The 56,387-nt window shown below is 61.0% G+C and carries 48 protein-coding genes; 16 read left to right on the top strand and 32 right to left on the bottom strand.

Annotated features, from left to right (window positions below; all coding sequences use genetic code 11):
- The first annotated feature begins 399 nt into the window (after nt 1-399).
- From NPS56_RS27495 to NPS56_RS27485, 3 genes are read left to right on the top strand one after another with little or no spacing between them, the layout of a single operon-like run.
- Entirely contained in the window at nt 400-597 is a 198-nt protein-coding gene (locus tag NPS56_RS27495; RefSeq protein ID WP_166621358.1) for a hypothetical protein, read from the top strand.
- A 47-nt stretch (nt 598-644) separates the two neighbouring features.
- Nucleotides 645-2,027: an iron-containing redox enzyme family protein gene (locus tag NPS56_RS27490; protein WP_274077553.1), complete on the top strand. Its 1,383-nt coding sequence runs from the start codon at nt 645-647 to the stop codon at nt 2,025-2,027.
- Nucleotides 2,028-2,044: 17 nt separating this feature from the next.
- Nucleotides 2,045-2,989 (top strand): class I SAM-dependent methyltransferase, encoded by a 945-nt coding sequence (locus NPS56_RS27485; protein WP_274077552.1) that lies wholly within the window; start codon nt 2,045-2,047, stop codon nt 2,987-2,989.
- A gap of 12 nt (nt 2,990-3,001) precedes the next feature.
- Here the strand turns inward: NPS56_RS27485 and NPS56_RS27480 are convergent, their stop codons facing one another.
- Nucleotides 3,002-3,154 carry a hypothetical protein gene (locus NPS56_RS27480; RefSeq protein WP_166621360.1) on the bottom strand — a complete coding sequence of 51 codons (153 nt, stop codon included), beginning with the start codon at nt 3,152-3,154 and terminating at the stop codon, nt 3,002-3,004.
- A gap of 51 nt (nt 3,155-3,205) precedes the next feature.
- A complete protein-coding gene (locus NPS56_RS27475) occupies nt 3,206-3,745 on the bottom strand; it encodes a cupin domain-containing protein (protein ID WP_274077551.1) in 540 nt (179 codons plus the stop codon).
- A gap of 174 nt (nt 3,746-3,919) precedes the next feature.
- On the opposite strand from NPS56_RS27475, the gene NPS56_RS27470 reads away from it, so the two are divergent.
- The 3 genes from NPS56_RS27470 to NPS56_RS27460 are packed head-to-tail and all read left to right on the top strand — an operon-like array spanning nt 3,920 to nt 6,302.
- The gene (locus NPS56_RS27470) at nt 3,920-4,948 is read left to right on the top strand and encodes an acyl-CoA dehydrogenase (protein ID WP_274077550.1); all 1,029 of its coding nucleotides are present in this window, start codon (nt 3,920-3,922) and stop codon (nt 4,946-4,948) included.
- On the top strand, nt 4,945-5,706 hold the full coding sequence (locus tag NPS56_RS27465) for a PIG-L deacetylase family protein (RefSeq protein ID WP_274077549.1): 762 nt from the start codon (nt 4,945-4,947) through the stop codon (nt 5,704-5,706). Before NPS56_RS27470 ends, NPS56_RS27465 begins: the two co-directional genes overlap by 4 nt.
- Entirely contained in the window at nt 5,703-6,302 is a 600-nt protein-coding gene (locus NPS56_RS27460) for a class I SAM-dependent methyltransferase (RefSeq protein ID WP_166621361.1), read from the top strand. Before NPS56_RS27465 ends, NPS56_RS27460 begins: the two co-directional genes overlap by 4 nt.
- On the opposite strand, the gene NPS56_RS27455 is transcribed toward NPS56_RS27460, so the two are convergent.
- Nucleotides 6,303-6,953: a glycosyltransferase gene (locus NPS56_RS27455; RefSeq protein ID WP_274077548.1), complete on the bottom strand. Its 651-nt coding sequence runs from the start codon at nt 6,951-6,953 to the stop codon at nt 6,303-6,305.
- A 177-nt stretch (nt 6,954-7,130) separates the two neighbouring features.
- On the opposite strand from NPS56_RS27455, the gene NPS56_RS27450 reads away from it, so the two are divergent.
- The gene (locus NPS56_RS27450) at nt 7,131-7,877 is read left to right on the top strand and encodes a DUF72 domain-containing protein (protein WP_274077547.1); all 747 of its coding nucleotides are present in this window, start codon (nt 7,131-7,133) and stop codon (nt 7,875-7,877) included.
- Here the strand turns inward: NPS56_RS27450 and NPS56_RS27445 are convergent.
- Nucleotides 7,861-9,090, bottom strand: a complete 1,230-nt coding sequence (locus NPS56_RS27445) for an MFS transporter (protein ID WP_274077546.1) — start codon at nt 9,088-9,090, stop codon at nt 7,861-7,863. The genes NPS56_RS27450 and NPS56_RS27445 overlap by 17 nt on opposite strands.
- 87 nt (nt 9,091-9,177) lie before the next feature.
- Between NPS56_RS27445 and NPS56_RS27440 the strand changes: the two genes are divergently transcribed.
- Nucleotides 9,178-9,999, top strand: a complete 822-nt coding sequence (locus NPS56_RS27440) for an AraC family transcriptional regulator (RefSeq protein WP_274077545.1) — start codon at nt 9,178-9,180, stop codon at nt 9,997-9,999.
- Between the two features lie 840 nt (nt 10,000-10,839).
- Here NPS56_RS27440 and NPS56_RS27435 read toward each other — a convergent pair.
- Genes NPS56_RS27435 through purU form a run of 6 tightly spaced genes read right to left on the bottom strand, consistent with a single transcriptional unit; the run spans nt 10,840 to nt 17,611 of the window.
- Nucleotides 10,840-11,418, bottom strand: a complete 579-nt coding sequence (locus NPS56_RS27435; protein WP_274077544.1) for a sarcosine oxidase subunit gamma — start codon at nt 11,416-11,418, stop codon at nt 10,840-10,842.
- Between the two features lie 3 nt (nt 11,419-11,421).
- Nucleotides 11,422-14,319: a 2Fe-2S iron-sulfur cluster-binding protein gene (locus NPS56_RS27430; RefSeq protein WP_274077543.1), complete on the bottom strand. Its 2,898-nt coding sequence runs from the start codon at nt 14,317-14,319 to the stop codon at nt 11,422-11,424.
- Nucleotides 14,316-14,615 (bottom strand): sarcosine oxidase subunit delta, encoded by a 300-nt coding sequence (locus NPS56_RS27425; protein ID WP_274077542.1) that lies wholly within the window; start codon nt 14,613-14,615, stop codon nt 14,316-14,318. Before NPS56_RS27425 ends, NPS56_RS27430 begins: the two co-directional genes overlap by 4 nt.
- A 13-nt stretch (nt 14,616-14,628) precedes the next feature.
- Complete coding sequence (locus NPS56_RS27420; RefSeq protein ID WP_274077541.1) at nt 14,629-15,870, bottom strand: FAD-dependent oxidoreductase; 1,242 nt, start codon at nt 15,868-15,870, stop codon at nt 14,629-14,631.
- Nucleotides 15,852-16,748, bottom strand: coding sequence for a bifunctional methylenetetrahydrofolate dehydrogenase/methenyltetrahydrofolate cyclohydrolase FolD (gene folD / locus NPS56_RS27415; RefSeq protein ID WP_274077540.1), 897 nt, complete (start codon nt 16,746-16,748; stop codon nt 15,852-15,854). The genes NPS56_RS27420 and folD overlap by 19 nt, the downstream gene beginning before the upstream one ends.
- Complete coding sequence (gene purU / locus NPS56_RS27410) at nt 16,745-17,611, bottom strand: formyltetrahydrofolate deformylase (protein WP_274077539.1); 867 nt, start codon at nt 17,609-17,611, stop codon at nt 16,745-16,747. Before purU ends, folD begins: the two co-directional genes overlap by 4 nt.
- A gap of 649 nt (nt 17,612-18,260) precedes the next feature.
- Here purU and NPS56_RS27405 point away from each other — a divergent pair.
- The 3 genes from NPS56_RS27405 to NPS56_RS27395 are packed head-to-tail and all read left to right on the top strand — an operon-like array spanning nt 18,261 to nt 21,501.
- Nucleotides 18,261-19,550 carry an NAD(P)/FAD-dependent oxidoreductase gene (locus tag NPS56_RS27405; RefSeq protein WP_274077538.1) on the top strand — a complete coding sequence of 430 codons (1,290 nt, stop codon included), beginning with the start codon at nt 18,261-18,263 and terminating at the stop codon, nt 19,548-19,550.
- 25 nt (nt 19,551-19,575) lie between these two features.
- Complete coding sequence (locus tag NPS56_RS27400) at nt 19,576-20,130, top strand: helix-turn-helix domain-containing protein (RefSeq protein WP_166620560.1); 555 nt, start codon at nt 19,576-19,578, stop codon at nt 20,128-20,130.
- Nucleotides 20,131-20,154: 24 nt separating this feature from the next.
- Complete coding sequence (locus NPS56_RS27395) at nt 20,155-21,501, top strand: glutamine synthetase family protein (protein WP_274077537.1); 1,347 nt, start codon at nt 20,155-20,157, stop codon at nt 21,499-21,501.
- Nucleotides 21,502-21,716: 215 nt separating this feature from the next.
- Here NPS56_RS27395 and tssA read toward each other — a convergent pair whose 3' ends face one another.
- The 15 genes from tssA to NPS56_RS27320 form a co-directional block, all read right to left on the bottom strand.
- Nucleotides 21,717-22,805 (bottom strand): type VI secretion system protein TssA, encoded by a 1,089-nt coding sequence (gene tssA / locus NPS56_RS27390; protein WP_274077536.1) that lies wholly within the window; start codon nt 22,803-22,805, stop codon nt 21,717-21,719.
- A 95-nt stretch (nt 22,806-22,900) separates the two neighbouring features.
- Nucleotides 22,901-23,419, bottom strand: a complete 519-nt coding sequence (locus NPS56_RS27385; protein ID WP_007978712.1) for an Hcp family type VI secretion system effector — start codon at nt 23,417-23,419, stop codon at nt 22,901-22,903.
- Between the two features lie 152 nt (nt 23,420-23,571).
- Nucleotides 23,572-26,046: a type VI secretion system membrane subunit TssM gene (gene tssM / locus NPS56_RS27380; protein WP_274077535.1), complete on the bottom strand. Its 2,475-nt coding sequence runs from the start codon at nt 26,044-26,046 to the stop codon at nt 23,572-23,574.
- Nucleotides 26,043-26,969, bottom strand: a complete 927-nt coding sequence (gene tagF, locus NPS56_RS27375; RefSeq protein ID WP_274077534.1) for a type VI secretion system-associated protein TagF — start codon at nt 26,967-26,969, stop codon at nt 26,043-26,045. Before tagF ends, tssM begins: the two co-directional genes overlap by 4 nt.
- A gap of 31 nt (nt 26,970-27,000) precedes the next feature.
- Nucleotides 27,001-30,870, bottom strand: a complete 3,870-nt coding sequence (locus tag NPS56_RS27370) for a type VI secretion protein IcmF/TssM N-terminal domain-containing protein (RefSeq protein ID WP_274077533.1) — start codon at nt 30,868-30,870, stop codon at nt 27,001-27,003.
- A 30-nt stretch (nt 30,871-30,900) separates the two neighbouring features.
- The gene (icmH, locus tag NPS56_RS27365) at nt 30,901-31,614 is read right to left on the bottom strand and encodes a type IVB secretion system protein IcmH/DotU (RefSeq protein ID WP_274077532.1); all 714 of its coding nucleotides are present in this window, start codon (nt 31,612-31,614) and stop codon (nt 30,901-30,903) included.
- A complete protein-coding gene (gene tssK, locus NPS56_RS27360) occupies nt 31,611-32,954 on the bottom strand; it encodes a type VI secretion system baseplate subunit TssK (protein ID WP_274077531.1) in 1,344 nt (447 codons plus the stop codon). The genes icmH and tssK overlap by 4 nt, the downstream gene beginning before the upstream one ends.
- On the bottom strand, nt 32,951-33,706 hold the full coding sequence (gene tssJ / locus NPS56_RS27355) for a type VI secretion system lipoprotein TssJ (protein ID WP_274077530.1): 756 nt from the start codon (nt 33,704-33,706) through the stop codon (nt 32,951-32,953). The genes tssK and tssJ overlap by 4 nt, the downstream gene beginning before the upstream one ends.
- A gap of 23 nt (nt 33,707-33,729) precedes the next feature.
- The gene (gene tssH / locus NPS56_RS27350; RefSeq protein ID WP_274077529.1) at nt 33,730-36,321 is read right to left on the bottom strand and encodes a type VI secretion system ATPase TssH; all 2,592 of its coding nucleotides are present in this window, start codon (nt 36,319-36,321) and stop codon (nt 33,730-33,732) included.
- Nucleotides 36,318-37,379, bottom strand: coding sequence for a type VI secretion system baseplate subunit TssG (gene tssG / locus NPS56_RS27345; protein WP_166620569.1), 1,062 nt, complete (start codon nt 37,377-37,379; stop codon nt 36,318-36,320). Before tssG ends, tssH begins: the two co-directional genes overlap by 4 nt.
- Nucleotides 37,343-39,175, bottom strand: coding sequence for a type VI secretion system baseplate subunit TssF (gene tssF / locus NPS56_RS27340; protein ID WP_274077528.1), 1,833 nt, complete (start codon nt 39,173-39,175; stop codon nt 37,343-37,345). Before tssF ends, tssG begins: the two co-directional genes overlap by 37 nt.
- Nucleotides 39,175-39,657, bottom strand: a complete 483-nt coding sequence (gene tssE, locus NPS56_RS27335; RefSeq protein ID WP_274077527.1) for a type VI secretion system baseplate subunit TssE — start codon at nt 39,655-39,657, stop codon at nt 39,175-39,177. The genes tssF and tssE overlap by 1 nt, the downstream gene beginning before the upstream one ends.
- Nucleotides 39,658-39,682: 25 nt before the next feature.
- The gene (tssC, locus tag NPS56_RS27330; RefSeq protein WP_274077526.1) at nt 39,683-41,185 is read right to left on the bottom strand and encodes a type VI secretion system contractile sheath large subunit; all 1,503 of its coding nucleotides are present in this window, start codon (nt 41,183-41,185) and stop codon (nt 39,683-39,685) included.
- A gap of 10 nt (nt 41,186-41,195) precedes the next feature.
- Nucleotides 41,196-41,729, bottom strand: a complete 534-nt coding sequence (gene tssB, locus NPS56_RS27325; RefSeq protein WP_046820303.1) for a type VI secretion system contractile sheath small subunit — start codon at nt 41,727-41,729, stop codon at nt 41,196-41,198.
- A gap of 68 nt (nt 41,730-41,797) precedes the next feature.
- The gene (locus tag NPS56_RS27320; protein WP_274077525.1) at nt 41,798-42,550 is read right to left on the bottom strand and encodes a hypothetical protein; all 753 of its coding nucleotides are present in this window, start codon (nt 42,548-42,550) and stop codon (nt 41,798-41,800) included.
- Between the two features lie 695 nt (nt 42,551-43,245).
- Here NPS56_RS27320 and NPS56_RS27315 point away from each other — a divergent pair.
- Nucleotides 43,246-45,411, top strand: coding sequence for a M48 family metallopeptidase (locus NPS56_RS27315; protein WP_274077524.1), 2,166 nt, complete (start codon nt 43,246-43,248; stop codon nt 45,409-45,411).
- Nucleotides 45,412-45,446: 35 nt separating this feature from the next.
- On the opposite strand, the gene NPS56_RS27310 is transcribed toward NPS56_RS27315, so the two are convergent.
- From NPS56_RS27310 to NPS56_RS27280, 7 genes are all read right to left on the bottom strand, one after another.
- Entirely contained in the window at nt 45,447-45,725 is a 279-nt protein-coding gene (locus NPS56_RS27310) for a DUF6966 domain-containing protein (protein WP_274077523.1), read from the bottom strand.
- 34 nt (nt 45,726-45,759) lie between these two features.
- Nucleotides 45,760-46,107 carry a hypothetical protein gene (locus NPS56_RS27305; RefSeq protein ID WP_274077522.1) on the bottom strand — a complete coding sequence of 116 codons (348 nt, stop codon included), beginning with the start codon at nt 46,105-46,107 and terminating at the stop codon, nt 45,760-45,762.
- Between the two features lie 39 nt (nt 46,108-46,146).
- Nucleotides 46,147-47,055, bottom strand: a complete 909-nt coding sequence (locus NPS56_RS31235; protein WP_323628522.1) for an immunity protein Tsi6 family protein — start codon at nt 47,053-47,055, stop codon at nt 46,147-46,149.
- Between the two features lie 68 nt (nt 47,056-47,123).
- Nucleotides 47,124-47,387: a hypothetical protein gene (locus tag NPS56_RS27295; protein ID WP_274077521.1), complete on the bottom strand. Its 264-nt coding sequence runs from the start codon at nt 47,385-47,387 to the stop codon at nt 47,124-47,126.
- Nucleotides 47,388-47,429: 42 nt separating this feature from the next.
- The gene (tri1, locus tag NPS56_RS27290) at nt 47,430-48,557 is read right to left on the bottom strand and encodes an ADP-ribosylarginine hydrolase Tri1 (RefSeq protein ID WP_274077520.1); all 1,128 of its coding nucleotides are present in this window, start codon (nt 48,555-48,557) and stop codon (nt 47,430-47,432) included.
- A gap of 531 nt (nt 48,558-49,088) precedes the next feature.
- Nucleotides 49,089-49,544 (bottom strand): SMI1/KNR4 family protein, encoded by a 456-nt coding sequence (locus NPS56_RS27285; protein ID WP_274077519.1) that lies wholly within the window; start codon nt 49,542-49,544, stop codon nt 49,089-49,091.
- Between the two features lie 5 nt (nt 49,545-49,549).
- A complete protein-coding gene (locus NPS56_RS27280) occupies nt 49,550-50,881 on the bottom strand; it encodes an HNH/ENDO VII family nuclease (protein WP_274077518.1) in 1,332 nt (443 codons plus the stop codon).
- 632 nt (nt 50,882-51,513) lie between these two features.
- On the opposite strand from NPS56_RS27280, the gene tssI reads away from it, so the two are divergent.
- The 4 genes from tssI to NPS56_RS27260 all read left to right on the top strand — a co-directional run.
- A complete protein-coding gene (gene tssI / locus NPS56_RS27275; protein WP_274077517.1) occupies nt 51,514-53,367 on the top strand; it encodes a type VI secretion system tip protein TssI/VgrG in 1,854 nt (617 codons plus the stop codon).
- A 12-nt stretch (nt 53,368-53,379) separates the two neighbouring features.
- Nucleotides 53,380-53,967, top strand: coding sequence for a hypothetical protein (locus NPS56_RS27270; protein WP_274077516.1), 588 nt, complete (start codon nt 53,380-53,382; stop codon nt 53,965-53,967).
- 36 nt (nt 53,968-54,003) lie between these two features.
- Nucleotides 54,004-54,471 (top strand): DcrB-related protein, encoded by a 468-nt coding sequence (locus NPS56_RS27265; RefSeq protein WP_046820289.1) that lies wholly within the window; start codon nt 54,004-54,006, stop codon nt 54,469-54,471.
- Nucleotides 54,472-54,476: 5 nt separating this feature from the next.
- The coding region (locus NPS56_RS27260) for a DUF6531 domain-containing protein (RefSeq protein WP_274077515.1) at nt 54,477-56,387 on the top strand (1,911 nt) is incomplete at its 3' end.

Below are 56,387 nucleotides of genomic sequence, written 5' to 3'. Positions count from 1 at the left end.
AAGATCGCAGCCTTCGGCAGCTCCTACAGGGGGATGCGTTCACTTGGGAACAGGTCGGCTGTCAGGCCGCCATCGTCGGCAGGCCCCACAATAGGTCGGGTACAGCCGCGAGAGAGTGGTTGATTGGGAGGCCGCCTTCGCCGGCAAGCCGGCTCCTACAGTAGGTCGGGTACAGTCGCGAGAGAGTGGTTGACTGGGAGGGCGCCTTCGCCGGCAAGCCGGCTCCTACAGTAGATCGGGGACAGCCGTGGGGGACAGGTTGACTGGAGGGCGCCTTCGCTGGCATGTCGATCTCCTGCAAGGGTGTATGCCGCTCGTCTACTCGAACGCACGCAATCCCCTGGACGCCTTCAAAGCTGTACGACCCGGAAAACCCGGGCACAGTTTGTGAGGTGAGACATGTCCAGCGAGTCGACTTTCCAGGACAACAAACAAGACCCGGACAAGACGCTACCCACGTCGGACGATCCGGGCAAATACGATCCCCTGAAACAGGCCGACCTCGACGATGAAGAGGGCGAGCAGGAATGGAACGAGCGCGACAGGAAGCTGCCTGAGGCAGATGAGCAAACACCTTTGTCCGACGACAGGCGCTAGGAAAAGCGCCCGGTGATAGATCGAAGTACTGCCCAGGAGAACAGCCAATGACCCTATTCACGCCCTTGACAGGTTCGCCTTCGACGCTTGCGGATGCCGACAGCGGCGGCCAGTACCGCGAACTCTACGATCTGCTGTACAGCAACGACCCACAAGCAGCAGCGCTGGGCGAGCAGTTCCTGCGCGAGCAACTGGCCGAGGTCGCTGAACTGCCCTGTGATCTGCCCGAAGCGCCAGGACAGCTGGCGGCATGGTCAGAACAACATTGCGCCGACGTCGCGCGCGACTATGCCCTCTACCTCGAGGAACGCAAGCAGGGCGGGCAACGTCGGTATTTCTCGAACAAGGCCCATGCCCTGTTTTTCCTGCAACGGGTAGCGCCCACCAAGGAGGTCGACGGCGCCTGGCTGGCCGGTGTGCTCGAGCACTGGCAGGACCTGCGTTATGACGGGTTGCTGAGCACCTATCTGGAAGAGTTGGGCAACGGCGATCCGCGGCAGAATCACGTGGTGATCTACCGCAAGCTGCTGGCGGCCCACGACTGTGGCGACCGACAGGGGCTGCTCGACGAACACTTTCGCCAAGGTGCGATTCAACTCGCATTGGGGCAGTGCAGCGAGAGGTTCATGCCCGAGGTGATCGGCTACAACCTCGGCTACGAGCAATTGCCGCTGCACCTGCTGATCAGCGCCTATGAACTGCGTGAGCTGGGGATCGACCCGTACTATTTCACCCTGCACGTGACCATCGACAACGTCAGCAGCGGGCACGGACGCAAGGCGATTGAAGCACTGCTCGACCTGATGCCGATGGAGCAGGGACGGGAGGAGTTCTATCGGCGTGTCGCCATCGGCTATCGACTCAATGACCTGGGGCCGGGCTCGACGGCGGTGATTGCAGGCTTCGACCTGCAGCAGGAAGTGATCGCCATGCTCGAACGCAAACGCAGCTTCGGCCAGCACATGCATTCCGATTACTGCAAGGTCGAAGGCCAGACCGTCAATCAGTGGCTGGCGACTCCGGGCCAGATCGAAGAGTTTCTCGGCGCGCTGCAACGCAAGGGCTGGATCAAACGCCATGGCCCGCCCAAGGAGAGCCGATTCTGGCAATTGATCGAGGGCGATACGGCGGCCATGTTCGGCGTGTTCAGTGGCTATGAAAAACAACTGCTGCACGACTGGATCGCCGGTGACTGGCAAGACCCGCAACGCCAGCCTGTGCCACGCCGGGCGCCATCCGACGATGCCTTCGCCGATGAAGCCTTTGCGAACGACCCTGAGCTCAAGGCGTTGCAGGATTCCCTGCGCGACCAGTCACCGCGACAACAACTCCAGTTGCTGATCCCCTGGCTTTCGGCCCAGCGCCATTGTCGACCCGCCGGACTTTACGCCACGCGACGTTTCATTGAATGCGTGGCCCGTTTGCGCTGATTTCAGGAGAGTCATGCATGTCAGGACAACAGATAGCCGATCGCACATTGCTGGAGCTAGGCAGGCTTCTCGCTGCCGAGGACTACCGTTTCATCACCCCGACGCCCTTGACCCACGAACGGGTGTGCCAGCGCTTTGTGCCGCTCTTGGCCAAGGACCTGCGTGATGTGTTCGGCTGGTCGATGCCTTTCGAGCACGGGCTGTTTTCACCGCAGCAGCTGGCTGAATTGGAACAGGCGGGCATCGTCGAAAAGGAGGGATCGCTTTGGCGCGCTACGGTGCGCTGGTCAAGCCTCGGGCGCTTGCTGATTGCCCATTCGGCGTATCCGACCACGCAGAGCGACTCGGTGTTCTTCGGACCCGACAGCTATCGTTTTGCGCAATTGATCGAAGCCCATCTGCAGCAGCGCGCGGAACCCGTGCGGCGAGCGGTGGACATAGGCTGCGGGTCCGGCATTGGCGCGCTGGTTATCGCCCTTGCCCGGCCGGAGGCCGAAGTGCTGGCGGTGGATATCAATCCACGGGCGCTGCGCCTGTCGGCGGTGAATGCCGAGCTGGCCCAGGCCAGTAATGTCAGCGCCTACCACAGCGATGTGCTGGGCAGTGTCGAAGGGCAGTTCGACCTGATCATCGCCAATCCACCCTACATGAACGACAGCCAGCAACGCGCCTATCGCCATGGCGGTGGCGCGCTGGGCGAAGCCTTGTCTGTGCGCATCGTCCGCGAATCGCTGCCGCGCCTGGAAAAGGCCGGCAGCCTGGTGTTGTACACCGGGGTGGCGATGGTCGCCGGGACGGACCCCTTCCTGGAGTCCGTACAGCCGCTGCTGAGTGACGACAGGTACGACTGGACCTATCGAGAGCTGGACCCCGACGTGTTCGGCGAGGAACTGCTCAAACCCGGTTATGAACGGGTGGAGCGCATCGCCGTGGTGGCGTTGATCGTGACCCGGCGGCATTGATGCAGCGCCGGATCAGTTGCCGTCCGCCACCTTGCGTTGTATCTCGTCAACTTTGCGCCGCAGGTCTTCGGCTTGCTCCTCGGTGGTTTCGGGGGGCGAAGGTTCGAGGCTTTCATCCTCCTCGGTCGGCGTGTCGGCAGGGGTGATGCGGTCATCGTTGTTCATGGCGCTGGCCTCCAGTGGGTATACATTGGATCGAAGCCCGGGCTACGAGTTCTAGATATTTCTCGGCTGACCTTTTGACCAATGTTCGCTCACCGCGCCATGGGAACCCTGCACCGGGTCCTGCTCGGGAAACGGCAGGGTGTCGATGCTTTGCTGTTGCGCAGCGCTCGGCGCTTCACGGCAAATGTCGGCGTGCTGGCCCGGCGGGTAGGCGCCGACCACCAGGAAGTCGTCGCTCGAATCCAGGTTGCAGTGACCGGTGCCGGCCGGCAACAGCAGCACATCCCCGGCACCGACTTCCAGCACCAGGCCATCGGGCCCGCCCAGCATCAGGCGTGCATGCCCGCTGACCACCCCAAGCACTTCATGGCCTTCGGTGTGGTAGTGGTGATAGTCATATACCCCATAGCGCCATTGCGGCGGCCAGCCGTTGGCACTGAAGGTCTGCTCGAACAGCGCCGCTGGATCGTTGCCATGAACAGCGATGGCCTTGGGGTAGATCAGCACCGGCAGGCGCGGGTTGTTCGGCACCCAGCCATTGCGTTCGAACATCAGTTTTTGCGCTGGAGCATGCGCTTGCGAGTTGCTCATTCGAGCTCTCCTCCATTGTGAAGGGTGTCTATAAAGCAGAGACATTGCCTTGGCCCGGGTGGTTCTAAAAACGGGCTCAGCGATACACGTACAGATGCAATGAACTCCTGCAGGCTGCCTGCCTCTCAACTTCAAGTCATGAGTTTCAAGAGCACTCAGAAGGGAGAATGGGTCATGAGCAATGCGGCAACCCTCGAAAGCCTGCTGCAGCCGTTTGCCTGTCGGCCAGCGATAAGCACCGCGGACGCTGCGCTGCAACCGCTGATGCAGCAACTGATCAGGGCTGGATTTGCTGACCTGCCAATGCCCGGGCAGGGCCGTACGCTGGAACGCTGGCGCACCCTGGCCACCGTCTCCGCCAGCGACCTGCGGCTGGCCAAGTTGTTCGAAGGCCATACCGACGCGCTGGCAATCATGGCCGAGCTCGAGCCCGACTCGCCTGCGGCCGCGGGCAGTTGGGGAACCTGGGCGGCCGAGCCGCCCTTTGCCCGGCTCGAGATTGTCGATCGCCAGGCAGGCAATGTTTACCTGCAGGGTCGCAAGGCCTGGTGTTCCGGCGCCGCCGTGCTCGATCAGGCACTGGTGACGGCGTGGGATGAACAGCAGCGGCCGCAGTTGGTAGCGCTCACGTTGCGCCAGCCCACGATCAGGCTACTCGAGGATGGCTGGCAGGCGGTCGGCATGGGCAGTACGGCCAGCATCGACCTGCTGTTCGAAGGTGCCCTTGGCCGTTGTGTCGGGTTGCCCGGAAAGTATGTCGACCGACCCGGCTTCTGGCAGGGCGGGGGTGGAATAGCCGCGTGCTGGTACGGCGCCGCTTGCGCGCTCGCCGGTTACCTTCGCCAGCACTGCACGCAGCCGTATCACGACGCCCATGCCGAGGCGCATCTGGGGGCTGTCGATGCGGCGTTGTGCATGGCCAGGGCGGCGCTGCGGGAAACGGCTCGCTGGATCGATGACAACCCCCAAAGCTCACCGCAACTTCCGGTCCGGCGCCTGCGCGCCCAGGTCGAAGTCGCGGTCGACAGCGTGCTGGCCCATGTCGGGCGCGGGTTGGGGGCCACGCCGTTCTGTCGTGACAGTCACTTCGCCAGGCTCGCCGCCGACCTGCCGGTATTCGTGCGCCAGAGCCATGCCGAAAAGGACCTGGCGCAGCTTGGACAGCAGGTCGCCGCGCAACCGCTTGAGGGCTGGGAGCTGTGATCGCCGAGTTGGTATCTCAAGGGGAGAATCTCATCCAGGGTCCCGGCACATCGCTGGCCCAATGGCAGGCCAGTGACTGGCTGGCGCGGGTGCCCACCATCACCCACCACCAGCTGGTGCCTGCGGGGCAGCGCCTGGTGGTGGTCGCCCCGCATCCTGACGATGAAGTGCTCGGATGTGCTGGCATCCTGGCCGGGATGAAGGGCAGGGAGGCCGACGTCCTGATGATCGCGGTCACTGATGGCGAAGCCAGTCATCCGCAGTCTCGCCACTGGACCCCGACGCGTCTGCGCCGCGAGCGCCCGCTGGAAAGCACGCGCGCGCTCGCCCGCATGGGGCTCGATGTCACTGCCCTGGACTGGCAGCGCCTGGGCTTGCCCGACAGCGGCGTAGCGGGGCAGGAGGCGTTACTGATCGAACGCCTGGCGGCGTTGATTCGCCCGCAGGATCGGGTGGTCACCACCTGGCGCTTCGACGGCCACTGCGATCACGAGGCGACAGGCCAGGCGACCGCCAACGCGGTAGCGCAGCAAAGGGCCTGTCTGATCGAAGCGCCGGTCTGGGCGTGGCATTGGGCGCGGCCGGACGATGCCCGGATCCCTTGGGCACGGGCGCACAAATACCTGCTGGATCCCCAGGTGTTGGCGCAAAAGCGCCAGGCCATTGCCGCCCATGTCTCGCAGGTCAGCCCACCGGCGGTGTTGAGTCGAGAAACCCTCGAACGCCTGCTGCAACCTTTTGAACTGGTGTTTCTATGAGCCTGCCGCCCGACTACTTCGAGCAAATGTTCAGGGCCAGCGATGACCCCTGGTCCTTTCGTACCCGCTGGTACGAAAAGCGCAAGCGCGAGCTGACGTTGGCCAGCTTGCCGCGTCAACGTTATCAACGGGTTTTCGAGCCGGCCTGCGCCAACGGTGAACTCAGTGCGCAGCTGGCCGAGCGCAGCGACGCGTTGCTGTGCCAGGACATCAACGCGAAGGCGGTGGCACTGGCGCGCCAGCGCTTGAGTGGCCTGCAACATGTCCGCGTCGAGCAGGCCCGTATTCCACGGGATTGGCCGGACGGCGAGTTTGACCTCATCGTGCTGAGCGAAGTGGGCTACTTCCTCGATGCAGGCGAATGGCATCAGGTCATCGAGCAGACCTTGCGCAGCCTGGGCCCGGCGGGCAGCGTGCTGGCCTGTCACTGGTTGCATCCGATCGAAGGCTGTTCCCAGGACGGCCGCGACGTTCACGCAGCGCTTGCCGAGCGTCTGAATCTGCATCGTCTGATGCGTCATGAAGAAGCGGATTTCCTCCTTGAATACTGGAGCCGTGACGCGACCTCGATCGACCTTGCCGAGACCTGCCAATAGTCAAAAGGCCAACGACTTCAGGTAGTCGCCAAAACCTTCCCGGCACCGGCAGTGCTGGCGGGCGCTGGTGGTGACCCGGTTCCTCGCCGTCCACATGATGCGCGCGCCGCTGCGCTCCAGATCGGCCACCAGCTGCACGTCCTCGTGGGCGGGCAGGGCTTGGAATCCGCCCGCCTTGCGGTAAGCCGCCGAAGAGACGCCGAGGTTGGCGCCATGGATATGCCGGTGACCGTCAACGGTGTGGTAACTGGCGTGATAGCGCTCGCGCACCCGTTCCGGATGTTCGGACCAGTCGGCGACATCGACCAGGCCGCAAACCGCATCCGCGTTGAAGCTGATCTGCTCTGCCAGCCAGGTATCGGGAACGACGCTGTCGGCGTCGGTGAAGGCCAGCCAGCGTGCATCCTTCGCCAGCAGGTGTTCGGCGCCTTGGGCCCGGGTCTTGCCAACGTTGCGGTGGTTGCAGCTCAGCGTCCACACGTCATAGGCCTGGGCGATGTCGAGTGAAGCGTCCGTGCAGTCGTCCAGGACGATCAGGATCCTCACTTCCTCATCGTCCAGATCTCGGTGGAAAGACGCCGCCAGCAGCGACTCGATGCATTCTTCAAGGCGCTGCTCCTCGTTATGCACCGGCACAATCACTCCTATCATCTGCAAATCCCCATGGCTGGCTTTTCGATGTCGACCGGGGTTGATGACCATTGGTTGCAACTGTTTTCACGCGAAGGCGATCACTTATGGCGCTCGACCATTGATCCACCGTCGTGAACGAAAAAAGGAACCGCCGCAGCCGCTTTGTGCCCTTAGACATAAGCAGGGGGGAGGTAGATGGATGTGAATGTTCAGTCAATTTTCACAGGGTGCGCCGGATGGAGCCTGGGCCGGGAATATTCGGCCGCCTTCACGGCAGAGGGCACCCACTTGCAGCGTTATGCGGCGCGACTGAACTGCGTTGAGATCAACAGCTCGTTTTATCGCCCGCATCGCGTCCAAACCTACCAGCGCTGGGGCGCCTGCGTGCCGGCCGGCTTTCGCTTCAGCGTCAAGGTGCCCAAGCAGATCACACACGTGCAGCGTCTGCAGGACTGTGACCAGGCGCTCGATGAGTTTGTGCTGCAGTGTTCCGGGTTGGGCGATCGCCTGGGCTGCCTGCTGGTGCAATTGCCGCCGTCTCTGGAATTTGTCGAGCCGATTGCCGAGGCTTTTTTCATCAGTCTCAGGCGGTGTTTTGCAGGGGATGTGGTGCTTGAACCCCGACACGAATCCTGGACGGAGGCCGGGGCCCTGTTGGTGCACTATCGCATTGCGCAGGCTGCGGTGGATCCTTCGCGCATCAGCACCGACTCGACTCCACGGGGATGGCCGGGCCTCAAATACTGGCGGCTGCATGGCTCGCCACGCATCTATTACAGCCCCTATGACGAGCAGCGGCTGGAACGCCTGGCGGGCGAGATGCATGCAGCTACGGCCGACGGGTCGTCCACCTGGTGCATCTTCGACAACACCGCCAGCGGCGCGGCACTGGGCAATGCCTTGACGCTGGCGCAAAACCTGGCCGCTAAACGCCTTTGGTAGATGGCAACAGGATCGTCAGGATGCCCAGCAGCGGCAGGAACGAGCACAGCGTATACACGTACTCGATGCCGTGGATATCCGCCAGGTGCCCGAGCAGCGCGGCGCCGATGCCGCCAAAACCGAACATCAGGCCGAAGAACACCCCGGCGATCATGCCGACGTTGCCGGGCACCAATTCCTGGGCGAAGACCACGATGGCCGAGAAGGCCGAGGCGAGGATGAAGCCGATGATCATGCTCAGCACGCCGGTCCAGAACAGGTCGACGTAGGGCAGGGCGAGGGTGAAGGGTGCGGCGCCGAGGATCGAGAACCAGATCACCTGCTTGCGCCCGATCCGGTCACCGATCGGCCCGCCGAAGAAAGTGCCGGCTGCCACGGCGCCGAGGAACAGGAACAGGTACAGCTGCGAACTGGCCACCGACAGGTCGAACTTCTCGATCAGGTAGAAGGTGAAGTAACTGGTGAAGCTGGCCATGTAGAAATACTTGGAGAACACCAGCAAGGCCAGGACCACCAAGGCGAAAGTCACCCGTTGCCTGGACAGGCCATGGGTGGCCTTGGTGCCTTGCTTGAGCTTGAACAGGTTCAGGTGGTTGCGGTACCAGCGGCTCAGGCCGTATTGCACGAGGATGGCGAAGACTGCGAACAGGCCGAACCAGGCGACGTTACCCTGGCCGTATGGGATGACGATGGCCGCCGCCAGCAGCGGACCGAAGGCGCTGCCGGCGTTGCCGCCGACCTGGAAGGTCGACTGGGCCAGGCCGTAGCGTCCGCCCGAGGCCAGGCGCGCGACGCGGGAAGTCTCCGGGTGGAAGGTCGAAGAGCCAATGCCCACCAGTGCCGAAGCCACCAGGATCGCCCCGAAGCTGCCGACCATCGACAGCATCAAAATGCCGATCAGGGTGCAGACCATGCCCGCCGGCAACAGCCACGGCTTGGGGTGGCGGTCGGTGTAGTAACCGACCCAGGGTTGCAGCAGCGAAGCGGTCAGTTGAAAGGTCAGGGTGATCAGGCCGACCTGGGTGAAAGTCAGGCCATAGGTGGCCTTGAGCATCGGGTAGATCGACGGCAGCACGGCCTGGATCAGGTCGTTGATCAGGTGCGCCAGGGCACAGGCGCCGATGACGCGCATCACCAGCGGGCTGGCCTGGCTGGCCACCGAGGCGGTGGCCTTCTTGGAGGTAGTGGCGGAGGCGGTTGTACTGATGGACATGGGATCCTTCCAGAGAAAAAGCGCGGCCGGCGCGGGGTAAAAGCGCTGGCCATTTCAGGGTTCAGCGCTATCCTAGGGGGCGTCCGATTGCCTGTCTCGCGCAATTCGGGAATCGACTATCGCAAAAAGGGCATCATGATCAAGTCGCTGGATGAATTCCTCAGGGAGATCGACGGCCGCGCCTGCGCCGTGAGCAGCAGCGCCACCGACTACCCGGAGAACTGGGTGATCGAAGCGCACTCCCATCAGGCCCACCAACTGATCTACGCCATCGAAGGCGTCATGGTGGTGCACTCGGGATTGAGCCAGTGGACGGTGCCGCCCAGCCGCGGGATCTGGATGCCGAGCCGGCATATTCATTCGATTCGCTGTGTCGGCCCGTTGAAAATGCGCAGCCTGTTCGTGCGCCCCGAGGCGGCTGCGGATATGCCAGCGGAACCCCGAGCGGTGAGTATTTCGGCGTTGCTCAGTGAGTTGATCAAGGTCTCGGTGGAGATCAGCGGACCCTACGAGGCGGACTCGCGCGAGGGCCGGGTCATGCGCCTGATCCTCGATGAACTGCGGATCCTGCCGACCTTGCCTCTGCACCTGCCTCAGCCCACGGACCCACGGCTCAAGGTGGTGTGCTCGGCGTTGCAGCGCGATCCCGGCGATGGCTCGACCCTGGCGCACTGGAGCGCACGCCTGGACCTCGATGAAAAAACCATCCAGCGCCTGTTCCGCAAGGAAACCGGGATGACCTTCGGCCAATGGCGTCAGCAGGCGCGCCTGCTGCTGGCCCTGGAGCGCATCGCCGTCGGCGAGAAGATCATCGACATTGCCGGGGAGCTGGGCTACGACAGCCCCAGTGCGTTCACCAGCATGTTCAAGAAACAGTTCGGCAAGACCCCCAGCCATTTCTTCAGGTAGCCGCGCTCCCGCGGCAACGCCCGATCCACTGTAGGAGCTGGCTTGTCGGATCGCCGCATCGCAGCGAAGGCGGTGTGTCAGTCACCAGAGCTGTTGGATGCGCCGGCCTCTTCGCTGGCAAGCCAGCTCCTACAGGTTCCGCATCGCACACGAAAGCTGCGTATGGCCACAAATCCCTTGTAGGAGCTGGCTTGCCAGCGAAGGCGGTGTGTCAGTCACCAGAGCTGTTGGATGCGCCGGCCTCTTCGCTGGCAAGCCAGCTCCTACAGATCCGCATCGCACAGGAAAGCTGTGTATGGCCACAAATCTCTTGTAGCGGTGTGTCAGTCACCAGAGCTGTTGGATGTGCCGGCCTCTTCGCTGGCAAGCCAGCTCCTACAGGTTCCACAGCGCACAGGAAAGCTGCGTATGGCCACAAATCCCTTGTAGGAGCTGGCTTGCCAGCGAAGGCGGTGTGTCAGTCACCAGAGCTGTTGGATGTGCCGGCCTCTTCGCTGGCAAGCCAGCTCCTACAGGTTCCACAGCGCACACGAAAGCTGCGTATGGCCACAAATCCCTTGTAGGAGCTGGCTTGCCAGCGAAGGCGGTGTGTCAGTCACCAGAGATGTTGGATGTGCCGACCTCTTCGCTGGCAAGCCAGCTCCTACAGGTTCCACAGCGCACAGGAAAGCTGTGTACGGCCCCAATCACACTGTAGGAGCTGGCTTGCCAGCGATGGAGGTCAACGCTGACGCGTGAAGCCTGACACCCCGCGGTGCTCTCAGGTTTTTCGCGAGCAGGCTCGCTTCCACAGGGGCCCGCCGCCCGGCCGGCCTGATCGTGAGCGTATGTATTAATCTTTTATGCCATGCCCGAAAACTCCTCCATCGCATCCAGCAACGCCTCCTGAAAATAAACCATCGATGCCCGGTCACAGAGGATATAAAACCTCGGCTGTTGCGCAGCCGTGGCGTTGATCACAATCACGTTAATGCGCGCAGCCGATGTCTGCGCCACGGCACCGGGCCCGAACACCTGCGCGCTCAGATCCACGCCGCAAAGTTTGGCCATGACCTCGGACAAATACTCGCCACTGAGCTGGAACCAGGCATGGCTGTCCTGGCGCGGCAGCAGGTAGTTGGCTTGATGGTCCATCTCCCAGCGAGCTTCTTCGTCGGCAATGCGTTCACCCAGGTCCTGGGCGCTGCCCAGCAGCAGGTATTCGGTCTGGGACAGACGCACCACCCAGCTGCCATCAACCTGGCTGGCGGCTCGGTTGGGCGCTTCCGGCAGCACGAAGTCCCGACTCTGCAAATAGTGCGCGCTGCCGGCGCCGCGAAAGCCGACCCGGGGCAGGTCGGTAAAGTCGGTCAGCGCACAGCTGGACAGGAGGGCGAGGGCCGGCTGACCGGCGCTGTGTTGTTGTGTCAGGCTGGTCATGGCTCAAAGCTCCTGGCGCAGGTTGGCGGGATCGAAAAAGGGTAGCGACACGACTTCGGCCTGCACCACGCGGCCACCTTCGACGCGGATCGGGATGCGTTGCCCGGGTGCGCTCTGGTCGATGCCGGCGTAGGCCAGGCCGATGATCTTGCCCAGGCTCGCCGAGTACTCGCAGGACGTGACGTTGCCGCTGATGTCCGGGCCGTTGAGCACCAGGTGACCTTCCAGTGGTTGCGCGCTGTCCCTGGGCAAGGTGAAGCCCACCAGTTTGCGGGTTTGCGGCTGGGCTTCAAGGATGTCCACCGAGCGCCGTCCGACGAAGAACGGCTTGTTGCGACTGACCGCCCAGCCCATGTCGATTTCCCCCGGATGAGTCATGCCATCGGTGTCCTGGCTGATGATCACGTGGCCTTTTTCCAGGCGCAGCAAACGCTGGGTCTCCACGCCGAAAGGGCGGATGTCATGGGCCTTGCCGGCCTCCATCAGTGCGTCCCACAGCTTGAGCCCATGGCGCGCCGGTACGTGGATTTCATAACCCAGTTCGCCGACAAAACCGACGCGCAACAACCGGGCCTTGATGCCGGCCACGGTGCCCTGGCGCACGCCGAGGTAGGGGAACGCCGCAGCGCTCAGGTTGAGGTCGCTGCAGACTTTCTCCAGCACTTTGCGCGAGTCGGGACCGGCGACATTGACCGCGCAAATCGCCGCCGTGACGTTGGCGACGTCCACGTCCAGTCGCCATTGCGCGTTCCACTTGAGCATCTGCTGGTAGATGCGATCCACACCGCTGGTGGTGGCGGTGACGTAGAAGTGGTTTTCGGCGAACCGCGCGCAGACGCCGTCGTCGATCACCACCCCGTGTTCATTGGTCATCAGAGCGTAACGGGATCGCCCGATCGGCTGCTTGAGAAAGGCGAAGGTGTACATCCGGTTGAGCAGCTCGGCGGCGTCCGGGCCGCGCACATCCAGGCCGCCCAGGGTCGAGACGTCGATGATGCCGACCTTGTTGCGCACATGCAGGGCTTCGGCCTGCATGCACGCCTCGCGGTCCCTGGCATGGCCGTAGTAGGCCGGGCGCTGCCAGATGCCTGCCGGCATCATCTTCGCCCCGGCTTGCAGGTGCCGGGCATGCATCGGGGTTTGGCGGTACGGATCGAAGGCGCGACCAGCGACGTGGGCCAGTTTTTCCGCGACAAAGGGCGGGCGCGCGGTAGTCACCCCGGTTTCGCTGATGTTGCGCTGGGTCGCCCAGGCGACCAGGCGCGCGGTCGGCAGCGCCGAATGGCGGCCTTGCGATGGGCCCATGCCCACGGTGGAATAACGCTTGACCAGTTGCACGTCGCGATAGCCGATGCGCGTGGCATTGACGATGTCCGCCACTTGCAGGTCCTCGTCGAAATCGACGAAGTCCTTGCCCTTGGGGTGGGGGAAAATCGGCCAGTTGAAGTTGACGCGCATCTCGCTGCCCAGGGGCGTCCGATGCACACCGACCGCAATGCCCAGCGCAGCGACGGCGTCGGCACCGGCATTGACGCCGTCGGCGATCACGTTGTCGAGGCGGTGACAGCCATTCACCGAGCCTGCGACCGCGAGGTTCTGCGGCAGCCCGCTGAGGGTGAATTCGGCGCGCTGATCGTCGTAGGCCAGCTTGCCACCGGCCTGGCACAGCAGTTGATAAACCGGCATGTAGCCGGCGGACATGCACAGCAAGTCGCAGGCCAGGCGCTGCCCGCTCTCGGCGACCTGGCCCTGGGCGGTGATCTGGCGCACGTCGACGCCGTTGACATGGCGCAGGCCTTTTTCGTGCAGGGCTTCGTACACGGTGCTGTTGCGCTGGCAGGGAATCTTGCGTTGCGCCAGTGCAGCGAGTAGGGCTTCATCGCTCGGGCCATGGCGCAGGTCGACTACTGCGGCGACTTCCACGCCCTGATCGAACAAATCCAGGGCGGCGAGGTAACCGTCATCGTTGCCCGTCAGCACCACGGCGCGCTTGCCCGGCTTGACCGCGTACAGCTTCATCAGGCGCTGTGCGGCGCTGGTCAGCATCACCCCGGGCAAGTCGTTGTTACGAAACACCACCGGCTGGTCGAACGCACCGCTGCACACCAGGCACTGGCGGGCGCGCACCTTGTACATCCGTTTACCCTGGATCACCGGCAGATAGTTGTCGGTGAACCAGGCGTTGCAGTTCGCCTCGGTGAGGATGCGGATATTGGCGTGCTGCTGCACCGCCGTCAGCAGTTCGCGGCGCAAGGCGTCGGCGCGTGTACCCGCGATGTCGAAGCGCGCATAGGTCAGCGACCCACCGAGGACCGGCTGTTGCTCGATGAGCAGCACCTTGGCCCCGGCATTGGCCGCGGTCAGTGCGGCGTGCAGCCCGGCGGGACCGGCGCCGATCACCGCAACGTCCGTGAACAGATAGGCCTTGTCGTAGTATTCGGGCTGGAACTTCAGGTCCAGTACGCCCAGGCCGGCCTTCTTGCGAATGATCGGTTCCCAGACTTTCCACATGCCCTTGGGCTTGTAGAACGAGCGGTAGTAGAAGCCCACCGGCATGAATTTCGAGAACTTGCCCAGGTACGCATCGCGGTCGTTGTCCAGCGAGCCGTTGACGTTCTGCGCCGTCACCTGCAAACCGGCCTCCAGCGCGTGTGCATCGGCCAGGACGTTGGGTTCCTGGGGCAGTTGCACCAGGCTGTTGGCGTCCTGCCCGGCCATGGTCAGCGGGCCACGCGGGCGATGGTATTTGAACGAGCGGGAAATCAGGAAGCGGCCGTTGGCGAGCAGGGCGCTGGCGATGCTGTCGCCTTGCAGGCCCTGGTAGGGTTGGCCATCGAAGCTGAAATCGAGCGGCTGGTCACGGTCGATCAGCAGGCCCATCGGGGCGGGTAGGCGGTTCATCCGGCGATCTCCTGGGCGGCGTTGAAGTCGACGCGGGCGGTGAAAAGTTCTTTGGGGTCGAAAGTGCGCAGGATTTCGTCGGTCACGGTGTGACGTTCCGCGAGAAACCAGTAGCTCGATGGCGTGTGCATCCACCATTCGCGCACCACACCGGCGAGGTTGTCGGTGTTGAACACGTAGTCGGCCCACTCGGCATCGCTGCAGGTCACTGGATCCGGCATGGGTTTGAATTCACCGCCATAGGTGAACTCGCTGATATTGCGTGGCCCGTTGAGCGGGCAATTGATGATTTTCATGGTCCGCTCTCCCTCAGTGACTGGCCGCCGTGGCGCCCATTTCGTTGACTTGCCGGAAGGTCGAGAAGCGCTCCAGGCCGAAGGGCTTGATCAGCTCCGGGACCTTGCCGCCGCTGGCCACCAGTTCGGCCATGGTCTTGCCGCAGATGGGCGTGGCCTTGAAACCCCAGGTGCCCCAACCGGCGTCCAGGTAGTAATTTTTCACCGGCGACAGGCCCATGATCGGGCTGTAGTCCGGGGTCATGTCGGTGATCCCGGCCCACTGGCGCATCAGCTTGGCGTTGGCCAGGAACGGGAACATCTCGATGGCGTGGGCCAGCAGGCTTTCCTTGAGGTCCAGCGTCGAACGGGTGTTGAACAGCGGGTACGGATCGGAGCCACCACCGAACACCACTTCGCCGCGGCTGGTTTGTTGCACGTAGCAGTGCAGCGCCGAGGAACTCACCAGCGGATCGAGAAACGGCTTGAACGGCTGGGTGACCATGGCTTGCAGCGGAAAGGTCTGGATCGGCGAACGAATCCCGGCCTTGGCCAACAGCAAGGAGCTGTGCCCGGCGATCGCCTGCACCGCGCAGCCGCACTTGATGGTGCCGCGGTTGGTCTTCACGGCGGTGATCGCACCGTTCTCGATGATCAGGTCCTGCACTTCGGTGAGCTGGTGGATTTCCACACCACGCTTGGCTGCCTGCTTGGCGTAGCCCCAGGCCACGGCGTCGTGGCGCGCGGTGGCGCCGTCGATGTGCCAGAGGCCGGCGATCACCGGAAGGTGGCCGGGGTCGAGGTTGAGGCTGGGCACCAGTTCGCGGATCTGCTGGCGGTCGATCATTTCAGTGCGCCCGCCGAAGTGCTTGTTGACCTCGGCGCGCTGGCGGAACGAACGCACGGTGGCATCGGTGTGGGCCAGGGTCAGCTGGCCGCGCTCGGAGTACATGATGTTGAAATCGAATTCGTTGGAAAGGCCCTGGAACATCCGCACCGACTCGGCATAGAAACGCACGCCTTCGCTGGTGAGGTAGTTGGAGCGGATCACCGCCGTGTTCCGCGCGGTATTGCCACCGCCCAGATAGGACTTTTCCAGCACCGCGATGTTGTTGATGCCGTGGTACCTGGACAGGTAATAAGCGGTGGCCAGGCCATGGCCGCCGGCACCGATGATCACCACGTCATAGCTGGATTTGAGTTCACGGGGTGGCGGCAGGTCCACTTCGACCGGGTACTCGGAACTCAACCCGTACTTCAAGAGATTGAAGGGCATACGGCCTCCGATTGGCTGTGGTGTTGCATAAGGGCCGCGGTCACGGTGTTTTTCATCAGGAAGGCAATGGTCATCGGCCCGACACCCCCGGGTACCGGGGTGATGGCGGCGACCTGGAGCAGGGCACTGTCGAAGTCGACATCGCCGACCAGGCGGCTGCGACCGGCGTCGTCGATGCGATTGATGCCGACGTCGATCACCACCGCGCCAGGCTTGAGCCAACTGGCGTCGATCAGGCGCGGACGACCCACGGCGGCGATGACGATGTCGGCCTGGCGGCACAGGGCTTGTGGGTCCGGGCTGCGCGAGTGGAGCACGGTCACCGAGCAGTCGGCCTTGAGCAACAGCGCGACCATGGGCTTGCCGACGATGTTCGAACGGCCGATTACCACCGCGTGCTTGCCGCGCAGATCGCCGCAGGTCTGTTCCAGCAGGTACAGGCAGCCGCTGGGCGTGCAGGGCGCGAGCACCGGACGGCCCTGGCTGAGGCCACCGACGTTTTCACTGTGAAAACCGTCGACGTCCTTGCCTGGATCGATGGCTTGCAGTGCCCGCAGTTCATCGACATGGGCAGGCAAGGGCAGTTGCAGGAGAATGCCGTGGATCGCGTGATCTGCATTCAGGCGGGCGATCAGGTCGAGCAGTTGTTCGGTGCTGGTGTCGGCGGGCAGGCGATGTTCCAGGGAGCGAATGCCGACCTCTTCGGCGCGTAGGATCTTGTTGCGCACATAGACCTGGCTGGCCGGGTCGCTGCCGACCAGGATCACCGCCAGGGCTGGCTGGATGTCTCTCGCGCGCAGACCGTCGACGTCCTTGCGGACCTCGATCAACACCCGGGCGGCGGCGGCTTTGCCGTCAATCAGTCGAGGGCTGTTCACCGGAAGATCACCGTTCGGTCCTGGTTGAGGAAAACCCGGTGTTCCAGGTGGTACTTGACCGCCTTGGACAGGGCCACGGTCTCGGTGTCACGGCCGGTGGCCACCAGGTCGTCCGGCAAATAGACGTGATCGACCCGCTGCACTTCCTGCTCGATGATCGGCCCCTCATCGAGATCGCTGGTGACGTAGTGGGCGGTGGCGCCGATCAACTTCACGCCGCGTTGATAAGCCTGGTGATAGGGCTTGGCACCCTTGAAGCCGGGCAGGAACGAATGGTGAATGTTGATCGCCCGCCCGGAGAGTTGCTTGCACAGGTCGTCGGAGAGGATTTGCATGTAGCGCGCCAGCACCACCAGCTCGGTGCCGGTGTCGTCGACCACCTTCATCAGCTCGGCTTCCTGGCGCGCCTTGGTGTCCTTGGTCACCGGCAGGTAGATGAAACGAATGCCCTCGCGCTCGGCCATTGGCCGCAGGTCGAGGTGGTTGGAGACGATGGCGGTGATGGTCATGTCCATCTCGCCCTTGTGGTAACGGTAGAGCAGGTCGGTCAGGCAATGGTCGAACTTGCTGACCATCAGCAGCACGCGCATGGGCTCGCGGGTGTCGTGCAGTTCCCAGTCCATGTCGAAGGCCTGGGCGACGTCGCTGAAACCGTCCTTTATCTGCTGGATATCCCCGGCGTGGCCATCGTTGAAACGGAACACCGCGCGCATGAAAAAGCGGCCGCTGAAATCGTCGTCGAATTGCGCCATCTCCCCGATGTAGCAACCGTTGTCCGCGAGGTAAGTGGTGACGGCCGCGACAATGCCGGACACCGCGGGACAGGTGATCTTGATGATGAAATGGTTTTTCTCGTGTTGCATGACACGTCCTCGGGATGATGGCGGCAGCTCATCGCATAGCGAAAAAATGTCAGCGGACAGCGAAGCTCATTCCTTGAGCGCATTTTCTTGGTGGGAATAAAATATTCCTGTTGGTGGCTTTATAAGGGGAATGCTGGGGGCGCGTCCAGAGGTTTTTGTGAAAGTTTTTTAACTGGTGGGAAATTTATTGGCTGAGCAACGTGTTGTTGAAATGCCTGTAGGCGCTAGTTTGCAGGAGCCGGCATGCTGGCGATGGCGACCAGCCGACTGATCTCATGCAGATGTACTCTAATCAAACTGTGGGAGCTGGCCTGCCGGCGATGGCGGCCTGACAGCCCATCTGGATTTTATTGACTGTGTACAGATCCATTCCTGCGGTAAAGGCCAACTATGGTTTCACCCTTACCTGTAGGAGCAAGCTTGCTCGCGATGGAGGTCAACGATTACGCGGGGTATCAGGCTCCCCGCGTCATCGTTGACGACCATCGCTGGCAAGCCAGCTCCTACAGTGGATCGGGGGCGGCCGTGGGAGAGGGGGCATCTGGCAGGCCGCCAAGTCAGCCCCCACAAGGAGACCAACCTTGCACTCATGAAATTAAACCTGTATTTTTTCATGAAATTAAAACTATAAAATTTCATGGAGCCGGTAATGTTTCAGCAATCCACCCAGCATGTCGCCAGCTACTACGCCCACACCTGCGCCGACCGCCTGGTCAATCGAACGGCATTGGAAGGCGAGCAAAACACCGATGTGCTGATCATCGGCGCCGGCTTCAGCGGCTTGCACACGGCGCTACGCCTGGCCCTGGCCGGCAAACGCGTGTCCTTGCTGGAAGCCAGTCGCGTCGCCTGGGCCGCATCGGGACGTAACGGCGGCCAGGCCATTCTCGGTTGGTCCTGTGACATGCCACCGCTGGAAGCCGCGCTGGGCCACGAACGCGCACGGCGCATGTGGGACGGCATGCGCTGGGCTGCACGGGAGTTGCGCGAGCTGCCCGAACGCCATGGCTTCGATTGCGACTACCGCCCCGGCCATCTATGGACTTCCGTGATGCCACGCCGGGTCAGCCTCTTGACCGAATGGCAACACGAAGCCAGCCACAAATGGGGGCATGACGGTTTGCGCTTCATCGAGCGCGCCCAGTTGCCAGAGTGGGTGGCCAGCGAGCGCTATCAGGCCGGCTTGTACGACCCCGAAGGCGGGCACCTCAACCCCTTGAAGCTGGCATTGGGGCTGGCCGCCGCGATCGAGAAGGCGGGCGGCGTGATTCATGAACAAAGCAAGGCGTTGAAATATCGCGAGGACGAAAACGGCTACGTGGTCACCACCGACCGCGGTCGCATCCGCGCCGATGTCCTGGTATTGGCCTGCAATGCCTACCTGGACCGACTCGACCCGCAGCTAGCGAGTTGCGTATTGCCCGTGGGCACCTATCAGGTGGCCACGGCGCCGATGTCCGAGGCCCAGGCCACCGCGCTGCTACCGGGCAATGTCTGCGTCACCGACAACCAGTTCGTGCTCGATTATTTCCGCCGCACGCCGGACAACCGGCTGCTGTTCGGCGGCGGCTGCACCTATCTGGGGGGCATGCCCAAGGACATTGCCGGTGCCACCCGGCCGTGCCTGGAAAGGGTGTTCCCCCAATTGAAGGGCATTGAACTGGAGTTCGCCTGGGGCGGGCACATTGACCTGACGCTCAAGCGCACGCCCGACATCGGTCGACGCGGCGACCTCTACTGGTTGCAGGGCTACTCCGGGCACGGCGTGCTGCCGACCCTTGCCGGAGCCCGGGCGGTGTCCGACGCCATTCTCGGCCAGCCGGATGAGTTGGCGTTGTACCAGGGTTTGACCAATGGCAGCTTTCCCGGCGGAAAATACATGGCAGCACCCTTGGAAGCCATCGGCAAAGCCTGGTACCGGCTGCGCGACAGCATTTGAATCGGCCACTTCTGGAAGCCTTTAGATGGACATGCAAGAAGAGATTTCGGCGCTGGCGATCCTGATCCAGGACCTGCGCAAGCACAAGAAGTACACCTTGAAGGACCTGGCCGACAAGATCGGCCGCTCCGTGGGGTTTCTATCCCAGGTCGAGCGCGGCTTGTCCCGCCCGACGGTGGCGGACTTGACCGCCATCAGCGAGACCCTCGGCGTGCCTACAACCTATTTCTACAGCCTGCCCAAACCCATGGCGCTGCCCTGGGTGACGCGGCCGGATGAGCGCCGCACCCTGTACTACGCCGATGGCATCACCGACATCCTGGTCTCGCCAAAAATGCGCGCGTCCTTTTCCATGCTTGAAAGCCAGCTGGAACCCGGTGCGAGCAGCGGCGACCGGCACATGAAGGACAGCTCGGAGCAGGGCGGTTACGTCCTGGAAGGGGAGCTGACGCTGTGGCTGGATGACAACGACCCGGTGACCCTACGCACCGGCGACAGCTTTCAACTGGCCAGCCATGCCCACTGCCGCTACGGCAACCTCTCGGCCCAATTGACCCGCGTGCTCTGGGTCTACACCTGATAAAAACAAGCAAGGAACAAAACGATGGATGCTGTGTGCTCTGATCTGCTGGCCGAAGTGCGTGGGTTTCGTCAGCGCTACCCCGAGGTGCGCTACGTCGACCTGATTTCCCTGGACATTCCCGGGCATTTCTACGGCAAGCGCTACCCGATCGAAATGCTCGAAAAAGTCGCCGCCGGCAGTGCCCTCAAGTTGCCGCAGAACTGCGTGCTGCTCGGCACCCAGGGCGGGCTGTTCAAGATCGGCGACTACTGCTTCAACGACGGCGATCCGGATGCGCTGCGGCGCCTGGTGCCGGGCACGCTCAAGCTGGTGAGCTGGGAGAAGCAACCCTTGGGGCAAATGTTGATCACCTCCGACGGCACGGAAAAACCGATCGTCTTCGAGCCGCGCGAAGTGTTGGCGCAGGTACTTCAGCGACTCGCTCGCAAAGGGATCTTTCCGGTGGTGGCGTTCGAGCTGGAGTTCTATCTGTTCGATAGCCAATTGCGCGATGGCTTGCCGCAGTTTGCCCGCGACCCGCTGACCGGCGATGCCGATGACCAGCCGAACATGCACATCGAACGCCTATCGCGCTTTGCCCCGGTGCTCGATGAAATGGTCGAGACCGCGCGCGCCCAAGGCATCGATGCCACGGTGATCACCGCCGAATTGGGCCCCGGTCAGTTCGAAATCAATTTCGGTCATCTCGACGATGGCCTGCGCGCCGCCGACTGGGCCGCCTTGTTCTGCCGCAGCACGCGCGGCGTGGCCCTCAAGCACGACTACCGCGCCAGTTTCATGGCCAAGCCTTACCTGCAGCACCCCGGCAGCGGCATGCATGTGCACGTGAGCCTGTACGACGAGGCGGGCAACAACCTGCTGGCGGCGAACGGGCAACAAGCGTTGCGCCATGCGGTAGCCGGTTGCCTGGATGTGTTGCCGCACTGCATGCCGATCTTCGCGCCGAACCACAACGCAATGCGACGCTTGAGCGCCACGGTGAACGTCGCTTCGCGCGCCAGTTGGGGTTTCGAGGATCGGGACGCGTGCCTGCGGGTGCCGGAGTCGGACGCGAGAAACCTGCGGGTCGAACATCGCCTCGCCGGCGCCGACGCCAACCCGTATCTGGTGCTCGCCGCGATCCTGGTGGGAATGGAACAAGGCCTCGAACAAGCTCGCGAACCGATCGCCCCGCTCAACGAAGATCGCAACAGTGGGATCGACTTCCCGCTGGAAATGCTCGAAGCGGTGCAGTCCATGCAAAGCCATCAAAAATTGCGTGAAGGTTTGGGCGCGGAATTCGTCCATGTGTATTGCGAGAACAAGCGCCAGGACCACCTGGCATTCCTGAATGACATCAGTGCCCGCGAGTACCGCTGGTTCCTGTAGTTAAGGTTGTTTCGAGGTTAACCGTAAAAAATATCAGGATATATAACGGCTTAGAGAGTTTAGTAACTGACCGGTTAACGAAAATATCTTGTTACAGGGCGAAACATTGCGTAATATGCGCCCCGCGTTCACCACCACGGTTTATGCATTTTTAAGTCCCGGGCGTCCATCAGCTGCCCGGGATTTTTTTTGCCTGCAGTTTTTCCGGCCTGTCATCAAGACTTCGTCCCCAGCACATCGCGGATGTTGTCCACCACGTTGCTGTCCTTGATCACATCGCTCAGCCAGCCCTCCAGCGGCATGTTGCCCCATTTGATCGCGCGTTCGATCAGGTAGGGGACAGGGCTCTGGGGCTCGGTCTGCTTGAAGTACTGCGCGATACCCGCCAGCAGGGTGAATGCCTCGTCGCGGGTTTGCGGTGTGGTGCGCAGCGGCGTGACGGGAATGTCTTGCTGGGTCTGGGTCATTGCTGCACCTTCAGATTGTGCGCCAGCGCTATCGCCGACGACCGGTGTGGGCGCGACAGGGGCCGGGTGTAGGTCGATACCGCGATCCTTGAGCAGTTTCTCGGCCAGTTGGCCGGCGCGGGACAACACGTCGTGGAGCCCGGCAAAACTCGGCGCGTCGTGGCCGAACAGCCTGTCGGCGGTGCTCTGCAGTTGCTCGCAGGCATTGAGGCTGGCGGCGATTTCAGCGGCTTTGTGGCGCAGGTGGTCGGAGTCGGTCAGCACCACCGAACGCTGGAACACCTCGGCGTTGATCTTGCCTTCATCAAGGGCTGCACGCATGGCCTGGGGGTTCTGCAACGCGAGGTTTTCGACGTGCCGGGATTCGTCATAGCGCAGCAGGCCGTACGCTTGGCCCTGGGTGATGGGCAGCCCACCCACCACATCCGCCAGGGTGGTTTTCATCCACGCCAGGCGGGCCGCGCGTTCATCGACCCCATCCTCGAGGGAAGGGAAGAGGCCGGTCCAGAAATTGTCCAGCAGGCGTTCGGCCAGGGTCAGGCCAAAGGTGATGCCGGAGAAATGGTGCTTGTGCGCCAAGGCTTCACTGAGCCAGGCGACGAGCATCAGGTCCTTGCTCTGTCGAGCCAGGCCTTGGGCAGCCAGGGTGAGGGTCAGGTCCCAGTCCGAAGACTTCAGGTCCGTTTGCCAGTCACCCTGGGTCAGATAATCGGGGTCTGCTCGCCGCGCTTCTTTCACCTGATCGAACAGGGTGGAAAAGCTCAGGTCTTCGCCGCTCCCGCCGTTGATGGGCGCTGTCAGTTCGGCCAGCGAAAGGTCGTTGAGAAATTCAGACATAGGCAACTCGGATCGGAATGAAAGAACACCGTGCCCGCTTTCGCGGGCGCAGTGCTGAAACCGGACCGCTCTCGCGGTCCGTTATTGCCCAGGGTTTACGCGAAAACCTTGTTGGCAGTGCGATCCCAACCACCGGTGACGTTACCGCCGCCCTGGCCGTCGGCACGGCTCTGCTGGGTATAGGTGGTCTTGATGCGAGCGAAGTTGAAGCTGATTTCTTCGATCGGCAGGTCGCCCACCGCTTTGTCTTCGCCGTTCTGGCTACCGCCAGCGACCGCTTTCACGGACGACACCACGACTTCTTCCAGGTTGATGGTCAGGTAGGTCACCTTGTCGCCACCGGCGCGGTTGACGTTCAACTGGATCTTGGCGATGTGCGTGCCTTTGCAGCAGGCTTCGAACAGCTTGGCGGAAGCCTTGTCCACTGCTTTGCGGATGCTGAAGTCGCTCAATGCCACACGCTCCGACGAAGCACCGCCCGAAGAGCTGGCAGTCGCGGAGGTCGCCTGGGTGGCGCCGTACTCGTAGCCCAGCACCTCGATCCAATCCTTGTGCTTGTCGTCCAGTACTTCGCCTGGAATGCCGTCGATCTGGATGTATGCGTCAAATGCCATTTTTACTTTCTCCTTACCTTCATTAAAAAGGATGTCACCTGCAAACAGATCACAGCCCTTCGCTTTAACCTCTTTGAATCGATCAACAGAGGCTTGTTGCGCCAACCCGGTTTCGACCCGGGCAGCGGTATTTCTTCATTGAGTGCGGCGTTTCAGTTGAGTGCCCGCACTTCGATTTCTACCCGTCGGTTAGGCTCCAGGCAGCGGATCAGCTGGGCCCTTGGCTGTTGCATGTCGCACTTGACCAGGGGCCGGGTGCTGCCTTCGCCGACGGCCTCGACCAGTTCGCCCGGTACGCCTTTGCCCACCAGATAGGTCTTGATGGTTTGTGCCCGCTGCCGGGAAACCTGCAGGTTGCCCTGTGGATCGCCGAGTTGATCGGCGTGCCCGGCGATGATGATTTTCCCGACGTTGGGGGTGCTCAGCAGCTTGCCGGCGATCGCACTGAGCTGGCCTTGACCTTCATTCTTCAGGCTCTGGAAGTCGGCTCGGCCAAAGGCGAACAAGGTGTCCGACTCCAGCGTGATGGTTTCGATCGAGCGCAGCGACTGGGTCAGCAGGCTGTTGATGTAGTTGCGCGAGCTGGAGACCAGGAACGCGTTGTCGAGGATTCGCGGCACGTCGGGCTCGTGAATCTGGTCGCTGTAGAAGTTGATCTGGCGGCTGGCGAACTCATAGTCCGCGGCGGCGACACCGGCGTTGCCGACTTGGCGGGCAATCGCCGGGTACCAGTAGTCCGGGATCTTCGCTTTCAGGAATGCCGGGTCGGCCTTTTCACGCTGGGCACGCGAGAGCATCACGTAGGTGTCCAGTGTCGCCTTGCCGAACTGCGCAATGGACTGCGCCCGGTTGTCATTGGGCAGCGCCTTGGGTTCGACGCTGTCCACGCCGGTGACCGGCATCAATTCCTTGGCATTGCGCTGATAGACCTTGATGGTGGTCAGCAAGTACAACGAGCGGGTCAGGTTGTCGGCCGTGGGCTTGAGCATCACACTTTCCAGCCGGTCGAAGTAGCGGCTGCGCACCAGTGGTTCTACCTTGTGGCCTTGATAAAGCCCCAGGCGCATGCGCAGTGGCACACCTTCGTCGTGGTGCTGGGCGTAGTAATGCGCGGTCCAGAAACGCAGGCGATCGAGGGTTTGCCAGGCGGTGTATTGCCCGGTGGCGGAGCGGTCATCGGCGGCCGCCCGGGTCAGTTCTGCCGAGAGGCTGTGCAAGGTGTTCCGGTTGTTCACATACGACCAGCCCAACAGGCTGCACAGCAGCACCGCGACCAGTGCGGCAGCGCCGATCCAGGTCGCTTTGCGCCGACGTTCGCGGTGGTTGGTGGTGTACAGCGCCACCAGGTGCTGGTCTGGAATGATGACTTTGCGGAACAGGCTGTTGATGAACAGCGGGCGCGGTTGTGCGTTGCCGTTGGCGATCTCCCGCTCACCTTCCAGCGAGAAGCGTTCGGTCACCTGCCGCGCGTGCCCGCCCGATTCCGGCTGGTCGGCATCGAGGGCACTGGTGAAATAGAAACCGCGCAGCAGTTCCGCATTCTGATAAGGGTTGGCGCGCAACAAGGCGTCGACGAACAATTGAAGCCTTGGTTTGAGGGCCGCCAGTTCCAGCGGGAAGCGATACACCGCCGAATCCTGCCGGGTGATCTGGATATCCTGCGTGACCAGCTGCTGGCTCGCCACCTGTTGCCAATAGCTGACCAGTTCATCCATCGCCGCGCCGAAGCGCTGGCCCCAGTCGGCTTGCTCGTAACCTTTGTGGGAGAAGGTCTTGCCCATCACTTCGCCGCGGGCGGTTTCGTCCAGTTGGCGATAGAAGGGGGTGAAACCCGGCACCAGGTCGCACTTGGTGAACACCAGGTAGACCGGCAGGCGCACTTCCAGCAGGGCATGGGTTTCCTGGATGCGTTCGCGCAGGCGCTTGGCGATGCGCTCCTGATCTTCCAGCGAGGTCTGCAGGATGTCGTGGATGCTGACGGTGACGATCAGGCCGTTGAGTGGCCGGCGCTGACGGTGCTGGCGCAGCAGCTGCAGGAACGCGCGCCATTTGCCGGCCTCTTCCTGGTTGTTCATGTAGCGCCCGGCGGTGTCCAGCAGGACGGCCTCGGAGCTGAAGAACCAGTCGCAATTGCGCGTGCCACCCAGGCCTGCGACTCGCACACCTTCGCGCTCAGCGTAAGGGAAATTGAGGCCCGACTGGTAAAGCATGGTGCTCTTGCCTGCCGCCGGCTGGCCGACCACCAGGTACCAGGGCAGGGCATACAGCGCATCCTTTGGATTGCTGCCCCTTGGCTTGTTGCTGTGCAAGCGCTCGATGCTCTGCAACAACCGCTCGCGCAACAGGCTGACTTCCTCGCGATCCGCCGGGCTCGCGTTCAACACGGCCTGGTCGGCATCCTCGCGCAGCAGCCCTTCGAGGTTGTGATGCCGGGACACGCCCCGATAGAGCAGCAGCACATAACCGGCGGACAGCAGCAGGAACACGCCGATGCCGGTCAGCAGGCTGTTGAGTGAACTGAAGTCGAACGCACGCCCGATGCCCCACACCACGAAGATCGTGAGGAAAAAGCACACCCCCAGGATGTAGGGTTGATAGCGCAAGAAGTAATACTTGATCTTGTTCATACGGGCTTCGAATCCAGGGCATCGACAAAACGGTCGATAACGTCACCCAACGGGCGGTCGATTTCGGCAAAGGTGTGTTGGCGGTGGTGCTCGTCAAAGGCATCGAAAGACGCCAGCACGTCATAGCTCTGCGAGCGCTCACCGATACCGGTCAGCAGGCGATAGGCATCGCAGGTACTGCGTGAGGCAAAACAGATCAGCCGGGGGCGCATGAAATCGTCCGCCAAGAGGCTGATTTGCGGCACGGCGCGCTCCGGGGTCATGTGCGTCAGCCAGGTGACCCACAGATCGGCGGTGGGGTTTTTCAAACCCCTTTCCGCCGGCAAGGGCAGGGCGATGCCGATCGGCGTTGCCTGGTCGAGGTGCTTTTTCAGGGCCAGCAGCCGGGTCAGCACGGCGTTGGTGACGAACTCCGGGTAGGCGCCTTCGAGCGCGGTACTGATATCGCGCAGGTTGAAGTTCACCAGGAACTTGTCATGCACGCGCCGGAACAACTCGAAGTCCTGGCCTTGCAGCGGGCGCAGGGCCTTGATGCGCTCGAACAGCGCCGAAGTGCTTTCGCCCTGGACGGCCATGTGCAGCAGCGGCCTGATCTGCCCGCAGAACAATTCGCCCAGGGTGAACGGATTGACCAGCGGCTCGGCTTCGCTGGCCTTGAGGGTCTGGAAAATGAAAAACGGATAGCGTCGCCCACTCGAATCCCGGGAGCTGATCAGCCCGCCCAGCAACCAGTTGCCGCTGCGTGCGCGGTAGCTGAAAAAGCACAGCGGCAAGGCGTCGAACAGCTCGCGCCAGTCTTCGCGATGCTGCAGGGCGGCCAGTGCGCCTTGCAGCCAGCCGTCGAACTCGCAGACGTCGTCGCCCGCACCTTGCAGGCTGACGAAGTCCGGGCTCGCGGGGACCTTGCCGAAGCAGCCGATCATTGGCCGCTTCCCGGGTTCAGGTTCTGGCGGCTCACAGCGGGCGAGCCTCTGCGCCATTGAGCGCGCTCAGCGCCTTGACGTTGGCCAGGTCGGTCAGCTTGACGCCGCCGTAGTTGCGCACGGCGAGGCTGACCGGGCCACTGCCGGTGTTCCAGCTGAAGCGTTGCTGGATACCGTCCAGGTCGCTGACCCGGGCGCTGTCGTTCATGCGCAGCAGGCCCCAGCGGCCCGGGTAGTCGAACACCGTGATGCGCTCGCCGCTCAGGGTCACCACATCCAGGCGTGCGCCCGGCGTGTTAGTGGTGCCCGGCCACGAGAAACGGCTCCAGCTGGTCCTGCCATTACGGTAGTGCTGCTCCTGGCCGTCGAGGGTGAAGATGATGTCGGTCAGGTTGGCGGAAGGTTCGAGCATGATCTCGAAGCCGTTCTCGCGGTCCGACAGGCTGGCGATCACCTGGCCCAACGAACTGGCCTTGTCGATGCTGTTGACCATGTTCGGGTTGACCAGCGGCGTGGCCTTGCTGTTGCTGCTCATCCCCAGGCCTTCGCCACCGGACAGATTGCCGATCTCGTTGCGCTTGAAGTTCGGCAGCAGCCCGGATTCCGGGTCGACGAAACGCTGCAGATCCTTGACCGAGGCTTCATTGCGGCTACCTGGCGCGATCGGATAACGGTGCGCCATGACCTGCTCCCAGGGCTTGGCGATCTGCTGCGCCCAGGCTTTGGCAATCTGTTGGCCGGCCGGGTCGCGCAGGGTTTCCCAGGCAAACTGGATCGGCAGGCTGAACAGGCCCTGCAGCGAATCGGACAGGCTGCCCTGGCTGGTGTCGACGGTGGTCTCGACGTAGTTGCGCACGCTGGTCACTTCGCTCGGCTGGCCTTCGAGGGTTTCACTGATCAGCTGCTTGCTGCTCTTGCCAACGTCCTGGGAGCGCTGGATGTTGTTCATCCGCACCTTGAGTTTGCGCAGGGCCGCGAGGTAGCGGTCCATGATCGTGCTGTCGGCGCCCTCGGCGTTTTGCACGGCGAACACCCGCGATACCGGTTCGAAGCGCTTTGCCAGGCTGCCGTCGTCGACCGCCGGCAGAGGCGATACCAGCGCACCTGGTGCCGTGTTCTTGCCATCGAAGATCCCGCTGACGCTGCTCCAGAACCCGTCATCGGGCTTGCTGCCTGCTGGCAGGGTTTCGCGGGGGGCAGGGACGTCCCATTGGGTGTTGTCGTTGACCGCCACCAGGAGGGTTTTCACCGGCGAGTTCTGCACGTCGCTGAGCAGCGACAGTTGCTGGGTAGCATTGGCCATGTCGGTGAAGTGACGCACGCCAACGCTGTCGACAAAGCCGTACCAGGCCTGGGTGTAGTCGCGCTTGTAGCGCGTCATGAACTCGCGGATGAAGTTGGCTTTCTGCACGATGCTGTCGCCGCCTTCGCCATCGAGCACCCAGTCCGTTTCGTTTTGCAGGTTGCCCGACACCAGCTTGATCAGCTCTGGCTTGACGAACTGCTCCCAGCCCTGGCGGGTGAAAATCGCCGGGACCGCTTCGCTGCCATACAGCAGCTGACGGCCGGGCAGTGGCACCAGGTCGCTCAGGCCGATGGCCGGGAACTGACGGCTGGATTCCAGTTGCAGGCGCAGGTATTCGCGGTCCACCAGCGAGCTGGAAATCATGAAGGACTTCAGGCTGTTACGGGTTTCGCTGATGAGCTGCTCGTTACGCGACAAGGCGGGTGCCTGGCCATTCTTGAGCAACTGCACGTAGACCGGCGAGTTGTCCTCAATCACCTCAATGCTGACAGGATGGTCGGCACTGGCGGTATTGGCCCAGGCCACCGGCAATGCAGCGCCGACGAATTCCGGGTCCGGGTGGGTGCCCGGTTGCGTGAGCATCAGGTAGAGCTTCAGCGCGTTATAGGACTCGATGATGGAGGCGACTTGGCGCTCATCCAGACGGCCGAGCATTTCTTCGGACAACGACAGCCCGCCGGTGGTAGCCGACAGATCCGCGGCATCGCTCGCGGTGGCAGGGTTGCGCAGTGCCGTCAGCGCTTCGCCCCGTGCCTTGTTGGCGGCACCTTTGGCGGCACCGGTCAGGCGACTGGCGACATCAGCGCTACTGCGCGGCAGGTTGTTCAAGCGGGTCGGCAGTTTCTGGCCCGCGCGGGCTTTGGTTGAGTCGGCCTTGTTTGGCGCGGGCGCAAAGCTGTTTTGCGCATCCATGGTCCGGGCGAACTCATTGAAGGCACGCATCTGCAATTGCAATTGCAAGGTGACGGGTTCCAGCGCCTGGGTGCGCAGTTGCTGCAAGTAAGCGGTCTGCGCAACGAGGTAGATGTCGTCACCACGATAGAGACCGGCGCTCAACTGCAGCGGCACGCCGTTGGCACGGTGCTTTTCGATGGCTGTGAGTTGCTCGCGCAGCAGCTCCAGGCCCTGGCCCGAGGCGAGTAACCCGGCGCGGTCAGGGGACTGTTGCAGTTCGGTCAGTTGCTCGCGCAATGCAGCCAGCCACTGACGGTTGTTCTGGAACGACAGGGCTTGCCAGCCAATGAACGCAACCCCGGCAAGTACCGCCAGGCCCAGCAGGGCAGGGCTGGCGGAGTTGTTCTTGCCCAGGCGCGACTGATAGAGGGTCAGGTCGCGATCGGGGAAGATCACCCGACGGAACGTGTCAGTGATGAAGTAGCTGCGGTCGCTGATTTTCCTGCCGCTGCTTTGCTGCGGTTGCTCATGCTCCGCTTGCAGGGCGAACGACTCGGCCAGGTCGTCTTCATACACCTGGCTCAGCTGCTGGTCGGTCTGCAAGGCACTGGTGAAATACAGCCCGCGCAGCAACAGTGGCGCACCGCTGCGACGGGTTTCAGCGAAGTGCTGGAGGAACTGCTCCAGCACCCCCGACAGCTCGGCGAAATAGTTCGGGAAGTTCAGCAGTGCGCTGTCGGCATCGGCACCCAGGGCAATCATCTGGGCGTCGACGTGGCGACGTATATGACCGTGGAGGTTGGCCAGCTTGGCATCCAGCACCGGGCGCAGGCCCTGGTTGCGGATCTCGGACAAACCGAAGGTCATGCCCAGCGGTTGCTGGCGTTCGTTCAGGTCCAGGCCTTCAAAGGCCTGGCTGAAGCCGGGCAGTTGATCGGTCTTGCTCAGCATCAGGTAGATCGGTGGATTGGCGTCCAGGCAATCATTGTATTCCTCGATGCGCGACACCAGTTGTGCGGCGAGTTCGTTGCGCTCGGCCGTGGTGCACGCCAGCAGTTCAGGCAGGCTCACCACCAGCACCAGGCCGTTGACCGCGGCCTTGCTGCGCTGCTTTTTCAGCAGCCGCAGGAAGGCGGCGAACTCACTGGCCGACGGGTCGTCGCGCAGGTAACGGCCAGCCGTGTCGATCATCACGGCTTCGGGGCTGAAATACCAATCGCAATGCTGGGTGCCGCTTTCGGTGTCGTTGGCGCTGCTGGCAATGCTGGCGGACAGGCCCGAGCGGGTCAGCAACGAAGTCTTGCCGGCCGCGGACATGCCGATGACCAGGTACCACGGCAGATCGTAAAGCGCCGACGAGCCGCCGCCACCGGCCGAGCGATCGGTGCGCAACATCGCGATGGCGTGCTTGAGGCGTTCGCGCAGCACGTGCTGGTCGCGGAACTCACCCGAGGATTTGAGCGAACGATCGACTTCGATCTGCACCAGGTTCTCAAGGTTGTGCTCGGCGCGGATGCGCTTGTACTGACGCAGCACAATGACCAGCAGGTAGAAGGCGCTGATCAGTGCCATCGCCTCCAGCGCATAACCGCGCAGCCAACTCACGTGCGGGGCCACGAACCAGCAAACCGCCAGGCTCGCCAGCCACAGGACGGGAACGAGGAACCAAAAACTTTTCAACGAACGCAATAATGTCTTCATGTCTTCCTGACTCGGTTACCTGACCTGTGCTCAGGCACTGAACAGCTGGCTGATTTGTTCGGACAACGCGGCTACGTCTTTGCCCAGCAGCCAGTCCAGCGTCAGGTAGACACCCGCGCAGAGCAGCGCAATCAGCGCCAGGTAGAGCCACAGGGGAACTTCATGGCGCAGCATCTGCGAAACCTGGTCGGGCAACGCCCAGTCAGGCGAGAGGGCCTTGGGCGTCTTGCGAAAACGTGCGATGTCCTGGCCGAGGGTATTGGCCAGGTAGCGCAGCTGGTCCTTTTGCCCGAGGCTGAACTTGCCTTCGAAACCCAGGGCCAGGCACAGGTGGTAGACCTCGAGCACATCGAGGTTCTGTTTCACGTCACCACGCAGCGCATCGATCTTTTCGAAGAAGCCTTCACCGGCCAGGTGCACGCCGAAATAGCGGAACTGCAAGGGTTGCAGTTCAAAGTGCCGACGCAATTCGTTGTCCCCGGAGCGCAACACGCTTTCATCGAGGAACGCACACAGGGCGTACTGGGTGTCCTTGACCTGTTCCACGCTGTAGTTCGCGCCACGGGCATCGAGCTCCAGTGCCTTGAAGAAGCTGTCAACGCTCGCCTCGAAGGCGCTGACCGACGTCACCTGGCGACCCTTGCGCACGATCAGCGCCATGCTGATGAAGTCCTGCACCAGGTCCTTGAGCGTCGGTTTTTCACGGGCGGCCGCAACGGCGCCTTGCAGTACGGCTTCGGTCATTTGAGTACCGCCATCAGTTCAAGCTTGAGGTTGGTGAACGCGCTGGGCGCATAGAAAGAGATGGCCTGGGCACTCATCATTCGCTCATACACCCGGCCATGGGGCTCGATGGAGAAGTAGTGATTGTCCAGTCGCACCGGAATCGCATTGGGCAGGCGGGTCGAATGATTGAGGGTGACGCCCGGCATGGCGCTGTTGACCACCACTTCGATGTCTTCCGGCGAGCCGACCTTGAACGCCCTTGGTACCAGTTCCAGCAGGCTCGCGCCCGGCATGTCGGCGTGCACGGAAATGTAGAAGTCCGCTTCCGCCAGGCGTGGATCGTGCAGCTGCCCTTGCCAGTAGGAGGGTTTGGTCTGGGTGAGGTTGATCACCACACACTGGTTCGGCACCACGTTGTCGAGCAGCACGCGAATCATCTCGTCGAGCCTGACCAGCGAGGCCGCCGGGTCGTGGTGGTCGTACTCGGGAATGTCGTTGAGCTGGGTGTCCAGCGAAAACGTCAGCAAGCCGCCGGCGAGTTCAGCCAGGAACAGATACAGGCGCTCGGGGTGCAGGCGCGGGTGCGCGAGCAGGTGCGCCAGGGCCGGGTGGGCACGGTTCACCGTGTTCAACAGCCAGAACAGGGTCACGTCGCTCGAGCCAAACTCAGCGATCTGGTCCGCGCGCTCGCGACGCCGACCCGACAGCGCCTTGCTCTTGGATTGCAGGGCGCCGAGCAAACGCTTGCCCAGGCCGATCAGGGTGTCATGGGTGCCCAGGTGCAACGTCGGGTGCACGAAATGCCCGTCGAGGTTGAAGCCGCCGATGTTGTTGCGTGACAACCGGGCGATCGGGCACCAGGTGTAGCCATCGAGGTTGTCGCCGTCGATCAGCATCACCACGTTCAGGCGCAGGCTGGTGATTTCGTTTTCCAGGTCGCCTTCGTTGAGGTCCGGCAAGGTGTCGAACTGCTTGCGAAAACGTCGCCCGGTCTTCTGCTCCTGGCCGTCTTCGACGTAGTTCAGGCCGAAGGGCTCCGGCAGTTTCAGCGCGGCGTAGACCTTCAGGTCGTTACCCTTGAGCAGGTCCTTCAGGTCGCGGGCGGCCGGCAGCGGATCGTGCTGCGGCGCGTCGAACAGGCTGCCGTCGGGAAACACCAGTTTCAACCGCTTGAGCTGCAGGGAGCCGGTGGCGAGGGCTTCCTCGTCCACTTCCAGCAACTGCACGCCCCAGTGAAAGGGTGTGTTGCGCAGGGTCGCCTGCGCCAGCTGATGCTGGTGGAACTCATCCTGATACTGGAAATGCTGGGGCAAAAGGAACATTCCTTCGGACCACATCACCCGGCTTTGCTTACTCATTGAGCGCCTTCCAAAAATGAATTCAATTTCGAGTCCACGGCTTTTTGCGCGGAGGCACTTGCCTGGTCCTGGGCCTTCTGCACCACGACGTCCTGCACGCGCTCGGTCAGCGTCGGCTCGGCCGGCTGGTCGGGCAGGGCGGCGGCTTTGGCCAGTTGCTCCTGGGTCTTTGGTTTGTCCAGGACGTCGACACCACTGACGGCGGACACCTTGTTGTTGTCCACCAGCACCCGCAGGCCGTCGGAGGAGAACCAGATGCCGTCCTTGCGCAGGGAGTTGGCGTCAAACGCGACCTTCCAGCGGCTGTTCTCGTCGGTGCGGAAAAACGCGGCGACGCCGACATAGCCGGTGGCCTTGTTCAGCGGCCACTTGTCGACCTGGCCCATGCCCGGCAGCAGGGTGATTTCGCGGTTCTCGATCAGGGTATTGCCGAGGGCTTTTTGCGGGTCGTCCCACAGTGTGTCGGCGTCGACCGACGCAAAGCGCTCCAGTGAGGTCAGCTGGTACACGCGCAGCACCACCGAAAGCGGTTGGCCGGACGCGTCGGGATTGAGCTGGTTGCCGCCGTCGGAGGTGAGGATGACCTTCTCCTGGTCGTCGAACAGCATGTCGCCCGCCCAGGTGTCGTCGACACGTTTGCCGACCCGGTCGGTGACGCCGCAGGCGCTCAGTACCGCCATCATCGCCACCGCCGTCAGGCATTTGGCCAACGCCGTCTTTTCGAGACGCTTCCCTGAATTTTTCTTGTCCATGACCACTACCTGTAGATGCCCGGTCAGCACAGGCGATAGGCGAAATCGCCGTCGCTGCCCAACTCGATGTTCAGACTCTGGATCGGTTTGTCCTGCGCCATGCGCTCAAGGACCCGCTGCGCCAGTTCCGGCATCAGGGTCTTGGACAAAATGTTGTCGATGTTGCGAGCGCCGCTGTCGACCTCGGTGCAGCGCGAGGCAATGGCTTTTACCAGCGCCTCGTCATAACCGAGGACGGCCTGATGATTGCGCTCGAAACGCTGGCGAATGCGCGCAAGCTTGAGCGAAACGATGCGCTCCAGGATCGCGTCCTGGACCGGGTAGTAGGGGACGATGGTCAGGCGGCCGAGGAAGGCCGGCTTGAACACCTGGTTCAGCTCGTCACGCAAGCCTTCAACGATTTCTTCGGGCTGCGGTTGCGGCTGGGCGTTCAGGCACCACTGCATGATGCGCTCGGTCCCGGTGTTGGACGTGAGGATGATCACGGTGTTGCGGAAGTTGATCTCGCGACCTTCACCGTCGTCCAGCACGCCTTTGTCGAATACCTGGAAAAACAGTTCAAGCACGTCCGGGTGGGCCTTTTCCACTTCATCGAGCAGCACCACGCTGTAGGGCTTGCGTCGCACGGCTTCGGTCAGCACGCCGCCCTCGCCATAACCGACGTAACCCGGTGGCGAACCCTTGAGGCTGGAGACGGTATGGGCTTCCTGGTACTCGGACATGTTGATGGTGATCAGGTTTCGCTCGCCGCCATACAGGGTGTCGGCCAGGGCCAGTGCGGTTTCGGTCTTGCCGACGCCGCTCGGGCCGAGCAACAGGAACACGCCGATGGGCTTGTTCGGGTCTTCCATGCGGGCGCGGGAAATCTTGATGCGCTTGCCGATTTCCTGCAGCGCGTGGTCCTGGCCGAGCACCCGCTCGCCCAGCAGTGCCGGCAGGCGCTGCACCGTGTCGATTTCGTCGCGCAGCATCTTGCCCAGGGGGATGCCGGTCCAGCCGGAAATCACTTCGCCGATGGTGCCGCCATCCACCAGGGCATGCACCAGGGGTTGCTCACCCTGGACGCTGGCCAGTTCGGCGCGCACTGCGGCAATTTCTTGTGCATCCGGTGCCTGATTGTCCGGGAGGCTGAGGGCGCCGAGCTGTTCCACCAGTTGCAGCTCGCGTTGCCACTGTTGTTCGAGGGCATCGCGGGTCTGCTGTTCGGTCAGCAACTCGGCGTTCAGGGTGGTCAGGCGACGGGCATGGTCGCTGCCTTTGGCGGCTTCCTGCTGCAGTACCGAGATTTCCGCCTGCAGGTTGTCGATCTGGCGCTTGCAGTCTTCCAGCGGCCCCGGCTGCGCCGATTGCCCCAGGGCGACCCGGGCGCAGGCGGTGTCCAGCACGCTGACGGCCTTGTCCGGCAGTTGGCGCCCGGTGATGTAACGATTGGACAGGCGCACGGCCTGCACCAGCGCTTCGTCCATCACCGTGACCTTGTGGTGCTCCTGCATCTTGGCCAGCAAGCCGCGCAGCATGTGGATCGCCTTGTCTTCGTCCGGCTCTTCGACCTTCACCACCTGGAAGCGGCGGGCCAGGGCGGCATCCTTCTCGAAGTACTTCTTGTACTCGGCCCAGGTGGTTGCCGCGATGGTGCGCAGCTCGCCCCGGGCCAAGGCTGGCTTGAGCAGGTTGGCGGCATCGTTCTGCCCGGCCTGGCCGCCCGAACCGATCAGGGTGTGCGCTTCGTCGATGAACAGGATGATCGGGTGCAGGCTGCGCTTGGTTTCTTCGATCACCGACTTGAGGCGGTTTTCGAACTCGCCCTTCACCCCGGCACCGGCCTGCAACAAGCCCAGGTCGAGGGTGTGGATGGCGACGCCCTTGAGCACCGACGGCACGTCACCCTGGATGATGCGCAGGGCCAGGCCTTCGACCACGGCGGTCTTGCCGACGCCGGCTTCACCGGTGAGGATCGGGTTGTTCTGGCGGCGGCGGGTGAGGATGTCGACCATCTGCCGCACTTCGAACTCGCGACCGAGCACCGGGTCGATCCGGCCTTCGCGAGCGCTTTGCGTGAGATTGATGGTGTATTGATCCAGGGCCGGTGTCTTGCCATTGCCCTTGACCGTGCTGGCGACATCACTCGGCGGTTTGGCCAGGGCCGATTCGGCGCTGCCTTCCACCAGGGCGTTGAGGTTCACGCGCAGATCGTCGGCGTTGATTTTCTCAAGTTCAGCCGCACCCGCGATCACCACCCGGCGCAGTTCATCGTCATCGAGCAAGGCCTGCAACAGATGGCCGGTGCGGATCTGCGCCTGGCCGAACTCGATGGAGGCCAGGACCCACGCCTGTTCGATCAGGCGGGTCAGGTGCGGCGACAGCGCCGGGGTGCGCGTATTGCCTTTCTTGAACGTCCCCAGTGCCGTGACCAGTTGCGCCTGCAAGCGCTCAGGCACCACGTCGTAATGACGCAGGATGGCCGGCAGGTCGTTGTCGTGGCTGTCGAGCAACTGCAACAACAGGTGCTCGATCTCGACATCGTAGTGGTGTTCCGACAGGCAAAGGGCCGCAGCGCTTTCGGTGGCGGCACGGCTGGTGTCGTTGAGCTTGGCAAACAGGGACTTCAGGTTCACAGGGAGACCCCATCAAAAGGAATGTGGAAGAGGGCGCAGCGGGAAGGTTCAACATCGACGCCCGGTCGCTTGAGCCAGCCGAGCCGGCCCAGGGAAACGGTGCCCAGGCGGGCGAGCGGTACGGCCTTGGGTTTGAGCTTGGGTGCCAACTGGAAGTCGAGTTCCGCACCGACGTAGAAACGCACCAGTTCCACCAGTTTTTGGTAATCCTCGGTGCCTGGCTGGAAGCGTTGATAGTCGGCCAGTTCCAGTGGACCCAACTCGATGCGCACGCACGACTGGTAGTCCCAGACCCGGTTACCGGCGACGGCGCTTTGCCCGAGCACGGCGTTCTTGCGCCCCAGCTGCGTGCACTGGCTGGCGTCGAGTTTCAGCCAGCGACCGGCAAACGGCTTGACCTTGAACGGCAGCGAAAAATAGAACGACAGCATCGCTTCCAGGTTCAACGCGTTGCGCGGTTTCTGCGCGAACAGTCCGGAGAAATAGCTGAACAATTCCCGGCGCAGGGGCGAGCCTTGTCTGTCGAATTTCTGCTTCTGCGCCTCGGGACCGAAACCCACCAGGTTGAGCAGGTAACGATCGAAATCCGAGGTGCCGTTGCGTTCGTACTCGATGTAGAACTTGTACTTTTGCCAGGCCTCGTAGAACAGCGTGGTCATGCGGTGCGAAAAGATGTCGAGGAACGCGTGGGCCGCGTCATCCCGGTACTGGATGTGCCGCTCGATCAACAGCTCGGTGTACGGGCGCGGCAATACGCCCGACGGCCCGACCAGCCCCATGAAGGTCACTTGCATCTCGGACAGCGGCAGGCCGGCCACGGACACCTTGCCTTCACGCTCGAACTGCAGATCGCTGACTTCACTGGCCGGGAAGTTGAGCGACAGCTGCGAGCGAAAACGCAAGGGGTCTTCGTGCGGTCGGGTCTGCAGGTCCATGCGCCCGGTCCTGCTGTAATGCAGGCGAAGCAAGCGCACCAACTGGAAAAACTCGAATCGGTGCGGCTCAGCCCGTGCCTGGTCGATCAGACCAGGGGTTGATCGCCGGTTCGCGGTGGCCATTGGACGACTCTCTTTTCGCGCTGCAAGGTGCGAAGGGTTAATTGGGTAAAGCTGTTCATGGAGCAGTACTGACCAAAGAAGTGATCGAGCACCATGCCGAACAGAAACACACCGCTGCCGGTGTATTGGCTTTCATCGAAGTTGAGGGTGATGCCAACACCACGGACGAAGTTCGGGCGCGGGTGGCCGATGCGTGCGACCACAGGTTCACTGCTCACCGAGACGATGCCGTTGATCTGTTTGCGGATCGCCGACACATTGCGGTAGTTGTAGAGCGACAACAGCTCCAGCAGCACCTCGCGGCCACGGGACACCAGCGACATGTGATTGAGCGACAGATGCGAAATCAGCCGCCAGATCACGCCGTTGCCCAAGGGCACGCGCGCGGTGGCGGTGGGCTTGCGCAGGCAGCGGATGTCCTTGATCACCGAGTTGCCCGGGATATTGAAATCGCCGCGCTCACCCCCGAACGGCAACAGCAGGGGCAGGTCACGGTTGCTGCAGGTCAGGCGGATGCTCAACGCGTCGTTGTTGGCCTCCATCAGGCCCAGCTCGCGATCCACGATTCGGATAAACACGTTCGAGCCATCGCGCTGGCCGCCCTGTGCCGCACGGCGCCGGGCCATCCAGAAGCTTTGGCCTGGGCCCTGATCGCCGCGGGGTTCGAAAAACGGGTGGCAAGTGCCGACCTGATCGATACCGCCGACCTTGCGCACCCGTCGTACGCGGTCGATGGACACCACTTCGGCCGAGCCTTGCAGGCGCACATCCGGCGTCACTGCATACTCGTGCTGGGCGTGGGTCAACTTGATCGGCTCGGCCTGCTGGCGGAACAGGTTGATGATCGGCGTGCAGTTGAGCTTGAAGTTATTGCGCCCGATGTTCTGCGTCAGGCGCGCGAGGCGGTCGCTCAGGTCGTAGTCGGAAAAGTAGAAGTTGACCTCGACTTTCTCGATCTCCTTGCCCGCCAGAATCCGTGCAAAGCCCGACAGGTCGAAGAACATGAACTTGTCGGGGAAGGTGAAGTATTCGTGCAGCAGGCGATAGCCGAGGAACGAGCGCTCGGAGTAGTCCACCAGGCCTTCGTCCAGGCTGTAGCCGACGGCTTTCAACGCGTTGGCCGGTAACACGACCTCTCGGCTGCGGCCCTGATCTTCGAAAGTCAGCGTGGCCTTGGCCAGGTTGTTGAACAGCAGCTCGTACAGTTGCAGCATCAGCGTGCTTTCGCCGTCGAGGAAGAACCGCAGGCTGTCCAGTTCCAGCTTGCCGAACTTCACATCGGAAGTGGCCACCAGGCCGATGCGCAAGCGTGCGACCAAGTCGGCGCTGTGGCCGTTGAACGCCGAGCGTTCCATCTCGATGAACGAGGCCTGTTGCACCGCCACCGGCCACAGCTCGACCGGGTAGCAGGTGCGGAATTTACACACCACGCCATCGATCGGGTTGGCACTGAGTTCGGTATGCCGGGGCACACGGAACGCTTCGGTGACTTTTTCCTGCTTGCCCAGGTTGAACTCGACGATCGACATCGACGGGGTAGGGCGCAGATAGTGCGGGTACAGCACTTCGAGAAACGACTCGACGATTTCCGGCAGCTCGTCGTCGAGCTTTTTGTGCACGCGTGCAGAGAGAAACGAGAACGCTTCGATCAAGCGCTCGGTGTGCGGGTCTTCGCAGTTATCGCCCTCGATGAGCAACCGCGACGCGATTTTCGGATACTGGCTGGCGAACTCCTGGCCCAAAAAGCGCAGGTGCGACAGTTCCTTTTCGTAATAGGGCAGCAGATCGTCGAGCATCAGTTGAGGTTCTGCACTTTGTATTCCTGGGTGTTGACCTGCAGCACCGCGTCGAAGGACACCTGGCGGGTGACGTCTTGCAGGCGCAGGACCGCGTCCACGCGAAAGGTCAGCATGCGTTGGCCGGTCTGTTGGGCGAGCAGTTGCACCTTGACGCTGCGAAAGCGCCGGTCGCCGACCGTGATGGCCTTCTCCAGTTGCCGCTGGATCAGCAGGCGATCCTTGGGGTCAAGCACGCTGCGACTGGTGAAGTCCGGCATGCCATAGTCGAGGATGCTACCGTTCAGGTTGGCGAAACCCTCCAGCTCGTTGGCGACCAGGGACTGGCGGGTGTTGACCAGGACTTCCAGGTCGCGAACGATGCTGGCCTTGTAATCGGCCAGCGAACACAAGCGCTGCGATGACGCTTCGATGGACTGATGCGGACGATCGTCCAGCAATCGGTCCAGCAGCGATGGCAACAGCTTGTGTTGACTGGTCATGTTGCCTCCCTGGCAAAGTTGGCGATCAGGCGCGAGTCGATTGCGGCAGTTCGGCGACCAGGCGCAACGAAGCGGTCAGTTCGTCCAGTTGGTAGTGCGGGCGCAGGTAGGTCACGGCCTTGTACACCCCCGGCTTGCCCGGCACTTCGAACACCTCGGCGCGGGCTTCGCGCAGCGGGAACTTGGCCTTGGCTTCCTGGCTGGCGGTGTCGTCCAGCAACACGTAGCTCGACAGCCACTTGTTGAGGAACAGCTCGACGTCCTTACGCGAGGCGAAGCTGCCGATCTTGTCGCGCATGATCGCCTTCATGTAGTGGGCGATGCGCGAGGTGGCGAAGATGTACTGCAACTGCGCGGAAAGCCGGGCGTTGGCGTTGGCAATGTCGGTGTTGTACTGCTTCTGCTTCTGCGTCGACTGGGTGCCGAAGAACGCCGCGTAGTCGGTGCCTTTGCAGTGCACCAGCGGAATGAAACCCAGGTCCGACAGCTCTTTCTCGCGGCGATCGGTGATGGCGATTTCAGTCGGGCACTTGAGGGCGATTTCACCGTCATCGGTCTTGAACGTATGCGTTGGCAGGCCTTCCACCAGACCGCCACCCTCGACGCCACGGATCGCCACGCACCAGCCGTAGCGGGAAAACGCATCAGTGACCCGGGTGCCCAGCGCGTAGGCGGCGTTCATCCACAGGTACTTGTTGTGGTCGCGCCCATCAACGCTTTCGACGAAGTTGAATTCCTCGACCGGCGTGGTATCCGGGCCGTAAGGCAGGCGACCGAGCACGTGGGGCAGGGTCAGGCCGACGTAACGCGAGTCTTCGCTGGCGCGGAAGGACTTCCACTTGGCGTATTCGACGGTGTCGAAAATCTTCGCCAGGTCCCGTGGGCCGGACATGTCGGTAAACGAATCCCAGCCGAACAGCTCAGGCGAGGCCGCCGAAATGAACGGAGCGTGGGCAGCCGCAGCAACGTGGGAAATCTCTTCGAGCAGGTACATGTCTTCCGGGCTGCGGTTGAACTCGTAGTCACCCAGCAGCATGCCGAACGGTGCACCACCGAAGGTGCCGTATTCTTCTTCGTAGATCTTCTTGAACAGTGCGCTCTGGTCGAATTCGGATGCGGCCTTGAGGTCGCGCACCAGGTCTTTCTTCGACGCATTGAGCAGGTGGATCTTCAGCGTGGTGCTGGTCTCGGTCTGGTCGACCTGATACTTCAGGCCGCGCCAGGACGCTTCCAGCTGCTGGAATTCACTGGCGTGCATGATCTCGTTCATCTGCTCGGAGAGCATCGCGTCGATCTCGGCGATGCGCGCATCGAGCACGGCGATCAGGTCCTTGCTCGGCGTCATTTCGCCTTCCAGGATCTGGTTGACCAATTCACCGATCAGGTCGCGGGTGCGGGTCCGTTCGGTCTCGGAACGGGCCACGCGGCTTTGCGAAATGATGCTGTCGAGCAACGAGGATTGCGCGGTGAAGCTTTCCACTTCAACCAGCGAGCTGTCCTGTTGAGTCACGGTTTGCTTGTCGTTCATCGTCAGGCTCCTACGCTTTGTCGTCGGTGGCTGGCACGGCGGCTTCACGGCCGAATTCCTTGCCCAGGGTTTTCAACTTCTCGGTGTTCTGCAGCACGTCCATCAGCAGTTCTTCGAGCTTGTCGTTGCCGCCCATCTTGTTGCGCAGGTCCGCCAGCTTGTTGCGCACTTCCAGCAGCTTGCGCAGCGGCTCGACCTGCTTGACCACGTTCTGCGGTTCGAAGTCTTCGAGGGCGTTGAAGTTGAGCTCCACACCCAACTGCGTGCCGTTCTTGGCCAGGGTGTTGTCGACGCGGTAGGTCAGGCGCGGCTTGATGCCCTTGAGCACGCCGTTGAAGTTGTCGCGATCGATGAAAATGAACTTGCGGTCCTTGAGCTTCGGCAGCGGCTCCAGCGGGTTACCGGAGAAATCGCCCAGCACACCGACGACAAAGGGCAGCTCTTTCTTTTCCTGAGCGTCACCGATATCCACGTCGTAGGTGATATGGACCCGAGGCGCGCGAACGCGGTCGAGTTTGTGCTGGGTACTTTCCTTCTTCGCCATCGTGATCTCCTGTGCGAACAATTCGCTGCAAGTCGTTTGCGTGTCGGTTCAATGGGTGGCCGAGCGCGTTACATTCCTTCGATCGTCAGCAGCAGGCGCTGACGAATTTCATCGTTCATTTCCATGATGTTTTCGTGTCCCACCAATTCTTCGAAGCTGGTGTTACCGGCGATCTGGGTGCTGCTGCGGATCACCGCCTCGTCGGGCAACTGCGAGCGCACCGGCGAGCTGATGACGCAGAAGGGCAGGTCGCCGAAGTCTTTCAAGCGTTCGAAGGTGACGGGAAAACGCAGGCCTTCAAGCAAGCGGCTGATGCCGGGGGACTTGCTCAGGCAGTAGAACAGCACCAGGTAATGCACCACGAAGCGGTACAGCTCGGCGCTGCTGCGATTGGGGTCGTTGATGACGGTGCGAAAACGGGCCAGGTCGAACGAACTGAACCCGACCACCCAGCGCACGGGGCTGGTGATGCGAATGGACTGGCCGCTTTGGGACAGCATCTTGTCGTACTCCAGCGCAAACAGTTGCGGGGTGGTACTGAGCAGGTTGAGGGGCACTTCGAGTTCGTTGACCAGCTGGAACGGAGCGGCCGAGCCGATGCGGTCGTAGAGCGCCTTGAGTTCCTTGAAATGGTGCTGGGTCTCACGACCGCTGCTGCGCTGCGCACCTTGCAGGTATTCACCGAAAAACGTCTGCGGACGGATCAGCAAAGCCAGGGTCGCCAGGTAGTCCGAAGCCTGCGCCTTGAGCGCGTCAGAAATGGCCCGGGTCTGGCTTCGCAGCTTGATCAATGCTTCAACATCAAAAAACGTCTGAGTCATCGGTAACTTCGTCCTTGAACACTTCGCGACGACTACCCGGATATACAGGGGAGTACGGGCGCAGTGACTAATTTCTCGACCAGTTCACAGTTGTGATCGCTGATGTTTGACATCAAGAAATCACACTGCCAGGAATCATTGGGAGTGCGATGCTGGCATATGGATATCGAGTTGCCAGTAACGTCGTGTATGGCAACGGGATGTGTAGGAAAGTTCCTACGAGGCGCGGATTTTTTCTTTTTTTTGTGACCTGCCGCAATGATGTCTGCTTGCCACTATTTGCCGGATGTCCATGGCTCAAGTGCCTGAAACCCAATGGATTCAATGGTTTCCGTAAGAAAATGGATCCAATTTTTAACTAAAAAAAATTGAAAAAAGGTGAACCGGTTCACCTAATGCCCGCTTGATTATCCGGTAAGGAAAAAATTGGAGGATAAGTGTCATATTACTGGCACGAAGTGATGGCACCCCGAGATATCCGTGGATATACAAGGCGACCTTGCGCTGTTGAACGAGTGTTCGGGCAATACGGAGTTACATATCGCCGTTATTTCTGTATAACGCGCCAGGTACGACTGCGTCTCACAACTTTCATGTGTCGGCCGTGCATTAGCGTGAGGGCTTTCGGGCCTTCGTTAAATGGAATTTATGCTCGCCACGGATACAAGGCGACGCGACTATTGAGGCCCTGTCTCATGAGAACGTTGAAACTCATTGCCGTGCTGATTCTCCTGCCGCTTTTCCTTGGCTTGTTTGGTGTCTGGGAGTTACAGCGCAGCACCGAGAGCATCAAGGAGTTCGCTGATATCAAGGCCGAACTGAGCGAGATGCATGTCGAAATCGAAGCGATGGTTGCCAAGCCGTTCTCACGCTCGGCCAAGGTCGATATCAACGGCGAACGCATGGGTGTCCACGAGGCGTTATCGCGGGTTATCCAGGCCGAACACGAACTGACCATCGTGCAACCGGTGGCTGGCGTGATGAACAACCTGGCCAAGGGCGCCATCGCCCTCGGCCTGCTGGCCTCGCTGGTCGGCGTGCTGGGGCTGCTGGGTTTGCGTTGGGCCGGCGCCCGCGCGAGTCATTCCCGTGAACGATTGCTGCACACCTTCAGCCGGGTGAGCCGTCTGTTGCCGTACCTGCTGGTGGGGCACATCGTCGCCATGGGCGCAGCGGTGGCGGCCATCCTCGGTTTCGAAGGCCTGGGGCTGTGGCACATGGGGAACATGAGCACCGGTGAATTCAAGCTGATGCTCGTCGTGCTGATGCTGATGCTCGGTTTCCTGTATTCGATCTGGCAGATGGGCAAACAGCTGCCGGTCATGCTGCACATGTTCCAGTCCACGCCGATGAGCGTTCTCGGCCAAGTTGTCAAACCGGAGCAGGCGCCTGCGCTGTGGGCTCGTGTTCGCGAGCTGGCGGATCAACTCGGTGCGCTGGCACCCGAGTACATCGTGTTGGGCATGACCGAAGGCTTTTACGTCACCTCCAGCGACGTCAACCTGCTGCCGTCAGGCACCGCGCTCAAGGGCCGCACCCTGCACGTGCCGATGCTGTACCTGGGCCTGCTCGATTCGGCGGAAACCGGCGCGGTCATCGGTCACGAACTGGCCCACTTCGCCGGTGCCGATACCGAGTACAGCCTGCGTTTCGTACCGATCTACGAGGGTATCGGCCGCAGTCTCGGCGTGATTGCCGAAACCATGCTGCAAAGCGATGTGCTGCAACGCACGACGCTGTGGCCGGCGTTCATGCTCGGTGAGTATTTCATGGAGCGTTTCGATCACGCGGTGAACCATTGGAGTCGCGTGCGGGAGCTGGCGGCGGACGCGGCGGGCGCGCAGTTGGCGGGGAACATTGCCATCGCTTCGGCGCTGGTGCGTATTTCGGCCATCGACCCGTTGTTGCAACAGTGTGTATTTACCCGTGTGTCGCAAGCGACCAACCCGGGTGCCGGGTACGTCCCGCCCCACGACTTGCCAATCAGCGTCGTGCAGGAATTGGCCGCGCAGCCGCTGACCCTGCCCGAGGAGGAAATGGCAGCCAGCCTGCCGCATCCATCGGACACCCATCCCTCCAATCTTGAGCGGCTGGCGTCCCTGCAAGTCACGGTCGAAGAGGCCGTCAGCCGCGGCACCCGCCCGATCAACGCGGCACAAGCCTGCGCCGCGATGGATCACTATTTCGCCGACCCCCAGGCATTGCGTGCGCGCATTACCGAGGACTTCCTCGGCCACTACGTTGAGCAGGACGCGGCGGTTGTGCAGGAGTTGCGTAGCCATGCCGGCAATGCCACGGAGGAAGTCCGACTGCATGAAGGCGCACGATTGCGCGGGTGGATTACCCTGGGTTGCTTCTCGTTCTTCATGCTGTTGGGTCTGGGCCTGCTGATCCTGCCGTACCTGCTGCCGCAGGTTTTCGTGGATGCGAATGCCACAATGAAGTTGGTTGGCATTCTGCTCTTGATCTGCATGGCGTTCCTGCTGCCGCTCTCCTTGCGCATGCTCACGCGGGCGAACAAGACCGCGTTGTTGCTGACGCCCGAGCACTTCGTATTCGCCAACTTCAAGGCGCCATTGCCGATCCGGCACGTCGCCGATTTTGGTCTGCAAGTGGGCCAAGGGGTGCACTTGAATCTGTTGCTGGAAGACGACGCCCCGATGCCTGAGTTGGCCTCGCGTTCGTTCTTTTCGCCGGATGCGAAACTCAACAGGAAAAAGCGCTGGGTCCAGCTGCACTTGCTGCAAATCTGCCGCGACGACAAAAAACTCAAGGACCAGGAGTTGGCGGACCTGATTGGCACCTACCTGAATGCAGGCACTGCGCGGCACTTGCTGCAGCAGCGATTCGAGCAGGCCTGAAGGCTTTCAGCATTGGCAAACGTGGGGCGCCGGATTCAATGGCGCCCTGCGCAAAGCCGATGAAGATCTGATAGCAGCCCTTGCAGTTCGTTGTTTTCGTCCAGCAAGGGTGTTGCGTTTTCATACAGGACAACGTCGTTTATAGAGCCCATGCCGCCGTACAGCGACATGAATCGAGACAATGCGTACGTCGTATCCTGGGGCAGCGCAAGGCTGCACTCCTCGAGTCTGTCCGCCCATTGCGGGTGGCCGAATGTCCTCAGCAGTTCTGCCGTTCGGGCGATGTTCGAGGAGATATTGTGGAGGTCTTTCATGGCTACAGTCCTGAGCCTTCGTGCTTTCGGTTTATCACTTCTCAAAGTTCACAACGCTGACGGAACCATTGTGCCAATCGACCGAGTAACTGAGGCCATTCCAGTTACCAACGATCAACGCCCCGTTTTTGTCGCACTGAAGACTCATGTAGGGCTTGTCTGCTTGCGTGCCGTGGGGACTTTCCTGGATGAACCAAACCACCTTTCCATGCCTCGATAGTGCAAGGATGTTTTTGTTGAAAATGACATTTGAAGGGGACTCGATCAGGACCGCGAGCCTGTCGTCATGCTGCAAGGCGACTTTGACCGGGTGAGGCAGGTGAATGGATTGATCTGCTATCCAAAGGGTGCCGTTGTCAACGTGGTACCAGGTTTCGGTCATGACGTTATCTCTAGCGTTATCCCTGAAGTCGCAGCAATTTCATGTGCGAGGAAGACTTTCCGGTGGCAACCCGTTAGGCAGCTGAATCTTCAGGCCGCGTGCGATCTGAATGCCTATGTAGAAGGCATCCCCCAGTACGCCAGCAAGTTCAGGATCGTCGGCTTCAAACTCTTTGCTGGCCCAAACGCCGATGGTCAATTGGTGCAACCGGGCTTTATCTTTTTCAACGCCCAGCAACACGTTTTTGATGAATTGCAATTGGATCAGCGAGCTTGAGTAAATCTGGAACTCTGGACAGCCGTTGTACCTCAGGGCGGTGATGGTGATCGCATTGTCAATGTAGTCGAGGGCAGTTGTCGGCGTTTTCAGAAGACGGTCCTTCCCGGCTCCAGCGGTTTGATAGCTGCGCGACGCTACGTACTCATCAAACATTCGAACCTGCTCACCGGTCTGGGCAGAGTCTCGATCATAACCAACGCGTTTTCTATAGGTCAGGAATTGTTCTGATTCTGGTCCATGGGACAGCAGCGAAACAATCGCCGCACATTGCGTGAGCCAATAGATCTCGAACGAGGACTCAGTGCCTCGACAATAACCAAGATCTGTCGCTTTGCCGTACAAGTCACTCGCCAGTTGGCTGGCGTAATCGCGGTTTATCGTAGTCTCTGATGTCCGGTCGGCCGGGTCATTCGCTATGACGAAAACCCGATAACGCTGCAACAGGAGGGCATCCACAAGCGTCAGGTCCGGGCAGGCGGGGGGCATCAGCGGGACAAACACTTCTGGCTCACGATTGATCGGTAGCCAGGACAGGTTCCTTTCCACTCGGGAAAGTGGCTTGTCCACTTCGGTCTGGGGGGCTGCATCGACAACCTGCTCGGTGGAGGCGGGTGGAGGAGCGGTCTTTTGTCCGAAAAGGGTTTTCAAACGATGCAGTAGTTTTGACATGGGGGTAGCCGTTCAAGGGTTTTGATTTTGAGGGCAGCGGTCCACGGGGACGAAGTGACGAGCTTGCCTTAGATAGCCGTTCCTCTATTGGCCCCCGGTTGCACAATCAGCAGATCATCCAGCTCTCTGCGGCGACATCTCATGGCAAACGCCAGGGCTGTATCAAGATCCGTTTGGAAAAGATCGAAGCGTGCCCGGTCAATTTGGTAATACTCCTCGTAGTCGACCATGCCGTTGCTGACCGGAATCGACAGGTAAAGGCGACCTGTAGTCTCCTCGACGCCTAAGGCAAACATGTGTTCACGGCACGTGAATACGTCACTGAATTTCATCGTGTCCTTGATCTGGTGGCTGGGGTATTTATCCGTGTCGTTTCAACGATTCCCATAAATCACTACGTCCATCTCGTCATGGAGTGGGGCGCTTTCGAATAGCTTTTGCGCCAGGTCTTGAATGTGTTCTGACCAGGCGACCGTTTTGACCCATTCTTCAGGCATGCCCGTCACCCCGTACAGTGCCCCGGCTATCTGGCCGGCGGTAGCTGCCACGCTGTCGGCGTCGTCCGCCAGATTGGCCGCCAACAGGATTGCATCCTTGAAGTTGTCGGTGTTCCAGACCGCCCACAGAGCGGCTTCCAGCGTATCGATAACATAGCCGGAGGAGCGGATCTGATCGCGGTTTTTTTGTTTGTATTCGCCAGCGTTGATGATCAAGGGGCGGGGATATAACGCGCGAACCATTGACGACAAGGCTTCCTCCTTGTCCGCGCCATTGAGGGCCAGGTGCAGTTGAGCGCCGAGCAGTTCGCAGCAATTTACGGCTTCTGCTGCCCTGTGAGTGCAACGACTTTGTGCCGCGCTTTCCCGCCAGGTACCGGACAAGGAGTGGCGACGGTAAATGGCGGTCGGTGCCAGCCTGATGATCGACCCGTTGCCGGCTGTGGATGGATGATCGTTGCCGTACCAGTCGACGCCCTGCGCCAATCGACCTTCAAGCGCGGTACGAGTGGCGTTGCCAATGTCAAAGCACTTTCCGTTATGGCTGTTTTCGCCATTTTTATACCAGCGACAAAGCCTCTGCGTGTAGTCGCGGAAATCGAATTCCTTGTTTGCCACGTAGGTGTCTGCGAGAGCCAGTGCCATGCTCGTATCGTCAGTCCACTCTCCCGGTTTCAGCTTGAAAGGGCCACCGCCAACCATGTCACTGACATGTTCACGATCACGGGGCAGAAACTCGAGCGTTGTACCCACGGCGTCGCCAATCGCGAGCCCCAGCAGGCAGCCCTTTGCGCGGTCCAGCGCCTGCTCCTGAGTGACGGTGCAAGGCCTTGAGGTCAGCCACTCTGGCTTCCTGACCGGAAATCTGGGTGCGTCCGGCTGCAATATAGGATCCATGCGCTGACGTAGTTGAGGAGAGGGCGGCGGGAGCAGGTGGTCGTAACGCTCGGTGTATTGGGTGAGCGCTTCGTTTGAGCTTCTGAGATCAATAAGGTTTTTTAACATCTTGGCACCAGGCAATGATCTGTCACGATGTATCTGAGTTCAGGCTCGTTCAAATGCGTCCCACAACATCTGTCGAATTGTATCTAGTCTTGCGTAAGCTGCGATTCGCTGCTCCGCGGTACCTCGATCAATGTAGACGTCGGAGAAACCTGATTTACTGCCTGCCATTGTTCTATACATTGAAGTCGCTTGTGCCCATTCATTACTGTCCGGTAAAGGGTCAACGGACAGTAGGCGGATTATCGTGTTTATTCCTGAATCAAAGTTCTAGCAGCTCTCACTGTGAAAGATTTCTTTGAACGTAATCAGCAGTTCTGTCAGGTTTGAGTTTGTCATGCGCTTTTGTACACTCAACTCACTCAGGTGAGTAATGTTGTATAGACCGAGAGCTGTGGGCATCTAACGCCTATCAGTTGTGAGCATGATCGTTTTTTCGACATGCTCAAGTGGCGTTGTTAGCTCCATGCTGTGCTTGTGTTGACTGAGTTCGATAATTTTTCACTTGGCGGAGCGCTCCGAAGAAAGGTGCTCTTATGGCAAGTGCGCTTTAATTCTCTTGGCGAGATACTCGTAAAAATTGTTCGCGTACAATAAATTTTCCCCTGAAGGGATTCTAACGAAGATCTGACATTCCTCGCCGTTATATGTGTCGTAATCGAAGAAAAAAACCTCGCCAAAGTCGGTTTCGCTGATAACTACTTTTTTTTCGGTTGTTGATTTATGTTTGAGGCCATTAATGTGCTGAAAAACTATATCGCCACCATTGATGTCGTCGAAGTCCATTCCATAGATGCTATATATTTCCTCCGATCCGACTTCTCCCCCTGCATAGTTCTGAAGGAACCATTTGTAGGACGTAGGTAGTTTATGGCAGATTCTTTGCTCGGCCTTTACTAACCAATCATCAGTCACTGCGTCAGCGGGGGATCCAAATGCAGCAATATCCGGATGTTTTTTAATCAGGTCTTCCAGCTGAGAGAGTGTCATGTTTTTCAATTGCCTTTCGCGTAGGTTAGTGCTCGATTGTTCCAGTAGTCGCTTTTCCATCGATCAAACAGAGATCTGTCGATCCCAGAGGGTATTGTATTCGGGTTTATATGTATAACAGAACTAAATTTTTGATGGAATGTTTGAGTGAGCTCAGCTATTGCCCCGTTTTGAGTCTGTATCATGTGATGAAGGTTGATTGATTTCCCATCGATGCCTATAGGTGCTCGTCCGCTTGCCATGCGCTCAAGATTGGTACCGGACACAAGTTTTCCGCGCTCTCTCCAGGTGGTCATCAAATCTGGGTCAAACAGATCATCTCTCTGAAACACTTTGTTGCCTTCAAAGTCAACGGGAGGCTTGGACCAGTATTTTCGTAGTTGTCCGAGGTATGTATCGACTTTTTTTTCAGGGATCTGGCTGGTTTTTGGAGCAGTGGTAAAAGGAGTATCCATTATTGGCTCAGCCTTGACCAAAGGCGCCGGCTCCCTCACCCGCAACTCATCCCGAGCCAGCAACTTCTGCTCATTCCTTGCCAGCCAACCCGCCAACTGCTTGTTCGATATCTCCGCCTGTAGCTTCGCGCTACGGGTCGCGATGCTTTCCATGCTGTTCATCACACCGGCTTTCATCTGGCCCCGGGTCAGGTAGGTGACGATGGCGGTGAGCAACAGCAGTACAAGTTGCTCCTGCCCGCGGGCCAGTTGTCGTGCCGCGCGTTCGACGCGCTCCTGTACCAGTGCAGCGGAGCCGCCGCTGGGGTCGAGGCCGGACGGCTTGAGGCCTTCTTCGGCGTGCCAGGCCGTGGCGATGCCTTCCTGCAAGGTCGAGAGGCAGGCGGGCAGGCCCTGGTAAAAATATTCGGCGATGGCGGACAGGCCCAGGGCCATGAGAATCAGGTTGCCGACTTGTAACCCGATTCCGCCACCCACCATTGCTCCAGGGCCAGCGCCGACGCCAAATGCGAAGGCCCCCGCTGCGCCGCCGGCCACGGTGCCGATCGCCACGCTGCCGCCGAGAATCATCGAGACTTCTTTGACCAGTTGCAGCAGCACCGGCAGGATCTGCTCGATTTCAATCGAGGCCCACTTGCGCTTGAGGTCCATCTGGATGATCGGGTAGGAGAGGGTCATCGCCTGATGCACAGCATCGATGCGATGACCGCCCATGTAGCCATAGGCCTGGCTCGCGCCATTGCTGACACGCCGGGTGAAGCCGTTCCAGTTGTCGTGAACGCTCTGCAGGCCGTCGTTGACGCCCTGGTTCAGCTCGCTGAATTTCTGGTCGAGGTTGCGTTCGACATCGGCCCAGCTGGGCACGTTGGCTAAAAGATCCATTTACTCATCACTGTCCTTGGGGGAAAGGCGCTTCCTTGTTGCTGCAGTGAAACTGTCGATTATCCGACTTCACAGCATTGCCTGAGTGATGGCAATGGGCCGCACTTCCGACTGCGGGGCGAGTTGAAAGTTTCAACATGGATCCCATTTTTTGTTATTCGCGTTACATTCGGCAATGATGGCAATAAGGCATTAGCCGCTAATTGACAGCGCATAACTTCCCGTTTGTCCTTGATATATCGGCGTTTCTGGTTGGCCAGCGTGGCGATAATTATTTTTCAGAGATTATCCTGAATTGAGTACGCAGTGCGTGGAGGCGTGCGCATGCACTGCCTGCGGCTTGACAGGGTGCTCGACATGGGTGTCTCCTTCCCGCGATCGACAACCCGTGATATTCGCAAAAGTGTGACAAATTTCTCATTTATTTCGCCGGGTAATGGCACTTTCATACTGCCTTGCGGTCGCAGTTCCTGACGCACAATGGTGTGTAAGGGATTTCATTCGGTGTTTAAAAAATCGATGAAAATCAAGAATTCATAGTTGCGGCAAACAGGGTTTTGACCCTTTTATCTGATTCGTGCGCAGTGGTTGAGAGAGGGCGGTAGCTTTCCACTGTTTTCAAGGAGATACACATGTTGATGGACCTTGCCGCAATGCTTTCCCCGCAGAATCGGCGCCTGTTCAAGTTCAAGAACTTCGCCAACCCCGAACAGCAATTGTTGCTTGAGTCCTTCAAGGGGACCGAAGGTCTGTCCCGCGCGTACAACTTTGAATTGCTGCTGGTGTGCCAGGACTCCGGCGTCGAGTTGAAGTCGATGATGGGCCAGCACGTGCTGCTGGAAATCGAACTGGCAGACGCCACGCCTCGCTACCTGGCAGGCTACCTGACGCGGTTTGCCAGCATCGGCAGCGACGGCGGCATGGCCCGCTATACGGCGACGCTGAACCCCTGGTTCTCCATGCTGAAGAACCGCTTCGACACGCGCATTTTCCAGGGTTGCACAGTCGAGGATGTCGTCACCCAGGTGTTTGCCCTGTGCACCGCGTTTTCCCGGCACGAATTCCGTCTGAGCAAGCCGCTCAAGCATTACACCTACATCACCCAGTACCGTGAATCGGACTTCAACTTTGTCCAGCGCCTGCTGGAAGAAGAGGGGATGTTCTACTACTTCGAGCACACCGCCGAAGGCCACACCATGATCATCTGCGACGACTCCAGCACGCTGGTGCCGTTGCCTGAACAACCGCAGATCCGCTTCCACACGGCATCGGTCACCGAGACCGCCGACTCCATTACCCAATGGAGCGGCAACCGCCAGTTGCAATCGGGGAAAATCGCGGTCCAGACCTTCGATTATCGACAGCCGTCCAATCGCTTGCCGGTCGCCATGAAGAGCCTGAACAAGCAAGGCGACGTCGACGACTTCGAAATCTATGATTTCCCTGGCCAATACACCCACGGCACCTACGACGAAGGTGAAGCGCTGCTGCGGTTGCGGGTCGAAGCGCTTGAACTCAAGGGCAAGAGTTTTCATGGCGCCAGCAACTGCCGGGCGATGAAACCCGGCTACACCTTCGAACTGCTGCAGCATTACGATCACGATCAAGGCCCCGCCGATGATCGTCAGTTCCTGCTGATGAGCGTCGAGAGCGAAGGCCACAACAACTACCTTAGCGGGCAGCAGGCGAGCTACTACAACACCTTCTCCTGCGTGCGCAAAAAGATCGTCTTCCGCCCTCAACTCACCACCCCGCGACCGACCATCTCCGGCCCGCAAACCGCGATCATCGTCGGCCCGCCGGGGGAGGAAATATTCACCGACGAACTCGGCCGCGTGAAGGTGCAGTTCCACTGGGACCGCAAGGGCGAGCACAACGACAAGAGCTCCTGCTGGGTCCGCGTTGCCCAGGCCGGCGCCAGCGGCGGTTTCGGCAGCATCCAGATTCCCCGTGTGGGCGATGAAGTCGTGGTGGTGTTCCTCGATGGCAACCCCGACCGCCCATTGGTCATGGGCAGCCTCTACAACAGCCAGAACACCCCGCCGTGGTCGTTGCCGGCAAACAAGACCCAGAGCGGGTTCCTGACGCGGTCGATGAAGGGCGACGGCGGTACGGCGAACTTCTTCCGCTTCGAAGACAAGTCCGGCGCCGAGCAGATCATCATGCATGCCGAGCGCAACATGGACACCGAGATCGAGGTCGACGAGACCCACAGTGTCGGCAGCAACCGCACGATCACGGTCGGTGGCACGCACACCGAAACCATCAAGAAAGACACGGTGATGAATATCCAGGAAGGCTCGCTGACGATTCAGGTCGACAACCAGTTCATTCAGGTCAGCGCCAACCAGCACATCATTCTCCAGGTGGGGGACAGCAGCATCACCCTCACGCCGGACGGCATCGAGATCAAAGGCAAGGCGATCACCACCACCAGCACCGGCACGACCCAGATCACCGGTTCCGAGGTCAGGGTCAATGACTGAGGTAACGGTGTCATGACCAGGGTCAGTCTCTACGATCGCATTTCCGAAAAGCGTATTGCGCGGGAGGAAGCCGAACGCCTGGCTCAACAGAACGCGCTCCTCGTGCAGCCTGAGCCCGAGCCGGAACTCGAGCCCGAGCCTGTGTTGGCGCTGCAAGACACGCCCAGCAGTTTCTCCTTCGGGGGTTTCAACCTGGCTTTTCCGGCGGGCTTCGATTTCCGTGAGGTCCAGACCACCCTCGAGCACCAGGGTGAGCCGATCAGCCTGACGATCAAGCGTCGTGATGTGCAGCAGGGACAGACGCTGGATCAGTTATTCGAAGCCTCGGTGCAGGCGTTTCGCCGGGAGCACCCGGACGTGCGCATCATCCGCCAGCGCGATGTCAGCTTGGCCGGCAGTGCGGCGAAGTCGGTGGATCTGCATTTCAAGTGCGGTCATGCCGATCGTCACGCGCGCCTGGTGGGTGCCCTGGTGCCCGTCGCCGGGCGTGACGATGGCCAGTGGCTGAGTATCGCTTGCGAGATCGATCCGGCCCGGCCCGCGCTCAGTCTCTGGCTGGTTGATTTTGACGGCATGCTCGACGGCCTTGCCGTGCGCTGAACGCCACATTTTTTTGATTCAAGGAAGTTACCCAGAATGGATTATGAGTTGCAGGAAGGCAGCATCGCGCTGCCGCAAGGGTTCCAGGACCGCACGGTGAACATGTTCGTGCTGGGGGCAAGCATTCCGGCACCGTTGAGCATCACCGTTTCCCGAGACACATTGCTGCCCGGTGAGGCGCTCAAGGCCTACGTCGAGCGTCAGGTCAAGATGCTCGCGTCCAAGCTGCGCGGCTATACGCTGTTGGGCAAGAAGGCCGTTGCGCTGTCGACCTCGGCACCGATCGACGGCGTGCAGATCGATGCGTATTACATGACCGATGGCCGACCTTTCTATCAGCGCCAGGCGGCGTTCCTGATCGAGCCTGGACGCGCGCTGATTTTTTCCACCACAGCCCAGGCTGATTTCAGCATCGAGCAGAATCAGAACTGGAATGACCTGCTGGCCAGCTTTCAGCCTCGCCAGCCCGGCGGCACCAAGACCGACTCCAGCACACAGGAGTAACGGTCATGTTTGAAGCCGCAAGGTTTGGCGATGAACTGTCGCACACCAGCGCCCTGGGCGGGTTTCTCATCGGTGCAGCGCTCGGCATTGCGCTGGTCGCCACGGTGGCGATCGCGACGTTCACCTGTGGGTTTGGCGTGGCTTTGTTGGCGGGTTTGGTCGCAGGCGTCGGAGGTAGCCTGCTCACCGCGGCCGGGGAGAAAATCGGCAGTATGTTTTCTTCACCCGCGGGGACCATCGTCACCGCGTCGCCCAACGTGTTCATCAATAGCCGCAAGGCCGCCCATGTCGAAAAAAGCACGGGAGCCTGCGACAAGCATCCCGGCCCGGTGAAGGTCGCCGAAGGCTCGACCAACGTCTTCATCAACGGCACGGCGGCCGCCCGCAAGGGCGACAAGATGACTTGCGGCGCGACACTCTCCAGCGGCTCGGACAATGTCTTCATCGGTGGTGGTACCCATCGCTACCTGCCGGTGGACGACGAGATCCCGGGTTGGTTGCGGACCACGGTCGACATCCTCATGGCGGTCGCCGGCGCAGCGGGTGGTATCGCCCAATTGATCAAGGCCGGGACCCAGGCCGGCATGAAAGCCATCATGCCTTGTGCACTGAAATTCACCGCCGGGTTTGTCGCCGGTGAGGTGGCCTCGCGTTATGTCGTGGGGCCGGCCATCGAGCGAGCGGTGGGTGGCCTGATCGGCAACCCCGTCGACGCCACCACCGGCCGCAAGGTCATAACCGACGAAACCGACTTCAGCTTGCCGGGCCTGATGCCGATCCAATGGTCGCGCTTTTATGCCAGCGACCTGAGCGTCGACAGCGTGCTCGGCAAGGGCTGGGTCCTGCCCTGGGAGCAAAGCCTGCGTCGCAGTGGCGCCTTCGTTTATCTCACCGACAATCAGGGGCGCAGCGTTCCGTTCGTGGACGTGCAGCCGGGGGAGCGCATCTACAACCCCCATGAACAGGTGTACCTGGTCTGCACCGAGGGCGGCCACTACCTGCTGCAAACCCTCGACAATACTTTTTTCTACTTCGGCGAAGTCGCGGACGACAACAACCCGGTGCCGCTGCAACGCATCGAAAACGCCTTGGGCCACTTCCTGCATTTCACCCGCACCGCCCAAGGCACGCTCACCGACATCAGTGCCACCGGTGGCGTGCGCGTGCACCTGCATTACGACAACCTGCTGGGCCGCCTGACCGACGTCAGGCGCGTGGTCGACAACGAGGCCGTTGAAACCCTGGTGCAGTATCGCTATGACGACAATGGCCAACTCGCCGAGGTGATCAACCGCAATGGCGATTCACTGCGCCGTTTCAGCTACATCGACGGGGTAATGGCCAGCCACAGCAACGCCCTGGGCCTGACCTGCAACTACCGCTGGGAACAGCTCGACGGCCAGCAACGGGTAGTGGAGCACTGGACCAGCGATGGCGAGCGTTTCCACTTCCGCTACGACATCAAGGCGCGCACTACGCGGGTTACCGACGTGCTCGGGCGCGAAGCCGAGATTCACTACAACCCCGATCACCGCGTGATCGCCAGTCGCGACTTCGGTGGCGAGCACTACGTCATCGACATCGATGACATCGGCAACATGACCGGCCTGACGTTACCTGACGGCAACAGGATCACCCTCAAGTACGACGAATACTCGCGCCTGCTCGAAGAGACCGACCCGCTCGGGCGCTCGATCAAATACCGCTATCACCACCTGACCCCGCTGGTCACGCAGGTGGACTACCCCGACGGCAGCACCTGGCAAGCCCGCTACGACGACAAGGGCAACCTCATCGCCGAAGTTGACGCCCTCGGGCATGTCACCGAATACCTCAATGGCGACGACGGCCTGCCACACACCATCATCGATGCCACCGGCAAGTCCAAATACCTGTGGTGGAACTCCCTGGCCCAG

The organism is Pseudomonas putida (genome assembly GCF_028682635.1).
Taxonomy (GTDB): domain Bacteria; phylum Pseudomonadota; class Gammaproteobacteria; order Pseudomonadales; family Pseudomonadaceae; genus Aquipseudomonas; species Aquipseudomonas putida_AE.
Note: the sequence above shows the minus strand (reverse complement) of the source record. Positions and strands in the feature narration are given on the sequence as shown.

Excerpts from the sequence above, each read along its gene's own strand:
- icmH (WP_274077532.1), bottom strand. The coding sequence starts at position 31,614 with ATGACCGAAGCCGTACTGCAAGGCGCCGTTGCGGCCGCCCGTGAAAAA.
- tssC (WP_274077526.1), bottom strand. The coding sequence starts at position 41,185 with ATGAACGACAAGCAAACCGTGACTCAACAGGACAGCTCGCTGGTTGAA.
- NPS56_RS27455 (WP_274077548.1), bottom strand. The coding sequence starts at position 6,953 with ATGATAGGAGTGATTGTGCCGGTGCATAACGAGGAGCAGCGCCTTGAA.
- NPS56_RS27395 (WP_274077537.1), top strand. The coding sequence starts at position 20,155 with ATGGATGCTGTGTGCTCTGATCTGCTGGCCGAAGTGCGTGGGTTTCGT.
- tssK (WP_274077531.1), bottom strand. The coding sequence starts at position 32,954 with ATGAGTAAGCAAAGCCGGGTGATGTGGTCCGAAGGAATGTTCCTTTTG.
- NPS56_RS27435 (WP_274077544.1), bottom strand. The coding sequence starts at position 11,418 with ATGACCAGCCTGACACAACAACACAGCGCCGGTCAGCCGGCCCTCGCC.
- NPS56_RS27490 (WP_274077553.1), top strand. The coding sequence starts at position 645 with ATGACCCTATTCACGCCCTTGACAGGTTCGCCTTCGACGCTTGCGGAT.
- NPS56_RS27320 (WP_274077525.1), bottom strand. The coding sequence starts at position 42,550 with ATGACTCAGACGTTTTTTGATGTTGAAGCATTGATCAAGCTGCGAAGC.
- tagF (WP_274077534.1), bottom strand. The coding sequence starts at position 26,969 with ATGATCGGCTGCTTCGGCAAGGTCCCCGCGAGCCCGGACTTCGTCAGC.
- NPS56_RS27310 (WP_274077523.1), bottom strand. The coding sequence starts at position 45,725 with ATGAAAGACCTCCACAATATCTCCTCGAACATCGCCCGAACGGCAGAA.
- NPS56_RS27370 (WP_274077533.1), bottom strand. The coding sequence starts at position 30,870 with ATGAAGACATTATTGCGTTCGTTGAAAAGTTTTTGGTTCCTCGTTCCC.
- tssJ (WP_274077530.1), bottom strand. The coding sequence starts at position 33,706 with ATGGACAAGAAAAATTCAGGGAAGCGTCTCGAAAAGACGGCGTTGGCC.
- tssG (WP_166620569.1), bottom strand. The coding sequence starts at position 37,379 with ATGGCCACCGCGAACCGGCGATCAACCCCTGGTCTGATCGACCAGGCA.
- NPS56_RS27285 (WP_274077519.1), bottom strand. The coding sequence starts at position 49,544 with ATGACACTCTCTCAGCTGGAAGACCTGATTAAAAAACATCCGGATATT.
- NPS56_RS27420 (WP_274077541.1), bottom strand. The coding sequence starts at position 15,870 with ATGCCCTTCAATCTCTTGAAGTACGGGTTGAGTTCCGAGTACCCGGTC.
- NPS56_RS27405 (WP_274077538.1), top strand. The coding sequence starts at position 18,261 with ATGTTTCAGCAATCCACCCAGCATGTCGCCAGCTACTACGCCCACACC.
- tri1 (WP_274077520.1), bottom strand. The coding sequence starts at position 48,557 with ATGTTAAAAAACCTTATTGATCTCAGAAGCTCAAACGAAGCGCTCACC.
- tssA (WP_274077536.1), bottom strand. The coding sequence starts at position 22,805 with ATGTCTGAATTTCTCAACGACCTTTCGCTGGCCGAACTGACAGCGCCC.
- tssI (WP_274077517.1), top strand. The coding sequence starts at position 51,514 with ATGTTGATGGACCTTGCCGCAATGCTTTCCCCGCAGAATCGGCGCCTG.
- purU (WP_274077539.1), bottom strand. The coding sequence starts at position 17,611 with ATGCAACACGAGAAAAACCATTTCATCATCAAGATCACCTGTCCCGCG.
- NPS56_RS27485 (WP_274077552.1), top strand. The coding sequence starts at position 2,045 with ATGTCAGGACAACAGATAGCCGATCGCACATTGCTGGAGCTAGGCAGG.
- tssE (WP_274077527.1), bottom strand. The coding sequence starts at position 39,657 with ATGACCAGTCAACACAAGCTGTTGCCATCGCTGCTGGACCGATTGCTG.
- NPS56_RS27450 (WP_274077547.1), top strand. The coding sequence starts at position 7,131 with ATGGATGTGAATGTTCAGTCAATTTTCACAGGGTGCGCCGGATGGAGC.
- NPS56_RS27385 (WP_007978712.1), bottom strand. The coding sequence starts at position 23,419 with ATGGCATTTGACGCATACATCCAGATCGACGGCATTCCAGGCGAAGTA.
- NPS56_RS27460 (WP_166621361.1), top strand. The coding sequence starts at position 5,703 with ATGAGCCTGCCGCCCGACTACTTCGAGCAAATGTTCAGGGCCAGCGAT.
- NPS56_RS27480 (WP_166621360.1), bottom strand. The coding sequence starts at position 3,154 with ATGAACAACGATGACCGCATCACCCCTGCCGACACGCCGACCGAGGAG.
- NPS56_RS27475 (WP_274077551.1), bottom strand. The coding sequence starts at position 3,745 with ATGAGCAACTCGCAAGCGCATGCTCCAGCGCAAAAACTGATGTTCGAA.
- NPS56_RS27270 (WP_274077516.1), top strand. The coding sequence starts at position 53,380 with ATGACCAGGGTCAGTCTCTACGATCGCATTTCCGAAAAGCGTATTGCG.
- NPS56_RS27295 (WP_274077521.1), bottom strand. The coding sequence starts at position 47,387 with ATGAAATTCAGTGACGTATTCACGTGCCGTGAACACATGTTTGCCTTA.
- tssM (WP_274077535.1), bottom strand. The coding sequence starts at position 26,046 with ATGAACAAGATCAAGTATTACTTCTTGCGCTATCAACCCTACATCCTG.
- NPS56_RS27400 (WP_166620560.1), top strand. The coding sequence starts at position 19,576 with ATGGACATGCAAGAAGAGATTTCGGCGCTGGCGATCCTGATCCAGGAC.
- NPS56_RS27315 (WP_274077524.1), top strand. The coding sequence starts at position 43,246 with ATGAGAACGTTGAAACTCATTGCCGTGCTGATTCTCCTGCCGCTTTTC.
- NPS56_RS27430 (WP_274077543.1), bottom strand. The coding sequence starts at position 14,319 with ATGAACCGCCTACCCGCCCCGATGGGCCTGCTGATCGACCGTGACCAG.
- NPS56_RS27280 (WP_274077518.1), bottom strand. The coding sequence starts at position 50,881 with ATGGATCTTTTAGCCAACGTGCCCAGCTGGGCCGATGTCGAACGCAAC.
- NPS56_RS27495 (WP_166621358.1), top strand. The coding sequence starts at position 400 with ATGTCCAGCGAGTCGACTTTCCAGGACAACAAACAAGACCCGGACAAG.
- NPS56_RS27445 (WP_274077546.1), bottom strand. The coding sequence starts at position 9,090 with ATGTCCATCAGTACAACCGCCTCCGCCACTACCTCCAAGAAGGCCACC.
- NPS56_RS27425 (WP_274077542.1), bottom strand. The coding sequence starts at position 14,615 with ATGAAAATCATCAATTGCCCGCTCAACGGGCCACGCAATATCAGCGAG.
- NPS56_RS27470 (WP_274077550.1), top strand. The coding sequence starts at position 3,920 with ATGAGCAATGCGGCAACCCTCGAAAGCCTGCTGCAGCCGTTTGCCTGT.
- NPS56_RS27305 (WP_274077522.1), bottom strand. The coding sequence starts at position 46,107 with ATGACCGAAACCTGGTACCACGTTGACAACGGCACCCTTTGGATAGCA.
- tssB (WP_046820303.1), bottom strand. The coding sequence starts at position 41,729 with ATGGCGAAGAAGGAAAGTACCCAGCACAAACTCGACCGCGTTCGCGCG.
- NPS56_RS31235 (WP_323628522.1), bottom strand. The coding sequence starts at position 47,055 with ATGTCAAAACTACTGCATCGTTTGAAAACCCTTTTCGGACAAAAGACC.
- tssF (WP_274077528.1), bottom strand. The coding sequence starts at position 39,175 with ATGCTCGACGATCTGCTGCCCTATTACGAAAAGGAACTGTCGCACCTG.
- NPS56_RS27265 (WP_046820289.1), top strand. The coding sequence starts at position 54,004 with ATGGATTATGAGTTGCAGGAAGGCAGCATCGCGCTGCCGCAAGGGTTC.